This is a genomic window from Bradyrhizobium elkanii WSM2783 (genome assembly GCF_000472865.1).
Classification (GTDB): domain Bacteria; phylum Pseudomonadota; class Alphaproteobacteria; order Rhizobiales; family Xanthobacteraceae; genus Bradyrhizobium; species Bradyrhizobium elkanii_A.
Genome location: NZ_AXAP01000069.1, coordinates 1 through 42,393, shown reverse-complemented (window position 1 = coordinate 42,393; position 42,393 = coordinate 1). Strand labels below are relative to the sequence as shown.

General features: G+C 62.3%; 44 protein-coding genes and 1 pseudogene. 18 read left to right on the top strand and 27 right to left on the bottom strand.

Annotation, left to right across the window (positions count from 1 at the left end; translation table 11 throughout):
- Positions 1–922: 922 nt before the first annotated feature.
- Together YY7_RS0137475 and YY7_RS0137470 are read right to left on the bottom strand one after the other, a co-directional pair.
- Entirely contained in the window at positions 923–1,258 is a 336-nt protein-coding gene (locus YY7_RS0137475) for a hypothetical protein (protein WP_155255484.1), read from the bottom strand.
- A gap of 235 nt (positions 1,259–1,493) precedes the next feature.
- Positions 1,494–1,712: a hypothetical protein gene (locus YY7_RS0137470; RefSeq protein ID WP_028167676.1), complete on the bottom strand. Its 219-nt coding sequence runs from the start codon at positions 1,710–1,712 to the stop codon at positions 1,494–1,496.
- A 151-nt stretch (positions 1,713–1,863) separates the two neighbouring features.
- Between YY7_RS0137470 and YY7_RS64545 the strand changes: the two genes are divergently transcribed.
- A complete protein-coding gene (locus YY7_RS64545) occupies positions 1,864–1,992 on the top strand; it encodes a hypothetical protein (RefSeq protein WP_283807034.1) in 129 nt (42 codons plus the stop codon).
- A gap of 31 nt (positions 1,993–2,023) precedes the next feature.
- Here the strand turns inward: YY7_RS64545 and YY7_RS0137460 are convergent, their stop codons facing one another.
- Together YY7_RS0137460 and YY7_RS61010 are read right to left on the bottom strand one after the other, a co-directional pair.
- Positions 2,024–2,491, bottom strand: coding sequence for a hypothetical protein (locus YY7_RS0137460; protein ID WP_155255483.1), 468 nt, complete (start codon positions 2,489–2,491; stop codon positions 2,024–2,026).
- Complete coding sequence (locus YY7_RS61010; protein ID WP_155255482.1) at positions 2,488–2,646, bottom strand: hypothetical protein; 159 nt, start codon at positions 2,644–2,646, stop codon at positions 2,488–2,490. Before YY7_RS61010 ends, YY7_RS0137460 begins: the two co-directional genes overlap by 4 nt.
- Positions 2,647–2,900: 254 nt before the next feature.
- Between YY7_RS61010 and YY7_RS61005 the strand changes: the two genes are divergently transcribed.
- The 5 genes and pseudogenes from YY7_RS61005 to YY7_RS0137430 all read left to right on the top strand — a co-directional run bounded on the left by YY7_RS61005 (position 2,901) and on the right by YY7_RS0137430 (position 6,788).
- Positions 2,901–3,242, top strand: coding sequence for a hypothetical protein (locus YY7_RS61005; protein WP_155255481.1), 342 nt, complete (start codon positions 2,901–2,903; stop codon positions 3,240–3,242).
- A 389-nt stretch (positions 3,243–3,631) separates the two neighbouring features.
- Positions 3,632–4,027, top strand: coding sequence for a hypothetical protein (locus tag YY7_RS0137445; RefSeq protein ID WP_028167674.1), 396 nt, complete (start codon positions 3,632–3,634; stop codon positions 4,025–4,027).
- Positions 4,028–4,049: 22 nt separating this feature from the next.
- Entirely contained in the window at positions 4,050–5,768 is a 1,719-nt protein-coding gene (locus YY7_RS0137440; protein ID WP_028167673.1) for a hypothetical protein, read from the top strand.
- Between the two features lie 10 nt (positions 5,769–5,778).
- Positions 5,779–6,049 (top strand): annotated as a pseudogene (locus YY7_RS54050) (SOS response-associated peptidase); the annotation flags it as partial.
- A 529-nt stretch (positions 6,050–6,578) separates the two neighbouring features.
- Positions 6,579–6,788, top strand: coding sequence for a hypothetical protein (locus YY7_RS0137430; protein ID WP_028167672.1), 210 nt, complete (start codon positions 6,579–6,581; stop codon positions 6,786–6,788).
- A gap of 237 nt (positions 6,789–7,025) precedes the next feature.
- Here the strand turns inward: YY7_RS0137430 and YY7_RS0137420 are convergent, their stop codons facing one another.
- The 3 genes from YY7_RS0137420 to YY7_RS0137410 all read right to left on the bottom strand — a co-directional run bounded on the left by YY7_RS0137420 (position 7,026) and on the right by YY7_RS0137410 (position 8,211).
- Positions 7,026–7,190 carry a hypothetical protein gene (locus YY7_RS0137420; RefSeq protein ID WP_245287535.1) on the bottom strand — a complete coding sequence of 55 codons (165 nt, stop codon included), beginning with the start codon at positions 7,188–7,190 and terminating at the stop codon, positions 7,026–7,028.
- A gap of 179 nt (positions 7,191–7,369) precedes the next feature.
- Positions 7,370–7,561 (bottom strand): hypothetical protein, encoded by a 192-nt coding sequence (locus tag YY7_RS54045; protein ID WP_155255480.1) that lies wholly within the window; start codon positions 7,559–7,561, stop codon positions 7,370–7,372.
- 296 nt (positions 7,562–7,857) lie between these two features.
- On the bottom strand, positions 7,858–8,211 hold the full coding sequence (locus tag YY7_RS0137410; RefSeq protein ID WP_028167670.1) for a nuclear transport factor 2 family protein: 354 nt from the start codon (positions 8,209–8,211) through the stop codon (positions 7,858–7,860).
- Positions 8,212–8,359: 148 nt separating this feature from the next.
- Here YY7_RS0137410 and YY7_RS62235 point away from each other — a divergent pair, with 148 nt between their 5' ends.
- Positions 8,360–8,506, top strand: coding sequence for a hypothetical protein (locus YY7_RS62235; RefSeq protein ID WP_196237384.1), 147 nt, complete (start codon positions 8,360–8,362; stop codon positions 8,504–8,506).
- Between the two features lie 191 nt (positions 8,507–8,697).
- Here the strand turns inward: YY7_RS62235 and YY7_RS0137400 are convergent, their stop codons facing one another.
- On the bottom strand, positions 8,698–9,540 hold the full coding sequence (locus YY7_RS0137400; protein ID WP_155255479.1) for a hypothetical protein: 843 nt from the start codon (positions 9,538–9,540) through the stop codon (positions 8,698–8,700).
- Between the two features lie 29 nt (positions 9,541–9,569).
- On the opposite strand from YY7_RS0137400, the gene YY7_RS0137395 reads away from it, so the two are divergent.
- Positions 9,570–9,803: a hypothetical protein gene (locus tag YY7_RS0137395; RefSeq protein WP_028167668.1), complete on the top strand. Its 234-nt coding sequence runs from the start codon at positions 9,570–9,572 to the stop codon at positions 9,801–9,803.
- On the opposite strand, the gene YY7_RS0137390 is transcribed toward YY7_RS0137395, so the two are convergent.
- Together YY7_RS0137390 and YY7_RS0137385 are read right to left on the bottom strand one after the other, a co-directional pair.
- The gene (locus YY7_RS0137390) at positions 9,800–10,723 is read right to left on the bottom strand and encodes a hypothetical protein (protein ID WP_028167667.1); all 924 of its coding nucleotides are present in this window, start codon (positions 10,721–10,723) and stop codon (positions 9,800–9,802) included. The two genes, YY7_RS0137395 and YY7_RS0137390, sit on opposite strands and share 4 nt — an antisense overlap.
- A 329-nt stretch (positions 10,724–11,052) precedes the next feature.
- On the bottom strand, positions 11,053–12,651 hold the full coding sequence (locus YY7_RS0137385) for an arylsulfatase (RefSeq protein WP_035691928.1): 1,599 nt from the start codon (positions 12,649–12,651) through the stop codon (positions 11,053–11,055).
- A 485-nt stretch (positions 12,652–13,136) separates the two neighbouring features.
- Here YY7_RS0137385 and YY7_RS0137380 point away from each other — a divergent pair, with 485 nt between their 5' ends.
- Positions 13,137–13,328, top strand: coding sequence for a CsbD family protein (locus YY7_RS0137380; RefSeq protein ID WP_028167665.1), 192 nt, complete (start codon positions 13,137–13,139; stop codon positions 13,326–13,328).
- A 169-nt stretch (positions 13,329–13,497) separates the two neighbouring features.
- Here YY7_RS0137380 and YY7_RS0137375 read toward each other — a convergent pair whose 3' ends face one another.
- From YY7_RS0137375 to YY7_RS0137355, 5 genes are all read right to left on the bottom strand, one after another.
- A complete protein-coding gene (locus YY7_RS0137375; RefSeq protein WP_028167664.1) occupies positions 13,498–13,902 on the bottom strand; it encodes a hypothetical protein in 405 nt (134 codons plus the stop codon).
- Positions 13,902–14,372 (bottom strand): hypothetical protein, encoded by a 471-nt coding sequence (locus YY7_RS0137370; protein ID WP_155255478.1) that lies wholly within the window; start codon positions 14,370–14,372, stop codon positions 13,902–13,904. Before YY7_RS0137370 ends, YY7_RS0137375 begins: the two co-directional genes overlap by 1 nt.
- Positions 14,373–14,730: 358 nt before the next feature.
- On the bottom strand, positions 14,731–16,884 hold the full coding sequence (locus tag YY7_RS57025) for an AAA family ATPase (protein ID WP_051397122.1): 2,154 nt from the start codon (positions 16,882–16,884) through the stop codon (positions 14,731–14,733).
- Positions 16,885–16,946: 62 nt separating this feature from the next.
- Entirely contained in the window at positions 16,947–17,177 is a 231-nt protein-coding gene (locus YY7_RS58980) for a helix-turn-helix transcriptional regulator (protein WP_080664011.1), read from the bottom strand.
- Between the two features lie 92 nt (positions 17,178–17,269).
- Complete coding sequence (locus tag YY7_RS0137355; protein ID WP_028167661.1) at positions 17,270–18,145, bottom strand: hypothetical protein; 876 nt, start codon at positions 18,143–18,145, stop codon at positions 17,270–17,272.
- A gap of 332 nt (positions 18,146–18,477) precedes the next feature.
- Here YY7_RS0137355 and YY7_RS54035 point away from each other — a divergent pair, with 332 nt between their 5' ends.
- Positions 18,478–18,768, top strand: a complete 291-nt coding sequence (locus YY7_RS54035) for a helix-turn-helix transcriptional regulator (RefSeq protein WP_196237383.1) — start codon at positions 18,478–18,480, stop codon at positions 18,766–18,768.
- A 176-nt stretch (positions 18,769–18,944) separates the two neighbouring features.
- Here the strand turns inward: YY7_RS54035 and YY7_RS0137345 are convergent, their stop codons facing one another.
- From YY7_RS0137345 to YY7_RS0137325, 5 genes are all read right to left on the bottom strand, one after another.
- Positions 18,945–20,351, bottom strand: coding sequence for a tyrosine-type recombinase/integrase (locus YY7_RS0137345; RefSeq protein ID WP_028167660.1), 1,407 nt, complete (start codon positions 20,349–20,351; stop codon positions 18,945–18,947).
- 628 nt (positions 20,352–20,979) lie between these two features.
- A complete protein-coding gene (gene pdeM, locus YY7_RS0137340; protein ID WP_028167659.1) occupies positions 20,980–21,678 on the bottom strand; it encodes a ligase-associated DNA damage response endonuclease PdeM in 699 nt (232 codons plus the stop codon).
- 161 nt (positions 21,679–21,839) lie between these two features.
- On the bottom strand, positions 21,840–24,575 hold the full coding sequence (locus tag YY7_RS0137335) for a ligase-associated DNA damage response DEXH box helicase (protein ID WP_063623423.1): 2,736 nt from the start codon (positions 24,573–24,575) through the stop codon (positions 21,840–21,842).
- A 212-nt stretch (positions 24,576–24,787) separates the two neighbouring features.
- Positions 24,788–26,014, bottom strand: a complete 1,227-nt coding sequence (locus YY7_RS0137330) for an ABC transporter substrate-binding protein (RefSeq protein ID WP_028167657.1) — start codon at positions 26,012–26,014, stop codon at positions 24,788–24,790.
- Positions 26,015–26,296: 282 nt separating this feature from the next.
- Positions 26,297–27,223: a class I SAM-dependent DNA methyltransferase gene (locus YY7_RS0137325; RefSeq protein ID WP_028167656.1), complete on the bottom strand. Its 927-nt coding sequence runs from the start codon at positions 27,221–27,223 to the stop codon at positions 26,297–26,299.
- A gap of 144 nt (positions 27,224–27,367) precedes the next feature.
- On the opposite strand from YY7_RS0137325, the gene YY7_RS0137320 reads away from it, so the two are divergent.
- From YY7_RS0137320 to YY7_RS0137300, 5 genes are all read left to right on the top strand, one after another.
- Entirely contained in the window at positions 27,368–28,408 is a 1,041-nt protein-coding gene (locus YY7_RS0137320; RefSeq protein WP_028167655.1) for a ligase-associated DNA damage response exonuclease, read from the top strand.
- Positions 28,405–30,057: an ATP-dependent DNA ligase gene (locus YY7_RS0137315; protein ID WP_028167654.1), complete on the top strand. Its 1,653-nt coding sequence runs from the start codon at positions 28,405–28,407 to the stop codon at positions 30,055–30,057. The genes YY7_RS0137320 and YY7_RS0137315 overlap by 4 nt, the downstream gene beginning before the upstream one ends.
- Before the next feature lie 99 nt (positions 30,058–30,156).
- The gene (locus tag YY7_RS0137310; protein ID WP_028167653.1) at positions 30,157–30,462 is read left to right on the top strand and encodes a DUF6460 domain-containing protein; all 306 of its coding nucleotides are present in this window, start codon (positions 30,157–30,159) and stop codon (positions 30,460–30,462) included.
- A gap of 18 nt (positions 30,463–30,480) precedes the next feature.
- The gene (locus YY7_RS0137305; protein ID WP_028167652.1) at positions 30,481–31,215 is read left to right on the top strand and encodes an MBL fold metallo-hydrolase; all 735 of its coding nucleotides are present in this window, start codon (positions 30,481–30,483) and stop codon (positions 31,213–31,215) included.
- Complete coding sequence (locus YY7_RS0137300) at positions 31,216–32,562, top strand: MATE family efflux transporter (RefSeq protein ID WP_028167651.1); 1,347 nt, start codon at positions 31,216–31,218, stop codon at positions 32,560–32,562. It begins immediately after the preceding gene.
- Here the strand turns inward: YY7_RS0137300 and YY7_RS0137295 are convergent.
- Entirely contained in the window at positions 32,534–33,631 is a 1,098-nt protein-coding gene (locus YY7_RS0137295) for a quinone-dependent dihydroorotate dehydrogenase (RefSeq protein WP_028167650.1), read from the bottom strand. The genes YY7_RS0137300 and YY7_RS0137295 overlap by 29 nt on opposite strands.
- The gene (locus tag YY7_RS0137290) at positions 33,628–33,972 is read right to left on the bottom strand and encodes a DUF952 domain-containing protein (RefSeq protein ID WP_028167649.1); all 345 of its coding nucleotides are present in this window, start codon (positions 33,970–33,972) and stop codon (positions 33,628–33,630) included. Before YY7_RS0137290 ends, YY7_RS0137295 begins: the two co-directional genes overlap by 4 nt.
- Before the next feature lie 183 nt (positions 33,973–34,155).
- On the opposite strand from YY7_RS0137290, the gene YY7_RS0137285 reads away from it, so the two are divergent.
- Positions 34,156–34,812 (top strand): S24 family peptidase, encoded by a 657-nt coding sequence (locus YY7_RS0137285; protein ID WP_196237382.1) that lies wholly within the window; start codon positions 34,156–34,158, stop codon positions 34,810–34,812.
- A gap of 53 nt (positions 34,813–34,865) precedes the next feature.
- Complete coding sequence (locus YY7_RS0137280; RefSeq protein ID WP_028167647.1) at positions 34,866–36,077, top strand: NAD(P)/FAD-dependent oxidoreductase; 1,212 nt, start codon at positions 34,866–34,868, stop codon at positions 36,075–36,077.
- A 195-nt stretch (positions 36,078–36,272) separates the two neighbouring features.
- Here the strand turns inward: YY7_RS0137280 and YY7_RS0137275 are convergent, their stop codons facing one another.
- Positions 36,273–37,055, bottom strand: coding sequence for a class II aldolase/adducin family protein (locus YY7_RS0137275; protein ID WP_245287534.1), 783 nt, complete (start codon positions 37,053–37,055; stop codon positions 36,273–36,275).
- 238 nt (positions 37,056–37,293) lie between these two features.
- On the opposite strand from YY7_RS0137275, the gene YY7_RS0137270 reads away from it, so the two are divergent.
- Complete coding sequence (locus YY7_RS0137270) at positions 37,294–38,226, top strand: 2-dehydropantoate 2-reductase (RefSeq protein WP_028167645.1); 933 nt, start codon at positions 37,294–37,296, stop codon at positions 38,224–38,226.
- A 156-nt stretch (positions 38,227–38,382) separates the two neighbouring features.
- Here YY7_RS0137270 and YY7_RS0137265 read toward each other — a convergent pair whose 3' ends face one another.
- From YY7_RS0137265 to YY7_RS0137250, 4 genes are all read right to left on the bottom strand, one after another.
- Positions 38,383–40,023, bottom strand: a complete 1,641-nt coding sequence (locus tag YY7_RS0137265) for a lysine--tRNA ligase (RefSeq protein ID WP_028167644.1) — start codon at positions 40,021–40,023, stop codon at positions 38,383–38,385.
- Positions 40,024–40,186: 163 nt separating this feature from the next.
- Entirely contained in the window at positions 40,187–41,104 is a 918-nt protein-coding gene (locus YY7_RS0137260) for a transporter substrate-binding domain-containing protein (RefSeq protein WP_028167643.1), read from the bottom strand.
- A gap of 68 nt (positions 41,105–41,172) precedes the next feature.
- Complete coding sequence (locus tag YY7_RS0137255) at positions 41,173–41,763, bottom strand: SCO family protein (RefSeq protein ID WP_028167642.1); 591 nt, start codon at positions 41,761–41,763, stop codon at positions 41,173–41,175.
- A 21-nt stretch (positions 41,764–41,784) separates the two neighbouring features.
- On the bottom strand, positions 41,785–42,072 hold the full coding sequence (locus tag YY7_RS0137250; protein WP_155255477.1) for a hypothetical protein: 288 nt from the start codon (positions 42,070–42,072) through the stop codon (positions 41,785–41,787).
- Between the last annotated feature and the right edge of the window lie 321 nt (positions 42,073–42,393).

Below are 42,393 nucleotides of genomic sequence, written 5' to 3'. Positions count from 1 at the left end.
GAAAATAAAGGCATTTCTCGATCCTTTGCTGGAAGCGAGGGGCCCGCCGGAAACCCGCCGGGCCCCGATAGGCCCTAGTTTCACAGTATGTGCTGGTGAGGCTTGCCCGGTGTCCTGGGCCCCTGCGCTCCCGGCGCGCTGTACGGCTTTCCTATGGCCTTGCCCTTGAGAGACGACCTTGCGCCGCCGCTCCCGGTGTGCCGTGCCTGCCGTCCCGTGAGGTCGAGGTGACGCGGTCGCGGGGCGCGCTGCTCTCGATGTCGCTTGTCGATGTGATGGCGTTGCTGTCGATCCCGGTCGATTATCGACGGCGCTTTGTCGCGTCCTCGAAAGCGCACCACCAACCAGCGCACAAAGCACCATGCAGGTTTTCAGGCAAGTCCTGGTGCAGGTCGATCAACACTTCGACGGAAGAGATGTAGCCCTGTTGCCAAGCATCCTTCTCATCGTCGGTTCTAAATTCGTCCTGTCGCCGTTGCAGTTGAGGGTTCATCTTGGATTGTGCCCCGAGCCGCTGCCCCTGCCTGGGCTCTCGCGATGCCGCCCATCATCTCATGTGGGGAAGAGCCGCCACCGGGCGTTGGGAAACGGTGAAAGCTCTTCGTCAGTTGCAGCAAACCGACAGAAGGACGGGACCGATGCTGTATCCAATCCGTTAAGGGATTACTAACGGCACCGCCTGGTTCGGCTATGACGCTGGCGCGCTCGTCGTCTTGATGGTTGGCGATGCTGGCGCGGTCCGTGCCGTGTCCGCCGTCCTCGTCGGCTCGCGCTATTTGAGTAGGAAGCGATAGCAGAGCGGCAACCACTCCAATCCACAAGTGCAGCCGCAAAAAAACGGGGGCCGAAAGCCGATCAAGGCACTGTGAACGTTTCGACGGCGGCTGGCTCACAATCGTCGCGCAGGGTGTCGCCGTTTCAGTCAAAGATTTGGCGTGCCGCACAACTTTGTCAGTGACTGCATTAATACAGCCGTAGCTGGTTTGGAATACAGCTCAGGCCGCGAGCGGACAAGGGCCTCCATTCCTTCAACAATGTCGTGGGCCTTTATCTTCTTTTCCACAAAACAGTCGTTGTAAAACTTGGCGGTGGCCACTTGAGCCGGAACAGCGACGGTGAAAATCGCATCAACAGCTCCCGAAATGTAGATCTCCTTCAATCCAGGCGACAGTCGCGCCCACTGGTCAAAGGTGAAGACTACTGCTTGACCGCGTGCGGTTGCGGTGAGAGCCAGCAGGACAAAAATGACGCGTAGCACAGGCGTCTCCTCGCTAGGCTGAAGCTGGCTATATTGGATCAAGTTTCCTGCGAGAACAATCGATCCGAGCGCAGGGCCTCCGAGGTAAATGGATGTGCGCGCGCGATCCCGATCTCGCCTCGGATAGCGGCCCTCCGCAATCGTCGTCAGGGTCCTTCCGATAGGGGGGTATGGGTGCGGGGACCGCGCGACGGCCCGGTATGAAGATATTTGCAATTCATCATATCGCGGTAAATTATATCCTCTCCACTGCCCGCACCGGGAGATGATCGAGCGTCCGTCGTCCCGACCACATCACGCCGACATATTTGACGCTGCACCGGATGACGATGCCACGCCGTTCGAGCCAATCCGTTCTGACCTTCCTGCCGCGCACGAGGGCTTTGGCGAAGCGATGTACCAGCTTGACCTCGTCGCCGGGCTTGAATGGACCGTTATCGTTGACCTGTCTCATTCCTTGCCGTCTCGATCAGTTCACGGACTGCATCGCAGTCCTCACATTACAGTGGCGAACTTTGCTATCTAAGATGATCGCGATCGGTGGCCCAATTGAACGCAGGGAAGCGCCGGGCACCTGAAGGGGGCACGGGACCGATACGAAGGTTATGGCGTTGCGCGTGGCGCATGTGAACCTGCAAGCGCCGATTTTCGTCGCATTGAGGGCGAATTTCGTCGATCAATTGCCGGATCTCGTTGCCGACAAAATCGTGATGCCGCGCTTGGACGCTTCGTAAAGCGGGTCCAGCTCTTCGGAAGTCATGAAGGTCATTGGAGTGGCCGCGCGTTGTTGTATTCGAGGTCGCTGATTGCGTCGGCGATGTTGCCCGAGATTACCGCTCGTAAGATCCGGATGTGGCAATCGTTGAAGGAGGGCTCGGTGCCGTCCGGCAACCTCGCGGTTTCGACCATCTGCAGGGCAGCAGTGTCGTGAAGCGCCATCAGCACTATGATTGTCAACCGCAGCGCCTGCTCGTCGTCGTCCAACATCCGGGTGACCGAGGTAATCGCTTCGTTCGCGCGGTCTGCCGCGAGCAAACACAACTGCTCATGCTCACGGGGTGAAAGCATGGTTATTCCTTTCGTCTCTCTTTGGTGGGTCAGCTTTACTGTCTGAGTTGTGTGCATTGCAGCGCCACCGCACCAGTCGGCTCGCAGGATCGTGTTCGCGACCGAACCATTGTAGGGATCTGGTCCATGCAATCGGTTGCGGCCACCAAACTTGGCGCGGTTCACATCCCCGTCTCCACGATCTTCTCGCCGTCCATCGCCGCTCGCAGCATCCGAAACAGCCCGAAGATCTCCATGCTGTGGCGGATGATGTCGAGCGTGCGATCCCTACCGACGATGCGACCGCGTTCTCCTGTCCCAAGACTAGGACACCAGCTCAATCGGAGGGTCCGAAGCACATGTCCGATCGTCCAAATCTCGCATTCTGGCACGATGATGGGGCTTAGCCCCGGCACAGTGCGGGTCGCACGCCGCTCACTTGCGCTGCTGCTTGATCGCCCACAGCCGGTAGGCTTCGTCCTCGGAGGGATCATCAGCGATCGGCGGCGGGATCAGCTTCACCTGCCGCCCTCAGGGCATTAAAAACTACCGGCTGAACCGGAGCGTTTATAGTTTAAAAAAGACAGGAGAACCCATGACCGCTGTTCAGTATTCGCTCCTTGTTTCCATAATCTTTGCCCTCGTCGCCATCCTGCAAATCGTTCGAGCCGTCACCGGGTTGCCAGTTACTGTCGGACAAACTTCAATTCCAGTATGGGCAAGTTGGATTGCCTGCGCTGTCGCAGTAGTCTTGGCATGGCTTGGATATTCAGCGTCTCGTAGCCAGGCACCAGGTTTAGATCCCGATCGCGGCTGCGGTGAACCGGCGCGTTGCACTGGAGGCGACAACCATATTCTAATCGGCGGCCACCATCGCCTCGCGGTCGCGGCCCGCCTCGTAAACGACTCGTCTGGCGAGATACCGGCGAACCTGTGAAGCTTGATATTTTCTTCAAACATCATGGAAGTTCTCTTCGACATACAGCCTGAGCCGTCATCGCATCGGCATCCATCCTTCCCGCCAGCCGTGATCGTCAGCAAGAAGGGTCCAGCCCCCTTCTCGGGACCTCAGGTGAAAGTCACCACCAACGGCGATGATGCCGCCAGCCATAGTGGTGGCCGCGTGGTACCAACCGTAGTGGACCGCGCGTCGTGCGGCGGCAGGTGCCGTCACTGCCGACGTTGCCGTGGCGGGACGACGGGCTGTGATCGCGGTTGAAGCCGGTGCCGGGTGCTGCGTCGCCTCCATTGTGCCCGGCACGCCGTCCACCGCTATTTGTAGCGGCTTGCCTGACTCGCGCGGCCCTGCGCATCCTGCTCCCTGGCATGGGCACCAAGTCACGAGAGACCATTTACGGCGGATCGGTCCGGGCGGCGGCAGAATGCGCCATCGAGGCGCGTAAGGAAGCCGACCGGCTCGCCGTCCAGGCGTGGAACAAGCGAATGCTCGGCTTTCAGGGACCGGCGCAGCCGTCGCCGACGCTGGGCGACGCGCTCAACGCCGGATACTGCTACCTCGAAGTCCGTTGCCTTGGCTGCGACACCCACCAGACCGTGGCGCTCGACATCGTGCGGCGACCGAAGGCGACGCCGATCCATGAGCTGGAGCGCTACATGCGCTGCAAGGACTGCTCGCAGGTTCGGGGCTATCCATACAAGCGGAGCCATCTGGTGGCGCTGCGGCCGACGAAGATTTCGGCGAGCCATACGCCGTCAACGTGATGGCCGGGGGAGCGTGATTAAAATGACCTCAGCGGAGGCGGTTAAAAACGAAATCGAACGATTTTTGCGGTCACCCGAACCCGAGGTGCTGTGCATTACAGGCGCATGGGGCGTCGGGAAAACATATACTTGGCAGACTATTCTAGACCGCGTTCGGGCCAAACGAGCAACGGGCCTGTCACGCTATTCATACGTTTCGCTGTTCGGCATTAGCTCGTTAGAGGGAATGAAAACGGCCATTTTCGAAAACTTGGAATTTCTACTTCCAGAGGGCAGTACCGGACTGGAGCGCATCCTCTCCGGCGGAAACAGCATAGTAAAAGGAGGAAAACAATTGGTAGGCGCAGCCGCTGCGCTGCCAATTCCATACTTAGGTGGTGCGCTAGCCAAGGCACAACCGCTATTGTTCTCAGCGATCCGCAACCAAATCGTCTGCGTCGATGATCTCGAAAGACGCGGAGCATTACCCGTCAAAGATGTGCTCGGATTAATTTCGTACTTGCGTGAGCAACGCTCCTGCAAAGTGGTGTTACTTCTGAACCGGACGCAACTAGATGAAACCGGCCAAAAAGAATTTACTGATTTCTTCGAAAAAGTAATCGATGTCCACTTAGTCTTTACCCCTACTGCCGCTGAAGCCGTTGCCATCGCTATCGATCAAGACGACGACTTATCCAAGCTGATCCGTGAATGCTGTCAGAAACTTGAGATTTCCAATATCCGCGTCATCAAAAAAATTGAGCGACTGATCAACATGCTGAAGGACCCGGTCCTCAGCAAATTTGGACCCGAAATCACCCGGCAAGTTGTTCACTCAATGGTCATGTTCGGTTGGCGAAAACTGGACGTTGGAGCAAGTCCGCCATCGATTGCCTATCTGCAACGCAATGAGTTTGATCGATATCTCTCGAAAGAACACGGGACCGACGATAACAACGAACTGGGTGGTGACCACCAACGTTGGGATGTGATTTTGGCCCAATACGGTTGGGGCAATTTGGATGAACTCGACAACGCCCTGATGACGTTCGTTGAAAGTAGTATTCTTGACATAGAAGAGATAGCTGCCAAAGCAGTTGCCGTCGAAGCGAGTCGAAAGCAGCAGAACCGGATGGTTGCCTTTGAACAAACATGGCAACCCTTTCACGATAGCTTTGGCAATAACGAAGATGAAGTCTGCGAAAGTATCGTTGGGGGCATTCGTAACAACTTCGAGGTAGTGTCTCGTCCTAACCTCGACGCCGCAGTCTCGATCCTAACGGAGCTTGGTCGGACGGATGAGGTCGAAGCACTGATCGATTTTGCTACGACCCACGGCGGGGATGAATTTTGGACCTCTGACGATCCTTTCCACCGGCGGATAAGCGATCTCCGTATACAAAACCTTGTAGAAGAAAAGCGGAAGGCGACGAAACCGGTCTTTCAGTTCGAAAAGGATCTGTTGTCCGCCGCCCACAGCATGAATGGCGATAAGCTGGCGCAACTCGCCGCCGTTCCGATTGAACGCTACCAACATTTATTCGAAAACAGCACGGGAATTGAGCTGCACAACTACATCTATGCTGCGTTCGAGTATCGTAAGATTGAGAACGCAACTGACGACATGAAAAAGGTTATCTCGAATGCCGAAGATGCCCTTAGGCGGATTGCAAGGAAGTCGAAGCTCAACGAAATTCGCGTGAGGAAGTACGAGATACCACTTGGTACACCGGACGACGACCCGGACGACACCAAACAATGACAATTTCTCAATGTGCAATCTCTACAGCATCACCACCAACCAAGCCGCGATTATCAACCTGTTTCGGGTGATCAACCGCTATGTTGGCAATCTGGCCCCGATGCCCGGCGTGTTTCCCGACTATCCCGCTCCCGTGATCCGTAACACCGAAGCCGGAAGTGAGATGGTGCTGATGCGCTGGGGCATGCCGCCGCCACCGCGCACGGGCGGGCCGCCGGTCACCAACATCCGCAACACCAGTTGCGCCGCACTGGCGCGGCTGGCTCAAGCCGGAAAACCGCTGGCCGGGCCTGAAACGGCTAAGCGGTTCCTGCGCTCCGAGGGATCGTCTGTGGCGAAAGATTGGGAACGAAAGCTCGCGCCACGATTTTAAGGCATGAGACCGCCGCTCGCCGTTAAATTCGACGGCGCACGTCGCGGATAGCCAAAGGCACCTCGCCCGCTGTTCTACAGCGCTTGCGACTGATAGCCAAAGGCGGCGGTCTCGGCATCTAGACCAAGGGACGGCGGTCGAAGGCAGTCCTTCCTCGTCGGGGGTTTCCACCGGAACAAAGAGGTTCCGCTATGCGAAACCAGGTAGATATCGATCAGGCGACCAGCCGCGCCATTGTTCGAGAGATCGGCGAGAGATTGCGTGCGTCGCTTAAACCAGAGCCGGAATTGCCGCCGAGCGTTAGAACGCAAATCAACCGGCTCCAGGAACTGGAAAGTCAATCACCATGGATGGGTCCAGCGGCCGAGCATGAGGACAAGCCGCGCCGCTAAGCCGCGTGGGACAGCACCAACGGCTCGGCGGAACAGGGGCGAGCAGTGCCATCGGCTAAAGTTCGTGCGTCAAAAATTTTGAACGAGTTCGGTGAGGCACAATCCGAACTGATGGGCATCGCTGTCGTCCTTACCAACGGGAAGGCAGGTACGGTCGAGAACGTTTGGCTGGACGAGTTGCACGGGCTGCGGATTTCGATCAAAGGTCATGATGGGAAATGGCCGGTCTCAACCATCAAGTTCCCGGAGGACTAGTTCCTTGCATCCGGCCGCGCGCTGCCACACCGCGCGTTCCTTTCAGAACATTCCGATCAGGATGAAGACGCCGACCTCGATCAGGAACGTCGCCGACATGATGGCGACGGTCAGGAACACATCGCCCGCTGAGAAAGGGTTCATGCTGCCTCGCATCTCGCGAAGCCCCCGTCATGAAATGCACATGGGTTAGAGAAAGTTTCGGTTCCAGACGCGCGAAATGCGAGCGCGCCGGCCTCATCGCATTTCGAGTTCTTTGATCGCCAGAGCCGAAATTTGTGCGGGGTCCTTGATGCCGGATTGCGCAATCTTGATGATCTTCTGCGCGATCATTTCCGTTAAAGGGTCGTCGCGATCTTTGACGCAGAGGATACGCAGCGCTTGCTCGTATGCCGCTGTCACGCGGCTAACCTCTTTCGGCCCTAGGGCGGAGTGCTGCAATAGTCGATAAATAGCCACTTGTCACCGCCCCAACCCATGCCGGTGAGCAAGGAAATCATAGTACGGGAACCTTGTACACGGTCGGAGAACTACGGGCGCTTGGGAGCCAGGCGAGAGTGGTTCCCACCCGGCCGCCATGGCTACTGCGTCCGTTCGCGCGCGGCAGTGCCACTTTCGTCCTTGCTGGAAAGAGACAAGTCCTCGACCTGCTCGTTGAGGTCGGCGGCCTTCTCGACCAACGCGGCTGCCAGGTTGGGGTCGGACGTCGATTTTGCAAAGCGGAGCAGCGTTGCCGCCGCTTCGCGCGTATACTTGCCTCTCACGATCCACATATCCGCGCTTCTCCCCAGCGCACTTATGACGCCTGACAAGGTCATTCGTTCCACAGCAATAACTTGGAACGATCGGGTGGGGCGGCCGTTCGCCCTCTGCGTCTGTTGGGACGCCCGTAGGAAGGCAGCCCTTGCCCCTCTCTCAGAGGCGGGGCTGCTTTCAATTGGAGTGCCTGGATGTAGACCCCCGTTACGGCCTTTGCGCCTCCGTCAGAGCGCCCTCTGCCATGGCGCAGCCGTGAAAACCGAATACGGTCCTGGACGGCCATTCTGACAGGTCGGCCCGATACAACGCACTAGACAGCCTCTCTGATCGGCACGCAGGCCGTGAGCCGGATTTTTCCCGCATCGGTAAACCGGAAATGCGTCCGCATGCGCTTGCCGTCATATCCGCGATAGTCGAGCGAGACACCGTCCCCCTCCGGCATCAACGCGTCGATCCCGAAAGCCTCGGCTGCGGATGCCGCGAGCCTTTGACCCCAGTACCACTTCATCGCGGCTCGGCCTTGAAAGCGCCCACCCTCGCAGCATTCGACCGTAGCCGCCTCATCATAGAGGTCTAGCAAATCATCCAACCGACCCTGCTTACAGGCGTCGATCCAATCGACAACAATACCGATCGCATCGAAGCCCTCGCGAACGTTCGACATGTTGCACCTCCTCGTTGACGCTTCCGGCGGAGATGAGTAGGGGCTCTGGCCTGAATGGACTGTGAACCGCCCAAATTCTGCCGAGAATTTTTCAAGTTCCGGCAACCATTAGTCTCCTCGCGCGTCTTGCTCACGCAAGGAGCGCGCAATGACCGACGACGAGCAACAGCGGGAACTTGAAGAGCGGGTGATGCGCTACCGCATGATGGAACGCGAAGTCACCGACCCCCTCGCAATCCGTCTCTTGCAAGACATCGTTGCAGAAATGGAAGCGGACCTACGGTCGGACGAGTAGCTTCGGGATCAGACGAACGTCGGCAGCAATCAGAACGCAAGCAGCCAGCAGCGCTGTCCCTTTCCGCATTGCGCCAAAATAAGCCCCCCGGGAAGCTGCCTTCCCGGAGGCTTATTTGGATCGTTCCGATTGGTACATCCGCAATCGGACTGACCCCATACTTTCTTAAATCATTTCCGCCTGATCGTGGATTACGTGAGGCAACAGCGTGCCATTGTTGTGATGACATTTGCCTCAAAATTCCGAGCCGACAACTCTCGCTTGCGCCAGTCGGCGCGGCGCCGATGTTCGGCCGCCATCGCTTTGCGCACCTGCACGTCAGATATCAGTCTGTCGATCTCCGCGCCGTCCAGCGTCCGCTTGATCCGCAACACAATGGACAACGCCAACACGACATCACCGTGAGGCAGCAATAGATCACGTGCTGCAACATCGCAGTGAGTGATGAATGTCTCGACCGCTTCCTCGCTGGTACAGAACAGCATGGTCAACTCGCGAGCCTGGCGAAGATCGTCGGCGGGCGCGACAGGCTCTCCGTCCAGCAGCATGCGTTCAGCAGCTCGACCGGCCATAAGCTCGATGCACTGAGCATAGACATTCCCGAAGACGTCGGCGACAGAGGTGCGATCCTCGCCTGCCTGCGGCATAAGCGGCGCAAGCGCCTCGCGAACGTCTGCAGCGTCGCCGCGACCTTCGGCGAACGCTTCCTTGTGCGAAGCCCCCCAGCAGAGACCTTCATATCCGCTTCCTGGGTTGACCGTTACGCCGTCGACCGGATGACCGAGCAGTCGGGCGCAGATCGCGTGCGCGGCCTCGTGAATGCTGATCCGCATATCGTCATCCGCCGAGCGGCCGATCGCGGCGAGCAATTGGTCGTATTCGCCGTGCTCTTCTTCAAAATGATCGCTCATCATGAACCTCCCAGCGGCCAGCTCACCTGGAGACGGAATGAGCTGGCCGCGTTCTGACGAACCACGCCCCCAGGTAAGAGGTCCGCAACCCAGCCGGTGGACGTTGAGTTCGCCATCATTCATTCTCGCACTTTCGCGCGCCTGAAACGCGCTTGACGCGCAAGACGAACCTTCTCCGCAAGATCATACTCGTGCTGCCGCACGAGCATGCGCGCGCGAATGCGATCAATGGCGCTGCGGCGGCCAATCGGTGGCATCGCATCGAGGATCATTTCCGCAACGGCACGGGGCGCACGACCGTTGTTGGTCGGACCGGCGATCCAACCATCCAGCCGATGGTCGATCCGATGCGGCTCCCAACCGGGCGGTCCTTTGCTCATCGCTAAAAGTCCGGCCCAGCGACCTTGATCGTGCGGCTCTCCGAGCTGCGGTCGATCACGGTGAAGTTGCCAACCGGCTCACTCGCCAACTCCTCGTTACGGGACGGACTGGTCTCATCGTCCAAATCAACAACATCAGGCGAGCGCGGATCGACGGCAAAACCACCGCGCGCACCCCTCAACTTGGCGCGGCGAGGATCGCTCACCGGGACCGCAACGTTACGACGCAACGCGCGCTGTGCGGTCTGCACCGGCATCTCGGCGTCGTCGTACTGCCTCGCAATCCGCACCGCGCCTTCGTGGTCGCGGAACTTCGCGGACCGCATCATGAAGACCTCTTGGGTGGCAGGGCGCGGCTCGACCACCGCGACCGCCGCAGGCTCGCGTTGATCGCGGGGGATCGTCGCCCCGCCGGTCTTGATCCGCTCCGGCATCATCCTCAACTCAGCCAACGCGAAGTTCGCCGCAATTTCCACCTGACCCATGCCGTTGATGATGAAGCTCGCCATCTGAGCGCTTTCGAAATGCCAGTGTCCGATTTCGGACAGCGCATCGGCGAGAACTCGCGACTGCTCAAGGTACTTCGGCAGGGCCGCCCCGATAGCAGCTACTTGCTTCTCCAGCTTATCGGCCGCCGCTGCACGTTCAGCGCGCTCGCGTTCAGCAGCAAGCTGGGCTTCGGCTTCTGCCTTCTGTTGCGCCAGGACGCCAAGCGCTTCGTCGAGGCCCGCCAACGTGGACGCTGCCATGTCAACGGCAGCCTGCAAGTTGTCGAGAGCGCGCTGATCGTCGAGATCGCCCGACAAGTGCGCTTCCAGCCGGGCCTTGCTCGCCTTGTCCAAGGCGTCCTGTGCTACGACGCGCTTAGCGGCGAGCTGTTCACCGCGCTTCGTGAGCGAGACGATGGCAGTTTCGAGTTTGTGCATCGGAGCTTTTCGAAACGGATTTCTCATGCGGCGAGTATACGCGGGCGCAATGTGATTTGCGTAGGCTCGGCGCGTGGAGCGCTCCACATTCAGTGCAGTCTTTTGTGGTGTGCTCCACATTTTTGTGAATTTTTGGCTGCTGGCGCGCGGTGAAGTTATTGTCGGCGTGTCCTAACAGGCTGCGTCCGCTTTCCTCTTGAAAGCTGGCATTCCAGCCGCCTACCGGCATTTCCGCAATGGGCCAGAAGCGGGCATGGATGCAAGCGCCGGAGGTCGCGGGGCGCGCCACTCCTAACATGCGAACAGCGCGCCCGGGGTCTTTGTGAACCTTATTGAGCAGCGCGGCTCTCTAATTTTTTCTCCATCTCTTGCTTTAGGGCTTCGAGATTGAAGCTCGCGCCCTTTTGCATAGGCGGGAACTCGAGCAAGGTTTGTGCTGTCTCTGCCACCTTGTCCTTGACAAAAACGAACCGCCAAAACTCGTAAGCATACCAATTGTAGTAGTTGATCGATTGGTTCAGGCCTGTCCGCTCGAACGGGTCCAGCCGAAGATTAACGAGGATCGGCCAATCCGGCTTGACGGTGCCGCCAAACCAGCCGCTCGGCTGATCGATGAACCGATATTTGAAGTCATCGATGCGGACCGCGCCGAGCGTCGTTTCGGCAAAGTAAAATATCTCGTGGCGCTTCGAAGCCCCCTTGCCGGTGATCAACTCCGTCTGGTCATAGCCGTCGAGGTGAACCTTGTACGTCCGGTCCCCGATTTGTTTGCCTCTCTTCAATTCATCGACAATGTTCGGGTTGCCAGCGGCTGCCACGAACGTCGGGAACCAGTCGAGGCCGGATATCAAGCCATTCTCGACATTGCCACCCGGTATCCTGCCGGGCCAGCGAATGATCATCGGTGCGCGGAAGCCACCCTCCATAACCGTTCCCTTGGCTCCAGCAAACGGGGTCTGGCCCCCGTCCGGCCAAGTGAAGTTCTCCGCCCCGTTGTCAGTCGAGAAGGCGAGGATGGTATTGTCCGCAAGGCCGTTGTCGCGCAGATACTTGATCACCGATCCGACGATGTCGTCGAGTTGTGCCATCCCCGCCTCAGAAATCGACCAGCCGTTTTTGGGCGTGCGCATTTTCTCGTACTTATCCGACAGGTGAGTTACCACGTGCATGCGGGTTGGATTTAGCCAGAGGAAGAAGGGTTTGTTGTCCTGCCTTGCCTTGTCGAGGAACTTGAGCGCGTTCGCCAATATCTCGTCGTCAACGGTCTCCATGCGTCTTGGGCAGAGTTCTCCCGCGTCTTCGATTTTCTGCTTGCCGACCCGGCCCCACCGTGGCTCGACCGAGGCATCATCGACGTTGGTCGCGTATGAGTGAAGCATGTTACGCGGCCCCACCGTGGCTTTTAGTTGCGGCGGGTAGTTGACGTGGCAGGGATCTTCCATCGCATCGAGATGATAGAGATACCCGTAAAACTCGTCGAACCCGTGCACGGTCGGCAGGAACCTATTTAGGTCGCCTAAGTGATTTTTGCCGAACTGGCCCGTCGCATAACCCATGGACTTAAGTACAGTGGCTATCGTCGGCGCTTCGTCCGGCATGCCTTGGGGCGAGCCTGCCTGACCGACAGTGGTCAGCCCCGTGCGGAAAGGTAGCTCTCCGGTGATGAAATTTGCCCGACCTGCCGTGCAACTTGCCTCGGCATAGTAGTCCGTAAACATCATTCCTTCTGACGCCAACTGATCGAGGTTTGGCGTCCGGCTCGCCATGAGGCCGCGATGATAGGCACTGATGTTAGCCCAACCAATGTCATCGCCCATGATGAACACGATATTGGGCCGCTGCTGTTGTGCGGTTGCTGGCCCGCAGCAAAGGGCCGCCGCAAAGCCAGAAATGAACAATAGAATTGCTGATCTGATGCTAGGTCTCATAGTCATCTCCAGCTAATCCGAACTCAAGGTAGGTGGGTGGAAAAATGTTGCCGCAAAATTCAACCTCGCAGTCACCGTCATCGTTGATCTAGATCAAAGCGTAGGCGGTGCCGTACCATCTGGCGAACCTCCTGTGGGAGCCCTCGTGTTCAGAGGCAATGAGGGCTGAGCCCGATGTCGGCTTGGGGTCAAAAGCGGCGGTCGAGGCGCACACTCAGCAACGTCCGGTCTATGGCTGACTGCCGACTTCGCAACAGCACTGCTGTTATTTGGCTTTGGCCGATCGCTACTCTGGCTGCCGCCCCCCAACTTCCCGGTCTACCCTGGAACCGGGCAAATGCCGAGCTGGCCGCGATGTCTGGGATGGGCCGATACATGATTACCACACAAGACGCCTCTCTCGCTTTCGTTAAAGTATGGCTCCCTCTGGAACGGCCTACTAGGCCCGCCGTTATCGTGCATCTTCACAAGCAAGGATTACGATAATGGATCGCGAACATGTAAAAGGTGCTGCTGACAAAGCAAAGGGCGCAGTTAAGGAAGGCGCCGGTAAGCTCACTGGCGATAAGAGCATGGAAGCCGAAGGCAAGATGGATAAGGCCAAGGGCTCCGCGCATAAGGTCGCAGGCGACGTGAAAGATGCAGCCCGCGATGCGGCTGATGCTGCAAAGAAGTGAGCAACAGGACGACCAAGAACTAGCCGCCTACGGGCGGCTTTTCTCTGCTAGGCCATGACGGAGCACCTGTTGTGAGCCTCAGTGGCGACAATTTATCGCGCTTTAGCGGTCTCATCTTCGGCAGCTAACCGCCCGCATAGGGCGTCGCTGCATGCAGGTGACCCCGCTCTCAGCCGCCCGCAAGCTCTTTCGCGTCGGGGCACAATTCCTGCGGCCCAGACCAGATGGACCAATATTCTCGCAGTCGGTTCTCTGCCTTTACACGTGCGGGCAGCCCGCCGCGATGCCTTGCGAGGTACGCGAACAGCCGTGCTGTATCAATGATCCACACGTTTGCGCGCTTTTCGGCAATAGGGTGACGCATCCGCGCGGCATGGTCGATCCAGTAATAAATCGCCTGATCGGTAACGTCACACACAGTGGCCGCCTGCGCCACGGTCAGAAACAAGCCCTCACGCAGATCGTCCATCGCGCCGCCAGCCCGACCGAGCCGACGCACGCGGTCGGCAAGTCGCGCTACGTCCGCGGACAGCCGGTCAAGTTCGGCGGCGAGCGCCTTCTGTTCGTCGGTCATTATCCCGTCCCCTTTGCCAGGATGGACCAGCACTCATCCAGCGTCCATTCACACGGCTTCTCAAAGTTGCGCATTGCGAGCCGGAAGTGTTGGTCGCAACGCAAGGCGGCCCGCAGCTCGTCCTCGCGACGCGCCCGCGCATCGGCCCGCATGGCGGTGTCCAGCTCAACCAGTACCGCCATCAGCTGGCGCGCCTCCCGGCGCCGAGCTTCCAGGTCCGGCAAGCCATCAAGGCCCTTGCAGCCGATATCGAACCGTTCAAAGAGAGCCTCCATGGCACTCTGAGCAGGCGCAACGGCACCACTATTGCGCCCGAGGTGCCGATCAACAGCCTCGATGATCGTCTTCATCCGCCAACGCGGCTGCTTCTTTTCGTAGCCATCCGGCGCGACATGACGCAAGGCGCGCCGGACCGTTTGGCGGTCAACTTCCAGCATGTCAGCGGCGCCGAACGCGGAAATCAGTTTCACTTCGAACTCCATCTGTCGTCGTTGTTGCCCTTGGAAATTTCTATCGCTGGTCATGCCGGGCGCGGGGGCGCGACCCCTCACCCCGGCGGGCCGCAACAAGGACCCGATACATTGCGGAAATGCTTAGGCCGCCGATTTGATCTGCTGCGGAAGCAAGTTCGTATTCATACCTGTTCTCTCCTATCCGTCTGACACTCTCGGCCCTGCGCGTGATTGCGACGATTGCCGAACCTTATCTTTCGATCACCACCTGCCTTGCTCCACCCCCACACCCCTAGAAGGGGTGGGGGTTCGGCAATGGCTTGCCTAACTCTGCCGCACCTTTGCCGAACCAAGGTTCGGCAGGTTCGGCAATCTCTCACTCGACCTTCTCAGCTACCTCGACGAACTCCTTCATCTCGCGCTTCTCCGTTTCCCGTTTGACCACCACCAGCGCGCCTGTGCCGATCCAATACTTCATGAGCTGCTTGACGGCCGCCTTGTCGGCGCGATCGTCGAGGTCGTATCCGAGCGCCTTTGCGATTGCTCGCCCAACCCACTGCTTGGCTTGAATATCAGCCCGCCAGCTGCCCGCCCGGATGGCGGTGGCAACCAGTTCAAAGTCGCGGCCGGTCAGATCCTGAGTTGCGTCGGGCCATTCCCATCTCGTCACCACGCCGATGCTATCGCCGCCGCCCACGTTAGGACCGAGCGGCCCATTGCCGAGATCGACGGACACCAGCTTGAACCAGTCGCTCTTCTCGGCAGGCGAAGCGAGGTTGTTCTTGTCAATGAAGGTACGGAAGTACAGACGATGGTTATCGACGCCAGCGTCCCTTGCCTGCTGTTCCGTCATCCGGTTGATGACCCGCACCATGCGGCAGGCATCCCCGAACGATCCACCACCGCGCGCGCTTTCGACCGTGATCTCCTGCTCGCCCTTGCGAACGTGGTGGACGAGTTCGACAGCACAGTTGGCGGCGTCAGCGACGTGCGCCCACAGTTTCGTCACGGCGTCGATGGCGTTGTTGTCGTTCTCGGTCACACGATGGCAACTGACGAACGGATCGATGATCAGAACAGCGATCGCGCGCTCCTTGAGCTGGGCGATGATGGCCTCCACGACCGGGCGGTAGATCACGACGCCATTGCGCGTGGTCTCCGCGATCACCAAGGGCTGCTCGCGGCCGCTGTCAACAAACAGGCGATCGTCGATATGCTCGGCCGTGAGATTGTAGTGCTTCGCGGCGGCCTGAAGACGGCGCGCCATCTCCTCGCGGGGGTCCTCCAAGCTCCACAGCCAGACCCGCAATGGCGGCGTCTGAATGCCGAGCAGCGCCTTGCCCGACACCATCGACAGAACTTCAGCAACCTCCAAAGCGGTTTTGCCGACGCCGCCGGGTGCGATGGTTGCGGTCGCATATTTGCGGATCAGCCGACGCCCGTAGAGGAACTCGCGCGGCGGGATTTTCTCCGGTTCTGTCCAGATGTAAGGCGTCGCGGTGATGGACGGCCGCTGCTGCATCGTGGCCGATGCCGTGCTGTTATCATCAGGGTTGGGCCTGTTCCACTTCTTGCGCGCGCCATCGATCAGCCGGTCGAGGTCACGATCATCCTTGCCGCCCTTGCAATACGATGCGCAAGTGAAGCGAACCGCATCGTCGCTCCATCCGCGACCGATCATGCTGGCAATTGCGTCGCGCATCGAGTCGTGCCATTGCCTCGCGATGCGGCTTTTCTCCAGAAGCTCAAACAGCTGATCATCCGTTCGGCGCGATCGGGCGCTGTTGAAGTCATAGCCGCTTGTCTCGCCGCCCGCTGGGCGACACAGCGCGATCAGTTCCTCGGTCGAATACTCCCGAGGTTCACGCGCGACCTGTACCGTCACGATCTCGCGGATGTAGCCGCGGACCTTCCGCTTTTCAGGGGTCGGAGTATTGAAGCTGCCTCCGAGCCGCATGATACGGATCGGATCTTTCACGTTGTCGCTGTTGAACAGATCACGCAGCGTCACATTGACGGCCTCTTGTGCCGCCGACGTGATGGCGCCATCCTTGATACGGAAATATAGATGCCGTCGGGGGTGCGGCGTGGTGCCGGTGGTCACGATGATCGCGGGCTCCAGATGCTTGTCCTTGCAGATCGCGACGATGCGCTCTTCATCACCAGCACCATCGTATTCGCACCACGCATATTGTCCGGCCAGATAGTTGCCCGCGTTGGCCCTGCCGCTTTCCGGCACCGAACCATGACGCAGCGCTGCACCGACATAGATGTTGTCGCCACAGGCGCTGCGCACCTCGACAAAATCGACGATGGTCTTCAGGTCGAATGCCGAGAACCATCGAGATTTGGTGAAGTCACCGGGCGGCCCATAGATGATCTCAACCTGCGCATCAGGCCAGCGATGCACAAATCCGGCCGGAAACAGCGCATGCAGATGCGTGCTGATGGCGGTGACATCGGGCTTGAGCGCTTGGTCGCCGGTCTCCGCTTGCGCGTTTGGATCGCCAGCGCTAAAAGAACCATGCATTGATAGTCTTTCCGAAAATCGAAAGCCCGGCGACGCGACAACGTGCCGGGCTTTTGCCTACGTTATGCGTGGACCGGGCCGAGCGACTCGTCGTTCGAGCCGATAAGAGCCGGACGGCGAGCGATCGCCTCGGCGACGTGACCCTCGATTTCGTCCGCGAGCGAACCGACGCGACCGGGGCTGATCTGCACACGGCGAGGAAACCTGCCAGCGGCTTCGAGGCGGTCGATCTGGCGGCGGCCGAGCCGGATGCCGTGAGCTGCGAGTTCGGGGAAGGTAAGTAATTTCGGCATGGCGTCATCCTTTGACGGGGGATGACGCGACCATGCCGGGCAAAGCGCGACGCCTCGAATGTACGTCTGATCCCGTCTTGAGCGCCGAAAGCTCAAGAAGTCCGCTTGCCCCAAGGCTTTCTGAGCTTTTCAAGCTCCTCGGCAGACAGACCCATCTCGGTCTCTTTTTTCCGCAACCGGGATAGCGTGAGGACCTTGGTTCCGAACTCCCGGTCGATGTCCTTGGCAAACGCGATCAAGCCGTCATCGGCGAAACCGCCCTTGGGTTTGAAGGTTTCGTCGTCGTTTAGCTCGCGATAGGTAAGGCCCTTCTTGCCAGTAAGCGCGCGGTAGGCATCACGCACCCGCAGCACGAAGATGTTGGTCAGCTCGTCGGCTTCACGCCTGCTTGAGAACCCGCCTTCGGCAAGAGCGGCTTCGATCCTTGGGATGCAATCTTCGGCGCTCGGGATCACCGAGCTAAAGCTCCCGGCTCTGACCAGCTTCATGTTTCGCGTGTCGAGTGGAGAGCGACGGAAAGCAGTCGTCCCTGACCTGCCGCCGGTCACGGCTCGCTCATTGCGCCTTTCGACCGGCGGCGGCTCGCCTTTTGCGGCGCCCGGTTTGCGCAGTGGAGATACGACAAGTCGGGCCTCACCGGAAATGCCCAACCACGCTGTTTGCCATTCCTTTGCGGAGCCACCGCGGGCCACCTTCAGCAGACGCTGCAGATCGTCCTTCAACCCGCGTGTTGCCGGTACCGGCTCCGCCCGCTGCCTGATCTTGCCTTTGATCTTGAAGCCGTGATTGTCGGGGCGTCCGCGCAAGAGCTGAAAGGCGGTGAAGATTTTGCGCGCATGCTCGATGACGAGCTGAGTGTCAGCCGGGTTGATCTGCGACAGCAGGTTGATCAGAAAATCCAGTTCGGGCAGGACCAGCTCGCCAATAATTGGGTTGTGAACCCGTACGTCAGCAGACCGGCCCTTCATCTGTGAGCTACCCAACACACGTCAGCCCGATGCGCAGAACGCCATAGTCGGACGGCGCGATCAAGGTTTCACAAGCAGAAACTTGAAAAATTTTTTTGCGCGCGGTCGGCGGTGACAATCAACCTTGGCGCGAATGCCACTCTTTTGCCGAGCCGCGCGCCGCTCTTTGCGCCCAAGACGGGATCAAACGTGCATTTCCCAGCCCGAGATCCTTCAGGTTAAGAGCCGTGTTGTTCCAATGTGTTTCGGCGAGTTGCCCGGCATTCCAAATTTGTGGTCAGCGCCGACACACGCCGAGACGCATGATCGAGAGGCATGATGAGGGGGTCACGATGATCGCAGCAAAAGGCGCGGAAGCCGAAACGGACGACGGCGCAGCAGCGGTCAGCGCGGGCGGCGGCGGGGAGAAATCCGGGCCTCGGCGCATGCTGACTGAAAAGCAGGTGTTGGAGATCATCCCGGTCGGCCGCACGACGCTGTACCGGATGGAGAAGGCGGGCCGGTTTCCGAGGTCGACGTACATTTCCGCGAATAGGCGCATCTGGTTCGAGGACGAGATCATCGGGTGGCAGAACGAAGTCAATGGTCGGGGCCGTGGCCGCCGAAACCATTCCGGCGGCTAAGCAGCGCGCATCGCTGATGCGTTATTCTGGAGCCCGACGCTACCAGACACCGGGCAACACGCCGAACGCATCGGCGACCAAACAGCGAGTTTCAGGGGGCAAAAGAGAGAAAGCCCGGCCAGCGATGTGCTGACCGGGCTGCTCAAATCGGCCATGGTGGCCGATTTGAGCCCTGATCAGGCTGCGAGCCGCAGCTTGTCCTGAGCGATGGTCTTCGGCGCAGGCTCGCCGATGATGCGCCGCAGCTCGGCTGCGATGCCATCGAGCACCGCACGCTTCTGCTGCATGCGTTTCGATTGGTTGTAGATGCCGGTGACCCGGTTGATCTTCTCGCCGTCATCCTTGATCACGGCATGATCGAGGCACTTCGCAATCGCCGCTTCCGAGTATCCTAGTTCACCTGCCAGCGTCGCAGCGGTGCGGCGCAGATCGTGCGGCGTGAACGGCTTCAGGCCCAAAAGCTCGCAGAGACCCGGCGTCTTGGTCTTGCCCTTGCACTTCTCGTGCTTGGTGCCGCGAAGCGCGACGCCCATGGCCGTTCGGTGGAGCGGCTGGCCCTTGTAGACCGGGCTCTCAAACACGAACTGCTGGTCCTCATCCTCCAGCGCCTCCCGGATGATCTCGATCGCCAGAGCGCTCAGCGGCTGCTCGATCACGCGGCGCTTCTTGACCCGCTTGGCCGGGACGCGGAAGCAGGCCGCGTCGCCGTCGAAGTCAAGTAGTTCCGAGCGGTGCGCGGCCAGCAGTTCGCCCGAGCGCAACATGGTGACCAACTCGAATTTGAGCGCCAGCCGCGTCCTACGATCCCAAGGCAGATCGTCGCGATCGAGGCCGTGCCAGAAGACCCTGATCTCGTCCTCAGACAGGACCCGCGTGCGCGGATGCTCGGCATCAAGCTTCGGCAGGTTGGCGCAAGGGCTGGCGGTCACAAATTCGCGGCCCGCTTCCGCTGCCCAATTGAACAGGCCCGTGGCCGCGCGGCGCATGTGGCGGGCGTTGCTGACCGACGCCTTGCTGCCCGGATACCGGCCAGCGACGATATCATCCGAGAGCGTCGCGATGTCGCGCTTGGTGACCGTGCTCGCGGCCATCCTGCCGAGGCGCGGGCTGATAAACCGCCGCAGATGGCTCTCGACGTTGCTCCATGTTTCGACGCGGGGCCGCATCTCGCCATCGGCCTTGAGGACCGGCGTCTTCATCCATGCAACCCGCTCGGCGATGATCTCGTCAACCGTCTTGCCTTGCGCGGCCTTGTCGGCCTGTTTCTGCGAAAGCAGCGCGACAAGCTCGGCTGGGTCCATCGCCTTCATTGCGTAGACCTTGCTGCGGGCGGCATCGACCCCGAAGGTCTGCGGGTTATATTCGCCGATCTTGAGCGAGCACTGCTTGCCGGTCATCGGATGGGTGAATTTGAAGTTGAAGGCCGTCATGCCAGACGCGGTGCGGCTGATGTAGAAGCCTGGGCATTTGCGGTCGTACAACTTGTCCCGCTTGGTGACCCGCTTCTCGCACATGCGGTCGGTGAGGATGACTGCGGAATTGCGCCCGCGCTTGGCGGGCTCGGTCGTCGTGCTAGTATCCATTGCGGTTTCAGGCTCCTGAAGGGTTTGGGACCACGGGCTCGGCCTTGGGCCTCTCAGTCCTTGGAGGGTCGAGAGAGGCTTAGGGCCGGGCCCTAGATTTGGCGAAACGCGCCGAAACGTCCTGCTACAGGGTAGCCAAGAAGTGCTTGTTTTAAAGAGTTTTCTTGGTTTCGGCGTGTTTCACCGAATGCCAAAATATAGCCCACACGACTTCGCCGTCCGCGTTGCATGCGCTCGTCAGTCGCACGCATCGCGTCCACCGCATCTCACCGCAACGTTCGTGACGATCGCGACCCGCCCCTCATTCGCGTGAGACGCGCGGAGTCATAGTGCTGATTTGCCCGACGGCGGAAGCGGAATGTTTTTTGTGCGAGGGCTGGACAGCGCAAATCAGGTTGAAATCGCTGGCGAATTTTTCTCCGCCGTCATTCCGGGGCGATGCGAAGCATCGAGCTATGATGTGCAATTGCACATCAGAGAATCCATTTCGCCGCCTGCGCAAGTGGACGAATGGATTCCGGGTTCGCGCTGCGCGCGCCCCGGAATGACGGAGAGTGAGGAGCCTGCGGCCCATCCCTCGAGACGCCGCTTCACGCGGCTTCTCGGGATGAGGGGGGCGCTTGTGCAATCAATAACAGCGGGAGGCGGCGATGGTGTGGAGCTTGGTGTCGCCGAGGAGGTGGGCGGTGAAGGCCGGCGTGCCGAAGAGTTTTGCGAAGGCGGCGTCGCGGATGCTGAGGCCGCCGGCGTAGGCGCCGAAGGCTGGCATCACGGCGCGCTCGCCATCGCTGGCGAAGCAGCGGCGTTCGACCGCGCGGCCGCGGGTCGAGACGCGGGCCTTGGGATGCAGATGGCCAGCGATCTCGCCGATGGCGCCGGTCGGCTCATGGCGGAATCTGATGCGGCCGATCGCGACTTCAGTGGCAACCATGCCGCCGAGATCGGACGGCAGGGCCGGATCGTGATTACCCGAAATCCAGATCCAGTCGCGCCGTGCCTGCAGCGCGGTGATGGCGTCGCGATCCTGCGCGCTCATCCGCTCGTGCGCACGCCGATCATGAAAGCTGTCGCCGAGCGCGATCACCATGCGCGGGTCATGACGGGCGATCACGGCGGCCAAACGACCGAGGGTCGCCGCGGTGTCGTAAGGCGGCAGCAGCACGCCGCGCGTGGCGAAGCTCGAACCTTTTTCCAGGTGCAGGTCGGAGACGACGAGCAGGCGCTGCTCTTCCCAGAACAAAGCGCCGGAGAGATCGGCGGCGAATGACACGCCGGCGATATCGACGGCGGCGGTCGTATCGACGGTGAGAGCCACTTGCTCCGTCATGGCCGGGCTCGTCCCGGCCATCCACGTTCTTCCGCACGCGCCGAAGCGAAAGACGTGGATGCCCGGGACATCTGCGCGAAGACGCGCTTCGCGCTTTTGCCCGGGCATGACGGTGTGGAGAGAGATGTGCTCCAAAAATTCATCTACTTTGCTACGATGTCTCATGACATCGCCTCTTTCACGAGTTCGTCGGCGGCTTCCGCCAAGAGCTCGTCGGATGCTTCGCCATAAACTGACTCGCGGCCGATTTCCAGCATCACTGGAACCGCGAGCGGTGAGACGTGCTCCAGTTCCCGGTGCGTGATTCGCCCCTGGATCCGCGCGAGCATATCGCCGAGCCGGCGCAGATCGAGCAGGCCGGTTGCGGCATCGGCACGGGCCGCGCGCAACAGGACATGATCGGCCTGATGCTTGCGCAGCACATCATAGACAAGGTCGGTCGAGAACAGCACCTGGCGCCGCGATTTCTCCTCTCCGGTATGGCGACGCGCGATTAGCCCTGAGATGATGGCGCAATTGCGGAAGGTGCGCTTCATCAACGCCGATTCGGCGAGCCATGCTTCAAGATCGTCGCCGAGCATGTCGGGATTGAACAGCGCGTTGAGGTCAAGCTGGCCGTGCCGGATCATAAAAGAGAGGTCGCCGAGCCCCCAGATCGCAACCGCATATTCATTGGCGATGAAGCCGAGCGGCCGGGTGCGGGCGCGCTCCATGCGCCGCGTCAGGAGCATGCCGAGCGTCTGGTGCGCGAGCCGGCCCTCGAAGGGATAGCAGACCAAATAATGCTTGTTGCCGCGCGGAAAGGTTTCGACCAGGAGCTCGCGCACGGCCGGCACGCGGGAAAAATCCTTCTGCAGCGATAGCCATTCGTGGACCTGGTCCGGCAGCGCATTCCACGCCCGGCGATCATCGAGCAGTTTGCGGACGCGCTCGGCGAGGTAGGTGGAGAGCGGGAATTTGCCGCCCATATAGGACGGCACTTTTGCATCCTTGTCGTTGGCGCGGGAGACATAGACCTGGTCCTCGACCAGTGCCTCGTAGCGCACCACCTCGCCGCCGAACACAAAGGTGTCGCCGGGCACCAGGCCTTCGATGAAGACTTCCTCGATCTCGCCCAGCACGCGGCCGCCACGGCCGAGCGCACCGGTCGAGCCGGTGCCGCCGGCGCGCGAGCGCACCAGCCGTACCTTCAGCATGGTTTCCTCGACGATGGTGCCGACATTGAGGCGATAGCTCTGCCGCACGCGGGGATTGGCGACGCGCCAGCGGCCCTGCTTGTCCTGCTTGATGCGCGCGAAGCGCTCATAGGTCTTCAGCGCATAGCCGCCGGTGGCGACGAAATCGACGATGTCGTCGAAATCGGCGCGCGCCAGCGCGGCATAGGGCGCCGCCGTCCGCACTTCGTCATACAGCTCATCGGAAAAGAACGGCTCGCCGCAGGCGCAGCCAAGCACATGCTGCGCCAGCACGTCGAGTGCGCCTGACCGAAGCGGCGGCGTGTCCTGCGCATTCTCGGCGATCGCGTCGATCGCGACGCGGCATTCCAGCACCTCGAAGCGATTCGCCGGTACCAGCACGGCGCGCGAGGCTTCGTCGAAACGGTGATTGGCGCGGCCGATACGCTGCATCAATCGCGACGAGCCCTTGGGCGCACCGATATTGATGACGAGGTCGACATCGCCCCAGTCGACACCGAGATCGAGCGAGGAGGTGCAGACCACGCCGCGCAGCCGGCCGGCCGCCATCGCATCCTCGACCTTGCGGCGCTGCGCGACGTCGAGCGAGCCGTGATGCAGCGCGATCGCCAGCCCATCGTCGTTCATGCGCCAGAGATCCTGGAACAGCATCTCGGCCTGGCTGCGCGTGTTGACGAACACCAGCGTGGTCTTGTTCTGCTTGATCAATTCATAGATCTCGCCGAGGGCATGGCGCGCGGTGTGGCCGGCCCACGGCAGACGCTCGCGCGTATCCAGCATCTCGACGATCGGCGGCGCCGCGCCGCCGGCGGTGACGACATCGGCAGCGATTTGCGCGGCCGGCTGCTGCGGCACCAGGAAGCGCGCGAGCTGTTCCGGCTCGGCGACCGTTGCCGACAGACCGATCGCACGCATCTCGGGCGCGAGCCGCCACAGCCGCGCGAGACCAAGCGACAACAGGTCGCCGCGCTTGGAGGTCACCAGCGCGTGCAGTTCGTCGAGCACGATGCGCTTCAGCGAGGAGAACAGGAACGGCGCGTCATCGGACGAGAGCAAAAGCGCGAGCTGCTCGGGCGTGGTGAGCAGGATGTCCGGCGGATAGCGCCGCTGCCGCTGGCGCCGCGACACCGGCGTGTCGCCGGTGCGGGTCTCGATCTTGATCGGCAGCCCCATCTCGGCGACGGGCGCCTCAAGGTTGCGCGCGATGTCGACGGCGAGCGCTTTCAGCGGGGAGATGTAAAGGGTGTGAAGGCCGCCGGTGCGCTTCACGCTGCGGCCGGTGGAGATGAGGCTGGAGCGCGAGGGGTTCGAGCGTGCGGCATGCGAGATCGCTCCCTCTCCGCTAGCGAGCTGGCCATTCTCCCTCCCCCTGAAAGGGGGAGGGTTGGGGTGAGGGTCCGCCACTTGCTCCGTGCCTGTGGCTGACCCCCACCCGCCACCCTTCGGGTGTCGACCTCCCTCTTTCAGGGCGAGGTGAACACCGGCGCTAAGTTCCACCAGTGTCGGCAGAAATCCTGCCAGTGTCTTGCCGGCGCCGGTCGGCGCGATCAGCAATGCCGAGCGGTTCTCGCGCGCCTTCGCCAACAGCGCGAGCTGATGCTCGCGCGGCGACCAGCCGCGGCCCGCGAACCATTTCTGGAAGCGGAGAGGCAGGAGGGATTCGGCCTCGGTCGGGGCCGCGGGCTGGGTCAGGACGGGCACCGGGTAGAGCTATGCCTTCGGGGGCACTTCGTCGAGGGGTGCCAGTCGTCTGCCAGTCCCACCACCGTCATCCCGGCCTTGAGCCGGGACCCATAACCAGGCCTCTCTGGTGCGCTCCGCTGCAACCGCTTGCGCGCCACAACTCCTCCCTGTGGTTATGGGTCCCCGCCTTCGCGGGGACGACAGCGGAGCGGAGACGACAGTGGGGATGCCTACTCCGTCACGGGCTTGTCGGAGATGTCCCAGTCCTTGCCGTTGAAGATCGAGATGTAGAGCGTCTTCATCGGCGTGTAGTCTTCGGGCGTGTAGCTGTAGTTGATACCGTCGAGGAAATAGGGCGAGTGGAAGCCGGCGAGCGTGGTCGCGTGCTTCAGCACATTGGCGCGGGTGAGGTCGTCGCCGCAGCGGCGCAGGATTTCGGCCATGGTCGCGACCTGGCCGTAACCGGCGAAGGCGATCGTGTTGTCGGGATCGACATTGGGCAGATATTTCTTCCGCAGCTCCTCGAAGGCGAGCACGTCCGGATCCTTCTCGAAGCGGGGCACGCCGACTTCCTTGGCGTAGCGGATCGCGACGATGCCGGTTGCGTTCTCAAGCCCCGCGGCGTTCAGGATCGAGCGGCCAGTCGAGCCCGCCGAGAGCAGATGCAGCGGCTTCCAGCCGAGCTCGGCCACCTTGCGGATCGACTGCGACGTCGCCTTGCCTGTCGTGATGTTGTAGAAGACATCGGCGCCGGATTTCGAGAGATTGATGAGCTGGGAATCGACGGTCGGATCGGTGAGATCGTAGGTCTGCTCCATGATGACCTGCGCCTTGCCGCCGGCATCCGCCAGCACCTTCTTGAAGGGCCCTAAGAAGTCGCGGCCGAAATCATCGTTCTGGTAGAGGATGCCGACTTTCGCGTCCGGCTTCACGCTGACGACGTGTTTGGCCAGAATGCGGGCCTCGGTCGGGTAGAGCGGCAGGCCGGCCATGGTCCATTTGAAATTCTTCGGGTCATTCCATTTCGACGCGCCGGTGTTGAGCAGCAACTGCGGCACGCCTTTGGAATTGAGATATTTGTGCACGGCGGTCTGCGGCGCGGTACCGAGCGAGCCGTATAGCGCCAGCACTTCCTCCTGCTCCACCAGGCGCCGCGTTGCCTCGACGCATTTCGGCGCGCTGTATGCATCGTCCATGGTAAGGAACTTGACCTTGCGTCCATTGATGCCGCCCTTCTCGTTCAGCATCTGGAAATAGGCCTCGCCGACGCGACCGAGCACGCCATACAGCGAGCCGGGGCCGGAATGCGGCACGGTCTGGCCGAGTTTGATCTCGGTGTCGCTGGCGCCCGGATCATATTTCTTTTCGGCGGCCCAGAGATAGGGTGCGGACAGGCTTGATGCGGCGAACGCACTGATGGCGGTGGCGCAGAATTCGCGCCTGGTTTGCTTCTTCATTGTTGTTGTCTCTCCCTAGACGACAACAATGATCAACATTCCGCTTGGCTCGGCAATACCGAACTTTTGCCTTTGCGACGCAATGCCGCTCGAACAGTTCCGCGCGACGGAAAGGGTAGCGTCTAGACTCAAGTTTTGTTCGCGACGGCGACTGCACTCCCTCTCCCGCAGCGGGAGAGGGCGGGGTGAGGGTGTCTCGGCGATGGGACTTGCCGTGGGGAGAGAGCCCTCACCCGGCGCTACGCGCCGACCTCTCCCGCAAGCGGGAGAGGCGAAGAGAGCTCACACCTTAGTTGCGACCACCACCAGGCCGGGGACGGGCACCTTGCCTTCGTTGCGCGTGGAGGCGGGCTGCAGCGCCGATAAGTTCAGGCCTGCGGCCTCGATCACGGCGCCGATGTAGGACGCGCCGTGCGCATAACGCAGTCCCTCGCCGATCACGATGCCGTCGCCATCATGCGTCTCGACGGTGAAGGCGACGGCGCCACCGGGTGCGAGCACGCGTCCAGCCTCCGCCAGAACAGGCGCGAGGTCGCAGACATAGACCATGGCGTCGGCCGCGAGGATGAAATCGGCGCTGGCGTCATCCCTGGCGCGCAGCCCGTTCAGCATGTCCTGGACCTCGAGCTCGGCATAGAGGCCGGTGGCGCGCGCCTGCTCGATCATGCCCGGCGAGAGGTCGATGCCGATGAAGCGATCGACGTTCTTGGCAAAGGCGGCAGCACCGAGCCCGGTGCCGCAGCCGAGATCGATGCCGCGCTTGAAAAAGGCCGGCTTCTTCGCGGCGGCGCGCGCCGAGAGCACCGCCTTGAACAACAGCGAGGGGCCGCAATAGCCGAGATCGCGCTTCAAAGCCTCGTCGAAGCGCGGCGCGTATTGATCGAACAGCGCCTGCACATAGGCCTTCGGCATGTCGGACAATCCTTCCGCGCCGAGCTGCATCAAATGCAGGCTGGCGCCGTGATGATCCTGTGGGTCGGCGTCGCGGGCGCGGCGGAAGGCGGTGATCGCCGCCTCGCGTTCGCCGAGCTCCTGGCGGATCTCGCCGAGCACGAACCAGGCGGAGACGAAGTTCGGTGCGAGCTCGATCGCCTGCTCGAGCAGGTCGGCGGCGGCGGCGAGATCACCCCGCAACTGCAAATCGCGCGCGAATTCATAGCGGCGGTCGGCAACGAGATCGCCGGAGGACAGGAAGAGACGTCCGGACATCGCTTGGGGAACCAGTTCCGTCATTGCCGGGCTCGACCCGGCAATCCATCAATAGAAAGATGGAATCTTTAGAGAGATGGATGCGCGGGTCAAGCCCGCGCATGACGGCTAAAAATCGGGTTAAGCCGGCTTATATACTGCGGCATGCGTCCGCAAGACATCCTGCTGCCAGTTGCTGCCGGTCTCTGCTGCAAACCGGGTGGCTTTCATATCGATCCGGTCCGCCCTGTGGAGCGCGCGGTCATCACCCATGGCCATTCCGACCATGCGCGAGCCGGCCATGGCGCGGTGCTGGCGACGCAAGAGACGCTCGACATGATGCGGCTGCGCTATGGCGACAATTTCGCCGGCTCCACGCAGGCGGTTCGTTATGGCGAGGAGGTCAGGCTCGGCGACATCAAGGTGAAATTCCATCCCGCAGGGCACGTGCTGGGCTCCGCGCAGATCGCGGTCTCCTGCAAGGATCTCTGCATCGTCGCCTCCGGCGACTACAAGGATGCGCGGGACCCGACCTGCACGCCGTTCGAGCTCGTGGCCTGCGACGTCTTCATCACCGAGGCGACCTTCGGCCTGCCGGTGTTCCGGCACGGCGATGCGGCCGATGAGGTGAAGAAGCTCTTGGCATCGGTGGCGCTGTTTCCGGAGCGGGCGCATCTGGTCGGCGCCTATTCGCTCGGCAAGGCGCAGCGCGTGATCGCGCTATTGCGCGAGGCCGGCTATGACGCGCCGATCTATCTGCATGGCGCGATGGAGAAGATCACGCGCTACTACGAAAGTCGCGGGATTGCGCTCGGCGAGCTGCGCCCGGTGCGCGGCATGAAGAAGGCCGAGCTGGCCGGCACCATCACGCTGGCGCCGCCGACCGCGACCTCCGACATCTGGACACGGCGCTTTCCCGACCCGGTCACCGCGTTTGCCTCCGGCTGGATGCGGGTGCGCGCCCGCGCGCGGCAGCGCGGCGTCGAGCTGCCATTGGTGATCTCTGACCATGCCGATTGGGACGGGCTGACCGCGACGATCGGCGCGACCGGCGCCGGCGAGGTGTGGGTGACGCACGGTCAGGAAGACGCGCTGGTGCATTGGTGCAAGAGCAAGGGGCTTGCCGCGCGGCCGCTCGATCTCGTCGGCTATGGCGATGAAGAGGAGACCGAAGTCGTGCTCGACGGCGAGGAAGGCGAGGCATGAACCGTTTCGCCGAACTGTTGGACCGCCTCGCCTATGAGCCCGGCCGCAACAACAAGCTGAAGCTGCTGACGGCTTATTTGCGCGACACCGAGGACCCCGCCCGCGGCTACGCGCTGGCGGCACTCACCGGCGCGCTGTCGTTCAAGCACGCCAAGCCGGGCCTGATCCGCGACCTGATCATGGAGCGCACCGATCCCGTGCTGTTCGGATATTCGTATGATTATGTCGGCGATCTCTCCGAGACCGTGGCGCTGATGTGGCCGAAGGTGGCGCTCGTCGGCCACAACAATCCGCCGCCGCCAACGCTGACCGAGGTCGTCACGCGGCTGCGCACGCTTGGCAAGACCGAGTTGCCCGCGCAGCTCGCGCGCTGGCTGGACGAGCTCGACGAGACCGGGCGCTGGGCGCTGTTAAAGCTCGTCACCGGCGCGATGCGGATCGGGATTTCGGCGCGGCTCGCGAAAACCGCGGCCGCGGCGCTCGGCGAGAAAGATCCGCATGATATCGAATTGATGTGGCCGGGGCTGGCGCCGCCCTATCTCGATCTGTTCGCCTGGCTGGAGGGCCGGGCCGAAAAGCCCGTCAATCGCGACCCGGCGCCGTTCCGCCCGGTGATGCTGGCGCATGCGATCGAGGATGCGGATTTCGCCGCTCTCGATCCGGCCGATTTCATCGCCGAATGGAAATGGGACGGCATCCGCGTGCAGGCCGTCTCAGGCCGCGACGAGCGCGGGCACTTGCAGGCGCGGCTTTATTCGCGCAGTGGCGAGGACATCACCAAAAGCTTTCCGGATTTGCTGCCGTCGCTGCATCTGCCCGGCGCGATCGACGGCGAGCTATTGGTGCTGCGCGACGGGCGGGTGCAGACCTTCAACGTGCTGCAGCAGCGGCTGAACCGAAAGGTCGTCTCGCCGAAACTGATGAAGGATTATCCGATCCATCTGCGCGCCTATGACATGCTCGGCGACGACGAGAACGATTTGCGCGAACTGCCGTTCGAGGAGCGCCGCACGCATCTGGAAGCCTTCATCAGGAAGCTCGCCGATCCGCGCATCGACCTGTCGCCGACCGTCCCCTTCGCCGATTGGCCCGCGCTGACCGCGGCGCGTGCCGATCCGGCCGGCGCGGGCGCGGGACTGGATGCGGAAGCGGTCGAGGGCGTGATGCTGAAGCGGCGCGATGCGCCCTATCTGCCGGGCCGGCCGAAGGGCCAATGGTGGAAGTGGAAGCGCGATCCGCACATCATCGACGCTGTCTTGATGTATGCGCAGCGCGGCCACGGCAAGCGCTCGTCCTATTATTCCGACTATACGTTCGGTGTCTGGACCAATGGCGGTGCGGGCGACGAATTGGTGCCGGTCGGCAAGGCCTATTTCGGCTTCACCGATGAGGAACTCTTGCAGATCGACCGCTTCGTTCGTCGCAACACCACCGAGAAATTCGGCCCGGTCCGCCATGTCGTGCACGAGCCGGACCAGGGCCTGGTGCTCGAAGTGGCCTTTGAGGGTCTGGCGCGCTCGCCGCGGCACAAATCGGGCGTTGCGATGCGGTTTCCGCGCATCAACCGATTGCGCTGGGACAAGCCGCCACGCGAGGCCGACCGGCTGGAGACGCTGGAGCGGATGCTGAAGAGTGTGACGGCAAATTAAGGTTCCGCCCGTGGATGATAAGCATTGACGGCGCGGCGCGGGTTCCCCATGTGCATCGCCTTGCCTATAATGCGGATGCACACCCGCGAGGAGACAGCAATGCCCGACGACGTCCGTGACTTGCCGGCCAGCCAGAATGACGGTTTGTACCGCTTTCTCGGCGGCTCGCCGCTGTCGGTCGCCTTCCGGCTGATCCTCTTGTCGATCCTGGTCGGCGTCGTGCTCGCCGCGGTCGGATTCGATCCCTGGAATATCATCCACAGCATCCAACTGCTGTTCCAGCGGCTGTGGGACCTCGGCTTCGACACCATCAACTGGCTGTGGCGCTACTTCCTGCTCGGCGCTGTGATCGTGATCCCGGTCTGGCTGTTGTCGCGGCTGTTCGGCACGCCGCGCGGCCGCTAGCTGGCGCGGGCCGGGGCGATGCAACTGCGATTTATCGGCTGCGGCGACGCCTTCGGCTCCGGCGGCAGGTACAACACCTGCTTCCACGTCACCGGCAACAGCGCCAATTTCCTGATCGATTGCGGCGCATCCTCGCTACCGGCCATGAAGCGCCTCGACATCGTGCGCGATGAGATCGATCTGATCCTGATCACGCATTTCCACGGCGACCATTTCGCCGGCCTGCCGTTCTTCCTGCTCGATGCACAGTTCTCGCGGCGCAGCCGGCCGCTGGTGATCGCGGGGCCTGAGGGCATCGAGACGCGGCTGCCACAGGTAATGGAGGCGCTGTTCGAACATTCGTCGAAGACGAAACAGCGTTTCGAGCTCTCCGTCGTGCCGCTGGTGCCCGAGCAAAGCCGCAGCTTCGGCGCGGTGACGGTGACGCCCTATCCGGTGGTGCATGGCGAATCCGGCGGACCGTTCCTGGCCTACCGGATCGAGACCGAGGGCCGCGTCATTGCCTACAGCGCCGACACCGAATGGACGGAGACGCTGATCCCGGCGGCGCGCAATGCCGACCTGTTCATCGCGGAAGCCTATACCTACGACAAGATCGTCAAGAACCATCTCAGCCTGACGACGCTGGAAGCGCATCTGCCCGAGATCGGCGCCAAGCGGCTGGTGCTGACCCACATGAGCGACGACATGCTCGGCCGCGTGGACGAGCTGCCCTACACCGCCGCCTGCGACGGCATGGTGATGGTGTTCTAGATGCACGCACCAAAACCATCCGCTGAGGTCACGAGCAGGCAGGTGTTCGCCATCGCGGGTCCGGCGATGATCGCGAACCTGACGACGCCGCTGATCGGGATCGTCTCCACCACGGCGATCGGACGGCTGGACGATGCGGCGCTGCTCGGCGGGGTCGCGATGGCCTCCGTGCTGTTCGACTGCATGTTCTGGCTGTTCGCGTTCCTGCGCATGAGCACGGTTGCCTTCACCGCGCAGTCGCTCGGCGCCGGCGAGACGCAGGAATTGCGTGCGATCCTGGTGCGCGGCTTCATCGTCGCGGCGGTGATCGGCGCCGCGCTGATCGTGCTGCAGGGGCCGCTGGCCGCGATCCTGCTCGCCGCGATGGGCGGCAGCGAAGGCGTGACGGCGGCGGCAAAGACCTATTTCCTGATCCGCATCTGGTCGGCGCCGCTCGCGCTCGCCAATTACGTCGTGCTCGGCTGGCTGATCGGCCAGGCGCGGGCGACATTGGCGCTGTCGACGCAGATCGCGATCAACGTCGTCAACATGGCGGCGACCATACTGCTGGTGCTGGTGTTCAATCTCGGCATCGCCGGCGCGGCGATCGCCGCTGTGATCGCGGAAACGGCCGGGCTGTTGCTCGGCATCCTCATTGCGCGGCATCTGACGGGAGGAAAGCTCGACCTCCTGCCGGGCACGCTGTTTGCGCGCGAAAAACTGATGCGGATGCTCGCCGTCAACCGCGACATCATGATCCGCACCGCGGCACTGATCACCGCGTTCCTGTTTTTCACCGCGCAAGGCGCCCGCGCCGGCGACGTCACGCTGGCGGCGAATGCGGTGCTGAACAATTTCCTTTTGGTCAGCGCCTTCTTCCTCGACGGCCTCGCCAATGCCGCCGAGCAGCTCTGCGGCCGCGCCTATGGCGCGCGCGACCGCTATGCGTTTGCTGGCGCGGTGCGGCTGGTCATCGTCTGGGGCTTTGCGTTTGCGCTCGCAGTGATGGCGGCATTCGCGCTGTTCGGGCCTGTTCTGATCGATATCATGACCGCGAACACGGAGGTGCGGCAGGCCGCGCGCGCGTTCCTGCTGTTCGTGATCCTGTCGCCACTGCTGGCGGTGTTCGCCTTCGCCTATGACGGCGTCTATATCGGCGCGACCTGGGCGCGCGACATGCGCAATCTGATGGTGCTGTCGCTCGTGATCTTCCTCACCGCCTGGTTCCTGCTGCGTCCCTTCGGTAATGCCGGGCTGTGGACCGCGCTGCTGGTGCACTACGCCGCGCGCGGCGGATTGGAAGCGCTGCGCTATCCGGCGCTGTTCAAGGCGTCGTTCGCTACCGGACCGGCCAGTCCTCGGCCGTGATGGTGGCGGCATCGGCGCCGACGATTTCGGACAGCGAGTCGCGGCCGGTGCGCAGGAGCGTCGAGGAGAGATCGCGCTTGATATCATCGACGAGGCCGAGGCCCTTATAGACGAGCGCGGAATAGAGCTGGATCAGGCTGGCGCCGGCGCGGATCTTGGTCAGCGCGGCGCCGCCGGAATCGATGCCGCCGACGCCGATCAACGGAAACGCGCCCTCCACGCGCACGTAAGTCTCCGCCACCATCCGCGTCGACAGGCGGAACAGCGGCCGGCCGGAGAGACCGCCCTGCTCTTTGGCACGGGCCTGCTCGCGCAAGGTAGAGGGCCGCGCCAGTGTCGTGTTGGCGACGATCATGCCGTCGACCCGGCGCGAGCGCGCGATGTGGACGACGTCGTCGAGCTCGGCGAGGCTTAAGTCCGGCGCGATCTTCAACAGCACCGGCGAATCGCCGGCATTCTTCCGCACCCGCTCCCGGGTCTCGATGACCCGTGCCAGGAGATCATCGAGCGCGGCCGATTGCTGCAGATTGCGCAGGCCCGGCGTGTTCGGCGAGGAAACGTTGACGGTGAAGTAGCTCGCGACCGGCGCAAAAGTCTCGATCAGCTTCACATAGTCGGCGGTACGATCCGGCGAATCCTTGTTGGCGCCGACATTGACGCCGACGATGCCGGAAAGATGGGCGCGGCCGGCGAGCCGTCGCAACACCGCCGCCGCGCCGTCGTTGTTGAAGCCCATGCGGTTGATGACGGCTTCATCCCGCTCAAGCCGAAACAGCCTCGGCCTGGCATTGCCGGACTGCGGCAGCGGCGTCACCGAGCCGATCTCGACAAAGCCGAAGCCGAGCTTGAGCAGCGCGTCGGGCGCCTCCGCGTTCTTGTCGAAGCCCGCGGCCATGCCGACCGGATTGGGAAAATTCAGTCCGAACGCGCGCACCGCGAGCTTCGGATCATCCGGCCGCTGGCGGATCGGCGGCAGGAAGCGCAGCCCCTGGATCGCCAGCCGGTGGGCGTCCTCCGGATCGAGCCAGCGCAGCAGCGGCAGCGAGACGGCATCGAAGGCGCGGATCACGGCAACGTCTCCGGGATCGCATGGGTGCCGTCGGCGCGCGCCGGCAGGTCGTAGACCGCGGTGACCGCGCCGAGATCGAGCTCGCCGTAGAGATGCGGAAACAATTCATCGTGACGGGAAGGCTCCCAGCGCAAGGAGTCACCCAGCGCATCGGCGTCGACCGCGATTAGAAACAGGCCGGTTTGGCCGGAAAAATGCTTCCGCGCGGTCCCGGCGACCTGGGATGCGGTGGAGAAGTGGATGAAACCGTCGCGCAGATCGTCGGCACTACCCCGATACACTCCGGCCCGCTCGGCCTCGCGCCAAGCTGAGGCAGGGCTGATTTTATAGATCGTGCGCACCTATCCGGTGTCCCATGCTTCACGCTTGAGTCTGTTGGGGTTTTCCCGAAGCTGGCCGGGCCAGCGATGGACCGTATCGACGCCCGTGGCGCAACTCAAGCGCCACAGCAGGGCCGATTGGGGACATTTGCGGAAAGCCGCAGGTTCCGGCAATAATTCCTAAATCAGAACGGCGGAATTCCGATGGTCAGACCGCCCAAGCAATCGCGCCTGCTGACCCACGGCCAGGTCTGGGCCGCACTGGACCGGCTGGCGGAGCGCGCCGGATTGTCGCCGTCCGGGCTTGCCCGGCGCGCCGGGCTGGACCCGACCACCTTCAACAAGTCCAAGCGCATCACCGCCGACGGCCGCGAGCGTTGGCCCTCGACCGAATCGGTCGCGAAGGCGCTCGCCGCGACCAACGTGTCCATCGACACCTTCGTGCAGTTGATCGGCGACGGCGGCGGCCGCGGCGGCCCGTCAGTGCCGCTGATCGGCCTTGCCGAAGCGTCGGCAAGCGATGCTTTCGACGACAGCGGCTTTCCGACCGGCAAAGGCTGGGACGAAGTGGCGCTGCCGACCGTCCCCGACGAGCACGCCTTCGCGCTCGAAATCTTCGGCGACACGCTGCGGCCGGTTTTCCGCGAGGGCGATATCATCCTGGTGTCGCCGTCAACTCCGATCCGCCGCGGCGATCGCGTGGTGGTGCGAACCAAGGACGGCGAGATACTGGTGAAGGAGTGCAAACGCCGCACGGCGAAGACGCTCGAATTGCAGTCGCTCAATCCGGCGGAAGCAGATCGCACGCTCGCGGCCGAGGACGTCGCCTGGATCGCGCGGATCGTGTGGGTGAGGCAGTAACTCTCTGGTGTCATCCCTGCGAACGCAGGGACCCATAATCACAGGAGGTTGTTGTGGCGCGCATTATTGTCCTTGGTGCGGGATTCGCCGGCCTCTGGGCTGCCATCGGGGCTGCGCGCAAGCGCGATGAGATTGGACGGGCGGCCGAGGTCGAGATTCTCGTCATCGATCGCAATCCCTATCACAACATTCGAGTCCGCAATTACGAAGTCGACCTGAGCGAGGCGGCGATCCCGCTTGGCGAGGTGCTGGACCCCATCGGCGTCGCTCACAGACTTGCCGAGGTGCAAGCGATCGATGCGGTCAAACAGCAGGTGACCGTCGCAGCGAGCGACGGCCCGGAGGTTTTGACTTACGATCGGCTGGTGCTAGCGCTTGGCAGCGAACTGGCGCGCCCGGCGATTGCCGGCCTCGCGGCCAACGGCTTCGACGTGGACTCCTATGCGGCTGCCGTCCGGCTCGACGCACATCTCGCAGCGCTCGGCGCCGAGGCGCCATCGGAAGCGCGCTCCACGGTGGTCGTGGTCGGCGCCGGTTTCACCGGAATTGAGGTCGCAACCGAGATGCCGGGCAAGCTCGATCGAGCCGGCGTCACCGACGGGCAACGCATCGTTCTCATAGACCCCAATCCCGCGGTTGGCGTCACAATCGGGGATAATGCCCGCCCTGTCATCAATGAGGCGCTCTTGGCGCTCGGCGTCGAAACGCGACTGGGCGTGAGGGTTACCGCTATCGAGCCGAACGCCATCGCGCTCAGTTCGGGGGAGATCATTCCGACACGGACAGTCGTGTGGTGCGCGGGCATGCGCGCAAGTCCGCTGGCTGAGGCGCTGGATGTTGAACGCGACCGGTATGGTCGCGTCATCGTCGATCAATTCATGCGCGTGACCGGTGCAACAAATGTCTTTGCCGCCGGCGATGTGGCCTGCAGTTTCGTGGACGGCGTCCACGCCTCCGTGATGTCCTGCCAGTTCGCCCGGCCGATGGGCCGCTTCGCAGGCCATAACGTCGTGGCCGACCTGTTCGGGCAGCCGATGCTGCCGCTTCATATTGATTGGTATGTCACCGTGCTCGATCTCGGCGCGTGGGGGGCTTTGTACACGGAAGGGTGGGATCGCCAGGTGCGTACCAGCGGGGCTGCCGCGAAATTGACCAAGCAGACCATCAATCACGTGCGGATCTATCCGCCGCGGACCGGTGATCGTGCGGAGATTCTCGCGGCTGCGGCGCCGACGCTGCAGGCGCCGCCGGCCGTGCGATCGTAAACGTCGGCTGCAGAAGCATCGCGCGTAGACTCAGCATTCTCGTCGTCCCCGCGAAGGCGGGGACCCATAACCACAGGGAGCTGTTGTGGCGCGAACGAGCGGTTACACCTCAGCGCATCACATCTGCCTGCGGGGATGGGTCCCGGCCTGCGCCGGGACGACAAGAGGATGTAGTTGTGCGCGAGCCTCGCCGGCTTACGTCGCGTAATCAGGCTCCTTGCGGTCCAGCATGCGCTTGAGCGCATCGAAGTGCCGCTGCGCCGGGCTTGGGCCCTTGTAGAGGCTGGTGCCGCCGATATCGCGCATGGTCTTTTCGACCACGGGAGCAGGCAGCTTCTTCAGCGGCTGTCCGGTCCACATCGCATAGATCTGCACCTGCGCGGCGCGCTCGATGTAGTAGAGCCGGTCATAGGCCGCCGCGACGGTCTCGCCGACGGTCGAGATGCCGTGGTTGGCCATGAATAGAATGGTCTTGTCGCCGATCACCCTGGCGAGCCGCGCGCCTTCGGCCGGATCGAGCGCCGGGCCGGCATATTCGTCGTCATAGGCGATCTTGCCGGCCATGCCGACTTCGGTCTGGCCGATCTCCTTGATGCGGGGATCCTCGAGCCGGGTCAGCGCGCTGGCAAACGGCATGTGGGTGTGAAACACCGCTTTGGCCTGCGGCAGCGCCTTGTGGATCGGGGCGTGGATGCAATAGCAGGAGCGCTCGACCTCGCCCTCGCCGCGCTTGACCTCGGCATCGTCGATGCCGACTTCCATGAAAGAGGAAGCGGTCACCTCCGACCAATGCATGCCGAACGGAATCTGATAGTAGCGGTCGCTGCGGCCGGGCACCACGAAGGTCAGATGGTTGAAGATGCCCTCGCTGAAACCCTGGATGAAGGCGAGCCGGTGCGCGGCGGCGAGATCCACGCGCGCCTGCCACTCTGCGGCGCCCTGATCGGTAAGCGTGTCCGGTGAAACCCTGAACTGCATGTTGATCCTCCCTTGCGCGCCGGTGCTGGCGGCTTGTTATTGGCGCAGTCTAGCCCAAATTGCCGCCGCCCCGATTGCAATTACCGTGCACCAACTATCCCAATTTCGCGAGGCGGGCGCGGCGCATTGGCGGCAGTTGGCAGCATGTTTTCGATAGAACAACGCGGCAAGACACAGTTTGCGTTGGCAAAGCCGGCAATGTTCGCCCTACAGTTACGGATGAGGAGACCTGTTTCGGATGACTGCTGGCACTGAAGGAAACCCGGATCGCAAGACCATTGCCGTCGTCGGCCTCGGAAGCATCGGCGGTATCATCGCCGGCCTGTTGCGCGCGGCGGACCGGCACGATGTGGTCGCCTGTGTCAGGCGGCCGCTCGATCGTCTCGTGGTCGAGCGTGCGGAAGGCGCAATCGATGTTCCGCTTCGCGCATTGACCGATCCGGAGCAGGCGACGCGGGTGGACTGGGTGCTGTTCTGCACCAAGGCGCAGGACACGCCGTCAAGTGCGCCGTGGCTTGCAAGACTCTGCGGCGCCGGCACCCGGATCGCGGTCCTGCAGAACGGCATCGGGCACAAGGACCGGCTGGCACCATTGGCCGGACACGCAACCATTATTCCCACGCTCGTCTATTACAATGGCGAGCGATTGGCGCCGGACCGCGTTCGCTTCCGACGTGCCGGCGACTATGAGTTCACGGTCGCGGACGATGCCGATGGACGGGCGTTCGAAGCCCTGCTCGAAGAAACCGGCATGCGAGTGCTGCGCAGTGACGACTTCGCCACGCTCGCCTGGCGAAAGCTCCTGATCAACGCGGTCGCCAATCCGATCACCGCGCTGACCCTGCTGCGGCAGGCGGTGTTCCGGCGCGAGGACGTCAAGGCGCTGTGCCTTGCCATCCTCGAAGAGGCTGTTGCGGTCGGGCGCGCCGATGGCGCTCGCCTCGAGGCAGATGAGGCCCAGCGAATGCTGGCGACGCTGCTTACCTATCCGCCCGACGCCGGCACCTCGATGTATTTCGATCGCCTCGCCGGCCGACCGTTCGAAGCCGACGCGCTCACCGGCGCGATCGTCGCGGCCGGCGAACGACATGGCGTGGCGACGCCGCTCAACGGCCTCGTGCTGACGCTGTTGCGCGCGACCAGCGATGGATTGCGTGACGGTAAGCTGTAGGTCGTAGCGTGGGCAACGCGATTGCGGTCGAGATAGATGGTGAGCCACGAACAATGCTGTCATTGCCGGGCCTGACCCGGCAATCCATCGACCACAAGAGTCTTACGAAGCTGGATGGATGCGCGGGTCAAGCCCGCGCATGACGAATTGAGAAAGCTACGACGACCTTGCCAGTGCGCCGTCGATCATGTTGACGGCGTTCTGGAGGCCGTAGACCGCGACGAAGGAGCCGAAGCGCGGGCCTTTCTCCTGGCCGAGCAGGACCTGGTAGAGCATGTTGAACCAGTCGAGCGAGACGCCGGGGCGGCCGTCCTTGCCCTTCTTCACGGGATCGAGGAACGGCTCGCGGCGGCCGATCTCGTAGACCACGTTCTGGATGTCCTCCGCGGTCGAGTCCGGCGGCATGTTGGAGAGCGCATCACGCAAATCCTGCAGCGCCGCCCGCTCGCTCTCGGTCGGCTCGCGGAACTGCTTCGAGGGCGCGACGAAGTCGCGGTAGTAGTTGATGGCATAGCCGACCATCGCATCCAGCTTCGGATGCGTCTGCGGCGTCACGCCCGGGCGATAGCGGCCGATGAAGCCCCACAAGGTCTCGGCATTCTCCGCATTCGACGACGACACCAGCGTCAGCAGAAGCTGGAAGGTGACGGGCATGTCCACCTTCGGCGGATGGCCGGAGTGGATGTGCCAGACCGGATTCTGCAATTGCTGCCGCCCTTCCTGACGCGGGAAGGCCTCGACGAACTGCTGGTATTCGTCGACATTGCGCGGGATCACGTCGAAATAGAGCCGCTTGGCCGCCTTCGGCTCGCGATACATGAACAGCGACAGCGATTCCGGCGAGGCATAGCGCAGCCATTCGTCGATTGTGAGCCCGTTGCCCTTCGACTTCGAGATCTTCTGGCCTTTGTCGTCGAGGAAGAGCTCGTAGTTGAAGCCTTCCGGCGGCGTGCCGCCGAGCGCCGCGCAGATCTTGCCCGACAGCTTCACCGAATCGATCAGGTCCTTGCCGGCCATCTCATAGTCGACGCCGAGCGCATACCAGCGCATCGCCCAGTCCGGCTTCCACTGCAATTTGCAGCGGCCGCCGGTGACGGGGACCGTGACGCTCTCCTTCGTCTCGGGGTCTTCGTAAGAGATGGTGCCGGCCTTGGCGTCATGTGCGGTAACCGGCACGTAAAGCACGAGCCCGGTGCGCGGGCAGATCGGGAGGAACGGCGAATAGCTCGCGGCGCGCTCCTCGCGGAGCGAGGGCAGCATGATCGCCATCACCTTCTCGATCCGCTCCAGCATCCGCAGCAGCGCGGCGTCGAAGCGGCCCGAGGTGTAGTAGTCGGTCGAGCTGGCGAATTCGTAGTCGAAGCCGAACTGATCGAGGAAGGCGCGCAGCCGCGCATTGTTGTGCTCGCCGAAGCTCGGATGCGTGCCGAAGGGATCAGGCACCTTCGTCAGCGGCATGCCGAGGTGCTGCTCCAGCAGCTCCTTGTTCGGGACATTGTCCGGCACCTTGCGCAGGCCATCCATGTCGTCGGAGAAGGCGAGCAGGCGCGTCTTGATCTTGTCCTCCGTGAGCACGCGGAAGGCGTGGCGCACCATGGTGGTGCGCGCGACCTCGCCGAAGGTGCCGATATGGGGCAGGCCGGACGGGCCATAGCCGGTCTCGAACAGCACCTCATCCTTCGGATTTTTTTTCAGCCGCGCGACAATCGCTTTCGCCTGCTCGAACGGCCAGGCGTTGGATTGTTCGGCGAGCGCACGCAGGTCGCTCGGGCTTGCGGCAAGGTCAGTCACGGACATCAGGGGTCTCCAAGGCCGCGGAAACTAACGGCCTCCGCGGCAAAATGCAAAATGACGGTGAGACACAGTCATTCCGGGGCGATGCGACAGCATCGAACCCGGAATCTCGAGATTCCGGGTCTGGTCCTTCGGACCATCCCGGAATGACGGAGTACGAAAACTCCTAAAACGGGCTGACGGAAAAATAGCGCAGCCACAGATCGGTGTAGCGGCCTTTTTCCCAGAGCCGGAACAGCGCCCAGTTCAACGCCTGCCGGAGCAGGTCGTTGCCCTTGCGCACCGCAATGCCGATGCCCTCGCCGAAGAAGCGGCTCTCGACGAAGGGGCCGCCGGAGAAGGCGCAGCATTCGGCCGAATCGGTGCCGTTGATCCAGAACGCGAGCGCGATCGCGTCGCCGAAGATGAAATCGACCTCGCCGCGGCGAAGCGCCTGCCGGAGCGCGTCGTCATTTGGATAAGTGTGGAGCTCGGCGTCGGTGAACATCGCCTTCAGATAGGCTTCGTGCGCGGTGCCGCCGATGACGCCGACCTTCTTGCCTTCGAGATATTCCGGCCGCACTTCCGGCAGCACGGCATTGCGCTGGGACACGAAGCGGGCCGGCGCGCGGTAATAGGGATCGGAGAAATCAACCCTTGTGCGCAATTGCGGCGTCACCGCCATCGAGGCGATGATGGCATCGCCCCTGTTGGTGGCGAGCGCATCCACCAGCGTCTCGAAGCGGCGCATCTGGATGGTGCAGGTGACCTTGATCTCGTCGCAGATCGCCCGCGCCAGGTCGACATTGAAACCGGCCGGATTGCCGTCAGGACCGGTGAAGTTGAACGGCGGATAATCGGTTTCGGTCAGGAACCGGATCACGGTGATGCGCGACAGATCCGGCCGTTCAGGCCGCCGCCGCGGATCCCAGAAACCGGGCACCGCCTGCGGCGCCGCCTCGACGGGCGGCTTCGGCGGCGTTTGCAGCTGTGGGGTTTGTGCATTCGCCGCGCCGCTAAAAACAGCCAACGCCGCCACGACCAGCCATCCGGCCATGGCGCGGATAGAACGGGAGATGTCGAGCGGGGCGGTCTGATCAGGCATTCGGCCGGGCAATGTTGCGGAATTGGACGGCCTTATAGACCATCCGGGGCATGATGCGAGGCTTTAGCTCAGAGATAGCGCTTGAGGTCGGCCGCAGCTTCTTCCGGGCTGCGTTTGAGGTTGAACGGTGAGACGAACTTGCCGTCGCGGTCCATCAGATAGATCAGCGCGGTGTGGTCCATTGTGTAGTCGCCGTCCTTGAGCGGGACCTTCTTGGCGTAGACGCGATAGGCCGACAGCACCTTGGCGATGGCATCGGGATTGCCGGTGAGGCCCTTCAGATGTGGGTCGAAGCTGGAGAGGTAGTCCTTCATCGCCGCCGCGGTGTCGCGCTCCGGATCGACCGAGACGAAATAGGCGTTCACCTTGTCGGCGTCCGTGCCCATCGCCCGCAGCACTTCGGAAATCTCGAACAGCGAGGTCGGGCAGACGTCGGGGCAATGGGTGAAACCGAAGAAGATCAGGGTCGGCTTGCCCTTCAGGCTCTTGTCGGTGATGGTCTGGCCGGCTTGGTCGGTGAGCTGGAACGGGCCGCCGATCGCCGACGGGGTGGTCATGCTGCGCAGGCCGCCCATCGTCCAGAACAACAGCAATAGCCCAATCGCCAGGCTGCCGGCGAAGGCAGCCACGATCACGAGCGGGCGGGTGGTCCGATCCATGAAAAAATTCCTCTTATTGGATCAGAAACAGGCCGAGACGCCGGCCGCGATGGTCTCAAAGAACACCGCCGTGCCGTAATGGAACCAGAGCGCGCCCGCGCCCAGCACGACGAGCGCGCCCAGCCCCGCGGCACCCCAGGCGATGGCGGACGCCGCCTTGCCCTGTGCCGAGGCCGGCGCGGTCATTCCATGAGAGGCGGAAACCGGCTGAACCATGTGCTTGAAATAAGCCCGGTTCCGCCGCCCGGCAAGCGCAATGCTGCGGCGCGCCGTCACATCATGTGGAGGGAATTTCGGAGCTATCGCCACTCGTCGTGCCCGGGCTTGACCCGGGCATCCACGTCTTCCTTGACGTCAAGAACGTGGATGGCCGGGTCAAGCCCGGCCATGACGGCAGAGGGCGACCGGCGCCTCTAAAGCGCGATGAGATGAGGATGAATCATCATCGCGCTTTAGGTTATTGTTTGAGCATGATCTTTTCGGAAAACCGCTTCACACTTTTCCGGATCATGCTCTAGCGCGCCCGGTTGGCGGAGGCCTGGGCGTCGAGGTAGCAGGGCCGGAACATGGCCTGCAGGGCCTTGCCGCGCAGGAAGATCATCCTCGGGGTGAGGCCGCCGCGGGAGGCGA

Bases quoted from the DNA above. Each gene is read 5' to 3' on its own strand.
- YY7_RS61005 (WP_155255481.1), top strand. From the start codon at position 2,901: ATGACCGCTGTTCAGTATTCGCTCCTTGTTTCCATAATCTTTGCCCTC.
- YY7_RS0137375 (WP_028167664.1), bottom strand. From the start codon at position 13,902: ATGACCGACGAACAGAAGGCGCTCGCCGCCGAACTTGACCGGCTGTCC.
- YY7_RS0137320 (WP_028167655.1), top strand. From the start codon at position 27,368: ATGCGTCCGCAAGACATCCTGCTGCCAGTTGCTGCCGGTCTCTGCTGC.
- YY7_RS0137310 (WP_028167653.1), top strand. From the start codon at position 30,157: ATGCCCGACGACGTCCGTGACTTGCCGGCCAGCCAGAATGACGGTTTG.
- YY7_RS0137275 (WP_245287534.1), bottom strand. From the start codon at position 37,055: ATGCAGTTCAGGGTTTCACCGGACACGCTTACCGATCAGGGCGCCGCA.
- YY7_RS0137470 (WP_028167676.1), bottom strand. From the start codon at position 1,712: ATGAGACAGGTCAACGATAACGGTCCATTCAAGCCCGGCGACGAGGTC.
- YY7_RS0137260 (WP_028167643.1), bottom strand. From the start codon at position 41,104: ATGCCTGATCAGACCGCCCCGCTCGACATCTCCCGTTCTATCCGCGCC.
- YY7_RS62235 (WP_196237384.1), top strand. From the start codon at position 8,360: ATGACCGACGACGAGCAACAGCGGGAACTTGAAGAGCGGGTGATGCGC.
- YY7_RS0137390 (WP_028167667.1), bottom strand. From the start codon at position 10,723: ATGCACAAACTCGAAACTGCCATCGTCTCGCTCACGAAGCGCGGTGAA.
- YY7_RS0137285 (WP_196237382.1), top strand. From the start codon at position 34,156: ATGGTCAGACCGCCCAAGCAATCGCGCCTGCTGACCCACGGCCAGGTC.
- YY7_RS0137255 (WP_028167642.1), bottom strand. From the start codon at position 41,763: ATGGATCGGACCACCCGCCCGCTCGTGATCGTGGCTGCCTTCGCCGGC.
- YY7_RS0137300 (WP_028167651.1), top strand. From the start codon at position 31,216: ATGCACGCACCAAAACCATCCGCTGAGGTCACGAGCAGGCAGGTGTTC.
- YY7_RS0137400 (WP_155255479.1), bottom strand. From the start codon at position 9,540: ATGAATGATGGCGAACTCAACGTCCACCGGCTGGGTTGCGGACCTCTT.
- YY7_RS0137410 (WP_028167670.1), bottom strand. From the start codon at position 8,211: ATGTCGAACGTTCGCGAGGGCTTCGATGCGATCGGTATTGTTGTCGAT.
- pdeM (WP_028167659.1), bottom strand. From the start codon at position 21,678: ATGACGGAGCAAGTGGCTCTCACCGTCGATACGACCGCCGCCGTCGAT.
- YY7_RS0137355 (WP_028167661.1), bottom strand. From the start codon at position 18,145: ATGAAGGGCCGGTCTGCTGACGTACGGGTTCACAACCCAATTATTGGC.
- YY7_RS0137270 (WP_028167645.1), top strand. From the start codon at position 37,294: ATGACTGCTGGCACTGAAGGAAACCCGGATCGCAAGACCATTGCCGTC.
- YY7_RS64545 (WP_283807034.1), top strand. From the start codon at position 1,864: ATGGCGTTGCGCGTGGCGCATGTGAACCTGCAAGCGCCGATTTTCGTC.
- YY7_RS0137315 (WP_028167654.1), top strand. From the start codon at position 28,405: ATGAACCGTTTCGCCGAACTGTTGGACCGCCTCGCCTATGAGCCCGGC.
- YY7_RS0137325 (WP_028167656.1), bottom strand. From the start codon at position 27,223: ATGTCCGGACGTCTCTTCCTGTCCTCCGGCGATCTCGTTGCCGACCGC.
- YY7_RS0137330 (WP_028167657.1), bottom strand. From the start codon at position 26,014: ATGAAGAAGCAAACCAGGCGCGAATTCTGCGCCACCGCCATCAGTGCG.
- YY7_RS54035 (WP_196237383.1), top strand. From the start codon at position 18,478: ATGATCGCAGCAAAAGGCGCGGAAGCCGAAACGGACGACGGCGCAGCA.
- YY7_RS0137265 (WP_028167644.1), bottom strand. From the start codon at position 40,023: ATGTCCGTGACTGACCTTGCCGCAAGCCCGAGCGACCTGCGTGCGCTC.
- YY7_RS0137385 (WP_035691928.1), bottom strand. From the start codon at position 12,651: ATGAGACCTAGCATCAGATCAGCAATTCTATTGTTCATTTCTGGCTTT.
- YY7_RS0137345 (WP_028167660.1), bottom strand. From the start codon at position 20,351: ATGGATACTAGCACGACGACCGAGCCCGCCAAGCGCGGGCGCAATTCC.
- YY7_RS54045 (WP_155255480.1), bottom strand. From the start codon at position 7,561: ATGTGGATCGTGAGAGGCAAGTATACGCGCGAAGCGGCGGCAACGCTG.
- YY7_RS0137445 (WP_028167674.1), top strand. From the start codon at position 3,632: ATGGGCACCAAGTCACGAGAGACCATTTACGGCGGATCGGTCCGGGCG.
- YY7_RS58980 (WP_080664011.1), bottom strand. From the start codon at position 17,177: ATGCCGAAATTACTTACCTTCCCCGAACTCGCAGCTCACGGCATCCGG.
- YY7_RS0137440 (WP_028167673.1), top strand. From the start codon at position 4,050: ATGACCTCAGCGGAGGCGGTTAAAAACGAAATCGAACGATTTTTGCGG.
- YY7_RS0137305 (WP_028167652.1), top strand. From the start codon at position 30,481: ATGCAACTGCGATTTATCGGCTGCGGCGACGCCTTCGGCTCCGGCGGC.
- YY7_RS0137380 (WP_028167665.1), top strand. From the start codon at position 13,137: ATGGATCGCGAACATGTAAAAGGTGCTGCTGACAAAGCAAAGGGCGCA.
- YY7_RS57025 (WP_051397122.1), bottom strand. From the start codon at position 16,884: ATGCATGGTTCTTTTAGCGCTGGCGATCCAAACGCGCAAGCGGAGACC.